The sequence below is a fragment of the Bradyrhizobium sp. PSBB068 genome (genome assembly GCA_016839165.1).
Taxonomy (GTDB): domain Bacteria; phylum Pseudomonadota; class Alphaproteobacteria; order Rhizobiales; family Xanthobacteraceae; genus Bradyrhizobium.
Window position 1 is genome coordinate 5,370,245 of record CP069300.1, and the last position, 56,973, is coordinate 5,427,217.

At 63.9% G+C, this 56,973-nt stretch carries 52 protein-coding genes and 2 pseudogenes (2 of these 54 only partly in view); 26 read left to right on the forward strand and 28 right to left on the reverse strand.

The window, feature by feature from the left end:
- Both JQ507_25150 and JQ507_25155 read left to right on the forward strand, forming a co-directional pair.
- On the forward strand, nt 1-511 hold the end of the coding sequence (locus tag JQ507_25150; protein QRI73504.1) for an ABC transporter substrate-binding protein. 731 nt of this gene lie to the left of the window's left edge; only the last 511 of its 1,242 coding nucleotides appear in the window; its start codon lies beyond the left edge, outside the window; it ends in the stop codon at nt 509-511.
- A gap of 205 nt (nt 512-716) precedes the next feature.
- Entirely contained in the window at nt 717-1,820 is a 1,104-nt protein-coding gene (locus JQ507_25155) for a mandelate racemase/muconate lactonizing enzyme family protein (protein QRI68201.1), read from the forward strand.
- A gap of 172 nt (nt 1,821-1,992) precedes the next feature.
- Here the strand turns inward: JQ507_25155 and JQ507_25160 are convergent, their stop codons facing one another.
- On the reverse strand, nt 1,993-2,364 hold the full coding sequence (locus JQ507_25160; GenBank protein QRI68202.1) for a hypothetical protein: 372 nt from the start codon (nt 2,362-2,364) through the stop codon (nt 1,993-1,995).
- Between the two features lie 195 nt (nt 2,365-2,559).
- Between JQ507_25160 and JQ507_25165 the strand changes: the two genes are divergently transcribed.
- Nucleotides 2,560-2,784: a hypothetical protein gene (locus JQ507_25165; GenBank protein ID QRI68203.1), complete on the forward strand. Its 225-nt coding sequence runs from the start codon at nt 2,560-2,562 to the stop codon at nt 2,782-2,784.
- A gap of 122 nt (nt 2,785-2,906) precedes the next feature.
- Here JQ507_25165 and JQ507_25170 read toward each other — a convergent pair whose 3' ends face one another.
- The 3 genes from JQ507_25170 to JQ507_25180 all read right to left on the reverse strand — a co-directional run bounded on the left by JQ507_25170 (nt 2,907) and on the right by JQ507_25180 (nt 4,488).
- Nucleotides 2,907-3,044 carry a hypothetical protein gene (locus tag JQ507_25170; GenBank protein ID QRI68204.1) on the reverse strand — a complete coding sequence of 46 codons (138 nt, stop codon included), beginning with the start codon at nt 3,042-3,044 and terminating at the stop codon, nt 2,907-2,909.
- A gap of 33 nt (nt 3,045-3,077) precedes the next feature.
- On the reverse strand, nt 3,078-3,512 hold the full coding sequence (locus tag JQ507_25175; GenBank protein ID QRI68205.1) for a cupin domain-containing protein: 435 nt from the start codon (nt 3,510-3,512) through the stop codon (nt 3,078-3,080).
- Between the two features lie 319 nt (nt 3,513-3,831).
- Nucleotides 3,832-4,488: a glutathione S-transferase gene (locus tag JQ507_25180; protein ID QRI68206.1), complete on the reverse strand. Its 657-nt coding sequence runs from the start codon at nt 4,486-4,488 to the stop codon at nt 3,832-3,834.
- Nucleotides 4,489-4,662: 174 nt separating this feature from the next.
- Between JQ507_25180 and phaZ the strand changes: the two genes are divergently transcribed.
- Nucleotides 4,663-5,886, forward strand: coding sequence for a polyhydroxyalkanoate depolymerase (gene phaZ / locus JQ507_25185; protein QRI68207.1), 1,224 nt, complete (start codon nt 4,663-4,665; stop codon nt 5,884-5,886).
- A 196-nt stretch (nt 5,887-6,082) separates the two neighbouring features.
- Nucleotides 6,083-6,877 carry a substrate-binding domain-containing protein gene (locus JQ507_25190; GenBank protein QRI68208.1) on the forward strand — a complete coding sequence of 265 codons (795 nt, stop codon included), beginning with the start codon at nt 6,083-6,085 and terminating at the stop codon, nt 6,875-6,877.
- Between the two features lie 66 nt (nt 6,878-6,943).
- Here the strand turns inward: JQ507_25190 and JQ507_25195 are convergent, their stop codons facing one another.
- Both JQ507_25195 and JQ507_25200 read right to left on the reverse strand, forming a co-directional pair.
- On the reverse strand, nt 6,944-7,690 hold the full coding sequence (locus JQ507_25195; protein ID QRI73505.1) for a transporter substrate-binding domain-containing protein: 747 nt from the start codon (nt 7,688-7,690) through the stop codon (nt 6,944-6,946).
- Between the two features lie 182 nt (nt 7,691-7,872).
- Nucleotides 7,873-9,075 (reverse strand): MFS transporter, encoded by a 1,203-nt coding sequence (locus JQ507_25200; GenBank protein ID QRI68209.1) that lies wholly within the window; start codon nt 9,073-9,075, stop codon nt 7,873-7,875.
- Between the two features lie 73 nt (nt 9,076-9,148).
- Between JQ507_25200 and JQ507_25205 the strand changes: the two genes are divergently transcribed.
- Complete coding sequence (locus tag JQ507_25205) at nt 9,149-9,949, forward strand: helix-turn-helix transcriptional regulator (GenBank protein QRI68210.1); 801 nt, start codon at nt 9,149-9,151, stop codon at nt 9,947-9,949.
- Between the two features lie 158 nt (nt 9,950-10,107).
- Entirely contained in the window at nt 10,108-11,460 is a 1,353-nt protein-coding gene (locus JQ507_25210) for a malonyl-CoA decarboxylase (protein QRI68211.1), read from the forward strand.
- Between the two features lie 31 nt (nt 11,461-11,491).
- Here JQ507_25210 and JQ507_25215 read toward each other — a convergent pair whose 3' ends face one another.
- The 8 genes from JQ507_25215 to JQ507_25250 form a co-directional block, all read right to left on the reverse strand.
- The gene (locus JQ507_25215; GenBank protein QRI68212.1) at nt 11,492-12,553 is read right to left on the reverse strand and encodes a hypothetical protein; all 1,062 of its coding nucleotides are present in this window, start codon (nt 12,551-12,553) and stop codon (nt 11,492-11,494) included.
- A 163-nt stretch (nt 12,554-12,716) separates the two neighbouring features.
- Entirely contained in the window at nt 12,717-13,886 is a 1,170-nt protein-coding gene (locus tag JQ507_25220; GenBank protein QRI68213.1) for a mandelate racemase/muconate lactonizing enzyme family protein, read from the reverse strand.
- Between the two features lie 140 nt (nt 13,887-14,026).
- A complete protein-coding gene (locus JQ507_25225) occupies nt 14,027-14,290 on the reverse strand; it encodes a DUF3297 family protein (GenBank protein QRI68214.1) in 264 nt (87 codons plus the stop codon).
- Nucleotides 14,287-14,763, reverse strand: coding sequence for a glutathione peroxidase (locus JQ507_25230; GenBank protein ID QRI68215.1), 477 nt, complete (start codon nt 14,761-14,763; stop codon nt 14,287-14,289). The genes JQ507_25225 and JQ507_25230 overlap by 4 nt, the downstream gene beginning before the upstream one ends.
- A 1-nt stretch (nt 14,764) precedes the next feature.
- Complete coding sequence (locus JQ507_25235) at nt 14,765-16,156, reverse strand: amidase family protein (GenBank protein QRI68216.1); 1,392 nt, start codon at nt 16,154-16,156, stop codon at nt 14,765-14,767.
- A 72-nt stretch (nt 16,157-16,228) separates the two neighbouring features.
- On the reverse strand, nt 16,229-16,795 hold the full coding sequence (locus JQ507_25240; GenBank protein ID QRI68217.1) for a c-type cytochrome: 567 nt from the start codon (nt 16,793-16,795) through the stop codon (nt 16,229-16,231).
- 72 nt (nt 16,796-16,867) lie between these two features.
- Nucleotides 16,868-18,142 (reverse strand): PQQ-dependent sugar dehydrogenase, encoded by a 1,275-nt coding sequence (locus tag JQ507_25245; protein QRI68218.1) that lies wholly within the window; start codon nt 18,140-18,142, stop codon nt 16,868-16,870.
- A gap of 160 nt (nt 18,143-18,302) precedes the next feature.
- Complete coding sequence (locus tag JQ507_25250; GenBank protein ID QRI68219.1) at nt 18,303-18,560, reverse strand: hypothetical protein; 258 nt, start codon at nt 18,558-18,560, stop codon at nt 18,303-18,305.
- 322 nt (nt 18,561-18,882) lie between these two features.
- Here JQ507_25250 and pqqA point away from each other — a divergent pair, with 322 nt between their 5' ends.
- The 9 genes and pseudogenes from pqqA (at nt 18,883) to JQ507_25295 (ending at nt 27,493) form a co-directional block, all read left to right on the forward strand.
- Entirely contained in the window at nt 18,883-18,963 is an 81-nt protein-coding gene (pqqA, locus tag JQ507_25255; protein ID QRI73506.1) for a pyrroloquinoline quinone precursor peptide PqqA, read from the forward strand.
- A gap of 145 nt (nt 18,964-19,108) precedes the next feature.
- Complete coding sequence (pqqB, locus tag JQ507_25260) at nt 19,109-20,038, forward strand: pyrroloquinoline quinone biosynthesis protein PqqB (protein ID QRI68220.1); 930 nt, start codon at nt 19,109-19,111, stop codon at nt 20,036-20,038.
- Nucleotides 20,039-20,058: 20 nt separating this feature from the next.
- Nucleotides 20,059-20,814 carry a pyrroloquinoline-quinone synthase PqqC gene (pqqC, locus tag JQ507_25265; GenBank protein QRI73507.1) on the forward strand — a complete coding sequence of 252 codons (756 nt, stop codon included), beginning with the start codon at nt 20,059-20,061 and terminating at the stop codon, nt 20,812-20,814.
- Between the two features lie 11 nt (nt 20,815-20,825).
- Nucleotides 20,826-21,134 (forward strand): pyrroloquinoline quinone biosynthesis peptide chaperone PqqD, encoded by a 309-nt coding sequence (pqqD, locus tag JQ507_25270; GenBank protein QRI68221.1) that lies wholly within the window; start codon nt 20,826-20,828, stop codon nt 21,132-21,134.
- Nucleotides 21,131-22,363, forward strand: coding sequence for a pyrroloquinoline quinone biosynthesis protein PqqE (gene pqqE, locus JQ507_25275; GenBank protein ID QRI68222.1), 1,233 nt, complete (start codon nt 21,131-21,133; stop codon nt 22,361-22,363). Before pqqD ends, pqqE begins: the two co-directional genes overlap by 4 nt.
- Nucleotides 22,353-23,327, forward strand: coding sequence for a prolyl aminopeptidase (gene pip / locus JQ507_25280; protein QRI68223.1), 975 nt, complete (start codon nt 22,353-22,355; stop codon nt 23,325-23,327). The genes pqqE and pip overlap by 11 nt, the downstream gene beginning before the upstream one ends.
- Nucleotides 23,328-23,685: 358 nt before the next feature.
- Nucleotides 23,686-25,188, forward strand: a complete 1,503-nt coding sequence (locus JQ507_25285) for an AAA family ATPase (protein QRI68224.1) — start codon at nt 23,686-23,688, stop codon at nt 25,186-25,188.
- Between the two features lie 385 nt (nt 25,189-25,573).
- Nucleotides 25,574-27,265, forward strand: coding sequence for a response regulator (locus tag JQ507_25290; GenBank protein QRI73508.1), 1,692 nt, complete (start codon nt 25,574-25,576; stop codon nt 27,263-27,265).
- Nucleotides 27,266-27,277: 12 nt separating this feature from the next.
- Nucleotides 27,278-27,493: pseudogene (locus JQ507_25295) on the forward strand (prolyl aminopeptidase).
- A 126-nt stretch (nt 27,494-27,619) separates the two neighbouring features.
- Here the strand turns inward: JQ507_25295 and JQ507_25300 are convergent.
- Nucleotides 27,620-28,000, reverse strand: a pseudogene (locus tag JQ507_25300) (hypothetical protein).
- 240 nt (nt 28,001-28,240) lie between these two features.
- Between JQ507_25300 and JQ507_25305 the strand changes: the two are divergent.
- Nucleotides 28,241-29,596 (forward strand): amidohydrolase family protein, encoded by a 1,356-nt coding sequence (locus tag JQ507_25305; GenBank protein ID QRI68225.1) that lies wholly within the window; start codon nt 28,241-28,243, stop codon nt 29,594-29,596.
- A 384-nt stretch (nt 29,597-29,980) separates the two neighbouring features.
- On the opposite strand, the gene JQ507_25310 is transcribed toward JQ507_25305, so the two are convergent.
- The 4 genes from JQ507_25310 to JQ507_25325 are packed head-to-tail and all read right to left on the reverse strand — an operon-like array spanning nt 29,981 to nt 32,018.
- Nucleotides 29,981-30,649 (reverse strand): aquaporin family protein, encoded by a 669-nt coding sequence (locus JQ507_25310; GenBank protein QRI73509.1) that lies wholly within the window; start codon nt 30,647-30,649, stop codon nt 29,981-29,983.
- Complete coding sequence (locus JQ507_25315) at nt 30,649-31,176, reverse strand: arsenate reductase ArsC (protein ID QRI68226.1); 528 nt, start codon at nt 31,174-31,176, stop codon at nt 30,649-30,651. Before JQ507_25315 ends, JQ507_25310 begins: the two co-directional genes overlap by 1 nt.
- Before the next feature lie 9 nt (nt 31,177-31,185).
- Nucleotides 31,186-31,659: a VOC family protein gene (locus JQ507_25320; GenBank protein ID QRI68227.1), complete on the reverse strand. Its 474-nt coding sequence runs from the start codon at nt 31,657-31,659 to the stop codon at nt 31,186-31,188.
- Between the two features lie 11 nt (nt 31,660-31,670).
- The gene (locus tag JQ507_25325; GenBank protein QRI68228.1) at nt 31,671-32,018 is read right to left on the reverse strand and encodes a helix-turn-helix transcriptional regulator; all 348 of its coding nucleotides are present in this window, start codon (nt 32,016-32,018) and stop codon (nt 31,671-31,673) included.
- A 577-nt stretch (nt 32,019-32,595) separates the two neighbouring features.
- On the opposite strand from JQ507_25325, the gene JQ507_25330 reads away from it, so the two are divergent.
- Together JQ507_25330 and JQ507_25335 are read left to right on the forward strand one after the other, a co-directional pair.
- On the forward strand, nt 32,596-33,195 hold the full coding sequence (locus JQ507_25330; GenBank protein QRI68229.1) for a hypothetical protein: 600 nt from the start codon (nt 32,596-32,598) through the stop codon (nt 33,193-33,195).
- A gap of 546 nt (nt 33,196-33,741) precedes the next feature.
- A complete protein-coding gene (locus tag JQ507_25335; GenBank protein ID QRI68230.1) occupies nt 33,742-34,353 on the forward strand; it encodes a PAS domain-containing protein in 612 nt (203 codons plus the stop codon).
- Between the two features lie 348 nt (nt 34,354-34,701).
- On the opposite strand, the gene JQ507_25340 is transcribed toward JQ507_25335, so the two are convergent.
- The 5 genes from JQ507_25340 to JQ507_25360 form a co-directional block, all read right to left on the reverse strand.
- Nucleotides 34,702-35,409, reverse strand: a complete 708-nt coding sequence (locus tag JQ507_25340; GenBank protein QRI68231.1) for a L,D-transpeptidase — start codon at nt 35,407-35,409, stop codon at nt 34,702-34,704.
- A 110-nt stretch (nt 35,410-35,519) separates the two neighbouring features.
- Nucleotides 35,520-36,401 carry a substrate-binding domain-containing protein gene (locus JQ507_25345; GenBank protein QRI68232.1) on the reverse strand — a complete coding sequence of 294 codons (882 nt, stop codon included), beginning with the start codon at nt 36,399-36,401 and terminating at the stop codon, nt 35,520-35,522.
- A 124-nt stretch (nt 36,402-36,525) separates the two neighbouring features.
- Entirely contained in the window at nt 36,526-37,719 is a 1,194-nt protein-coding gene (locus JQ507_25350) for a DUF1501 domain-containing protein (GenBank protein ID QRI68233.1), read from the reverse strand.
- Nucleotides 37,720-37,734: 15 nt separating this feature from the next.
- Complete coding sequence (locus JQ507_25355; GenBank protein QRI73510.1) at nt 37,735-39,234, reverse strand: DUF1800 domain-containing protein; 1,500 nt, start codon at nt 39,232-39,234, stop codon at nt 37,735-37,737.
- A gap of 81 nt (nt 39,235-39,315) precedes the next feature.
- Nucleotides 39,316-41,619, reverse strand: coding sequence for a caspase family protein (locus JQ507_25360; GenBank protein QRI68234.1), 2,304 nt, complete (start codon nt 41,617-41,619; stop codon nt 39,316-39,318).
- 195 nt (nt 41,620-41,814) lie between these two features.
- On the opposite strand from JQ507_25360, the gene JQ507_25365 reads away from it, so the two are divergent.
- From JQ507_25365 to JQ507_25385, 5 genes are all read left to right on the forward strand, one after another.
- A complete protein-coding gene (locus JQ507_25365; protein ID QRI68235.1) occupies nt 41,815-42,486 on the forward strand; it encodes a hypothetical protein in 672 nt (223 codons plus the stop codon).
- 241 nt (nt 42,487-42,727) lie between these two features.
- The gene (locus tag JQ507_25370) at nt 42,728-44,527 is read left to right on the forward strand and encodes an FAD-dependent oxidoreductase (GenBank protein QRI68236.1); all 1,800 of its coding nucleotides are present in this window, start codon (nt 42,728-42,730) and stop codon (nt 44,525-44,527) included.
- Nucleotides 44,497-46,344 (forward strand): 2-oxoacid:acceptor oxidoreductase subunit alpha, encoded by a 1,848-nt coding sequence (locus tag JQ507_25375; protein QRI68237.1) that lies wholly within the window; start codon nt 44,497-44,499, stop codon nt 46,342-46,344. The genes JQ507_25370 and JQ507_25375 overlap by 31 nt, the downstream gene beginning before the upstream one ends.
- Complete coding sequence (locus JQ507_25380; GenBank protein ID QRI68238.1) at nt 46,341-47,396, forward strand: 2-oxoacid:ferredoxin oxidoreductase subunit beta; 1,056 nt, start codon at nt 46,341-46,343, stop codon at nt 47,394-47,396. Before JQ507_25375 ends, JQ507_25380 begins: the two co-directional genes overlap by 4 nt.
- Before the next feature lie 246 nt (nt 47,397-47,642).
- Entirely contained in the window at nt 47,643-48,935 is a 1,293-nt protein-coding gene (locus JQ507_25385) for an IS4 family transposase (GenBank protein ID QRI68239.1), read from the forward strand.
- Between the two features lie 131 nt (nt 48,936-49,066).
- Here JQ507_25385 and JQ507_25390 read toward each other — a convergent pair whose 3' ends face one another.
- From JQ507_25390 to JQ507_25405, 4 genes are all read right to left on the reverse strand, one after another.
- Nucleotides 49,067-50,257, reverse strand: a complete 1,191-nt coding sequence (locus JQ507_25390; protein ID QRI68240.1) for an ABC transporter substrate-binding protein — start codon at nt 50,255-50,257, stop codon at nt 49,067-49,069.
- Between the two features lie 253 nt (nt 50,258-50,510).
- On the reverse strand, nt 50,511-52,055 hold the full coding sequence (locus tag JQ507_25395; GenBank protein QRI68241.1) for a SpoVR family protein: 1,545 nt from the start codon (nt 52,053-52,055) through the stop codon (nt 50,511-50,513).
- Nucleotides 52,056-52,058: 3 nt separating this feature from the next.
- A complete protein-coding gene (locus JQ507_25400; GenBank protein ID QRI68242.1) occupies nt 52,059-53,330 on the reverse strand; it encodes a YeaH/YhbH family protein in 1,272 nt (423 codons plus the stop codon).
- 150 nt (nt 53,331-53,480) lie between these two features.
- A complete protein-coding gene (locus JQ507_25405) occupies nt 53,481-55,424 on the reverse strand; it encodes a PrkA family serine protein kinase (protein ID QRI68243.1) in 1,944 nt (647 codons plus the stop codon).
- Between the two features lie 521 nt (nt 55,425-55,945).
- Here JQ507_25405 and JQ507_25410 point away from each other — a divergent pair.
- Both JQ507_25410 and JQ507_25415 read left to right on the forward strand, forming a co-directional pair.
- Nucleotides 55,946-56,563, forward strand: coding sequence for a hypothetical protein (locus JQ507_25410; GenBank protein QRI68244.1), 618 nt, complete (start codon nt 55,946-55,948; stop codon nt 56,561-56,563).
- Nucleotides 56,564-56,601: 38 nt separating this feature from the next.
- Nucleotides 56,602-56,973 carry the 5' portion of a DsrE family protein gene (locus tag JQ507_25415; protein ID QRI68245.1) on the forward strand. Its footprint extends 75 nt past the window's final position, so the window shows 372 of its 447 coding nt (coding positions 1-372); its start codon is at nt 56,602-56,604; its stop codon lies off the right edge, out of view.

Sequence of the window (56,973 nt, forward strand, 5' to 3'; positions counted from 1 at the left end):
CGCGACGCCGAAATTCGCGGCACAGGCGATCAAGAAGGCTGCCGAGCTGGACTGGCATCCGGTGCACTTCCTCACCAACGTCTCGGTGTCGATCGGCGGCGTGATGAAGCCGGCCGGCTACGAGGCGAGCCAGGACATCCTGTCGACCCAGTATCTGAAGGATCCCGCGGATCACGAGTGGAAGAGCGATCCGGCCATGAACGAGTGGCGCGCCTTCATGACCAAGTGGTATCCGGAGGGCGACCAGAACGACGCCTCGACCGTGTTCGGCTACGGCGTCGCCAAGGGGCTGGAGCAGGTGCTGCGGCAATGCGGCGACAACCTCACCCGCGAGAACCTGATGAAACAGGCGGCGAGCCTCAACTTCGAGATCGGCATCTACCTGCCCGGCACCAGGATCAAGACCGGACCGGACGACTACGCACCGATCGAGCAGTTGCAGATGATGCGCTTCAAGGGCGAGAGCTGGGAGCGGTTCGGCCCGATCATGAGCGGCGAGAAGAGCTCATAAGGACTTTCCGCCACCACTTTGAGCTTCATGATGCCCGGCAACGCGCCGGGCATCCACGTCTTCGACACGATTCACGCGCAAGATTTTTCGCAGGCAGGATTTGCGATGGCCGGCACCCGGGCGATCAACCCGGCGCCGTAGCGATGCTGAAGTGTCCGGCCACCGCGACCCGAAGGCACATCCTGCGATCGGAAGGACAACAACAATGAAAATCACCGACGTCCGCGCCCACCATATCCGCATTCCCTACGACGCCGGCCCCGCGAGCTTCCGCCAGGGCGCTTCCGCCATCTCGGCGCTCGACATGGTGCTGGTCGAGGTCTCGACCGATGCCGGCCTGACCGGCTGGGGCGATGCATTCGCCTATGTCTGCCCGAAGACGAGCTGCACCGCGGTCGCCGAGATGATCGCGCCGCAGGCACGCGGCCTCGAGGTGCCCGATGCCGCCGGGATTCCCGCCGCGATGGAGCAGATCCAGCGCAATCTGCATCTTTTCGGCCGCTACGGCATCACGATGTTTGCGATCTCGGCGCTCGACATCGCGCTGTGGGATCTCGCCGGCAAGGTGAAGGGCGTGCCGCTGCATCAGCTGATCGGCGGCGCGAAGCGCAGTACGATTCCAGCCTATGCGAGCCTGATGCGGATCGGCAATCCGGCGCAGATCGCCGCCGAATGCAAGAAGGCGATCAAGCTTGGCTATGCCGCGATCAAGCTGCACGAGACCACGGTGCCTGCGGTCTCTGCCGCGCGCGAGGCGATCGGCCCCGGCGTGCCGCTGATGGTCGACATGAACTGCCCGCTGGACGGGCCGGCGGCAATTCAATTCGCGCGCGACTGCAAGCAGGCCGCGCCGATGTTCCTGGAGGAGCCGGTCTGGCCGCCTGAGGATTTCGCGACGCTCGCCGAGGTGCGCAGGGAGGGCCGGCTCGATATCGCGGCCGGCGAGAACGCCTGCACCGTGCATCAATTCCGGCAGATGATGACCGCGGGCGCGGTCAGCCACGCGCAGCCGTCGGTGATCAAGGTCGGCGGCGTCACCGAATTCCTGCGGGTCGCCGTGCTGGCCGACGAGTTCGGCGTCCAGGTGATTCCGCACTCGCCCTATTTCGGGCCGGGCTTCCTCGCCACGCTGCATCTGATGGCGATCCGCGACGCCGGGCTGATCGAGGTGTTCTTCATGAAGCGCCCCGCCTGCCTGTGGGGCGAGCGGATCGCCGTCGACGCCCACGGCCATGTCGCCGTGCCGCAGGGCCCCGGGCTCGGCTACGAGCCGGATCGCGACGTGATGGAGAAATATCGGGTGGCGTGAGAGCGCCGCGACGGCGGTGTGCCCCCTCTTCCGCTTGCGGGGGAGGGCTGGGGTGGGGGCTCTCTTCACGAGTCATTCCGTGGAGAGAGCCCCCACCCGTATCGCATCTAACGATGCGATACGGCCTCCCCGCAGGCGGGAGAGGCGAAGAGAGTTCGCGGATCGAAGTCTGCTACTTCGTCCCGTCCTTTGCCGCAGGCGCGGCATCCTTCGCCGGCGGCGCGTCCGCTTTCTTCTTCAGATCCTCGGTCAGCTTGAGCTGCACCGCCTGCAAGTCGGTGACGAGCTTCTGCAAGCTTGCCACCGCATTCTGCAAGCTCACGATCTGCCGGTTGGCGGCGTCGAGCTTCTGCTGATGATCCGTGGTGAGCTTGCTGATCGTCTTCTGCAGGAAATCGACGTTGCTCTGCAGGCAGCTGGTGCGCCGCTCCATCGTCTTCTCGACGGTGCAGATCTCGATGCCGGGAACGTCCTGCGCATGCGCGGTTCCGACGACGCCGAGCGCAAGCGGCACGAGCAGGACAAGAGCGAAACGAGCGATCATCGGCATCCCCAATCACATGCGTCATTCACAGTTTTGTGCGCGCGACGCTGAAAGCCAGGCAGACATACCACACTGAAACCGCATTCGAGCGGTGTGCTTCACCCATTACGGGGACTACTCGTGGGGACGGGGGCCTTCGGAACTTGTTTGGTTCGACCCCTTTTGGCTCGACCTTGGGCAGTGGAGACAGATCGCATGGCAACGCGCGAAAAGCGGCTGGCGCAATTCGATGGCAATGGCGAACCTTCGCCGGAACAACGCGTGGAAGTGCTTTGTGAGGATCACAGCGGAACGTATCAGCTGCCGTTCGCCTGCCGCTTCGTCGACGGCCAGTGGCGCAATGACACGACAGGTGGTGCGCTGGAAGTCAACGTCATCGCCTGGCGTAAGCCGCGCGAGAAGCAACCGGGCATGGCCTGAGCCTGCAAGCCGCCGCTCCTGCACATGATCCTTCCGGTCATGTGCATGCGCTGTTTCAAAACGCGACGCGCATGCGACGTGCTTTAAGATTTGGAACGCGAACGGAACGAACCGCGTCCGAATCACTGATTGAGCAGCGTACTCCGTTGTTCACGGCTAGATGTGGTCATCAACCCAAGACGGCGCACCACATACAGAAGCATGATGATCGGCCGCAGCCAGCGGCCGACGACAAGGGTTAATTCCTCCGCAGACGACATTTGCGATCCCTCCTCTGCGATCCGCCTTGGCGATCATTTCCACGGCGTGATCGGCGGCACGGTCTCGGTTGCCGGCGGCACATCCACCGTCTTGAAATCGGCGGGGCTGACGATCTCGAGGTATTCCATGTCCTTCGAGTAATCGAACAGGTAGTGGGTGATGCCGGGACGCTGATGGATGACGTCGCCGGCCTCGACCAGCGTCTCCTTGTCCTCGTACATGAAGCGGGCCCAGCCCTTGGTCATGATGACGATCTGAAAATCGCACAGGTGCTTGTGCCAGCCGGTGCCCTGTTCCGGCGGCATGTCGGGATTGGCCTTGACCAGATGGCAGATCACCTGCCCGCCGGTTGCATCCGCAATGCCAAGATCGCGATACAGGAAGAAGTCGCGCAGACCTCCGCCCTTGAACTCGGTGTCACCGGGTTTGACGTGGGAGAATTTGCTGACGACGGCGTGCTGGTTCATTTCAAGCCTCCACGGTTCTCGTTTTCGCGAGATCGCGGCGGCTCAGCGTCCAAATTTTCGGCAGCGTCGCATCGTCGCGGTCACAGCTCGAATATTGCTATGCGAAATCCTTGCCAGCCCGATCGCGCTGCGGCGATCGGTCCCGCCATGCGCCGATCTCGCGGCGGAAGCATTTGGCCTGCGGCGCTAATTTGCGTTCGGCGCGCGCCGTGCTCGATCGCCCGCAGCGCCCGATGGCCGACGCGGACGGCACGTCGATTGAGCAAGTCTTGCCTGGAGCTTGAGCCGCCGGCGCAGGCAGGCCGGGTGCGCGGCCTGCCTAATATTCGACCTCGAGCTCCTCGACGTCGGCAGGCTCCGCCTTCGCAGCCTCGATCCATTCCTGCATCTCGGGCATCGCCATGATGGTGCTGGCATAGCCTGCGAGACCGGAATCGAGCTTCACGTCATAGGTCATGAAGCGGGTCACGACGGGCGCATACATCGCATCCGCCATGGTGCGGCGCTCGCCGAACAGGAACGGCCCGCCCGATAGGCTAAGGCAATCGCGCCAGATGGCGCAGACGCGCTCGATATCGGCCTGCGCCCGCGACCAGATCTTGAAGCCGGGGAAATGGCCCTTGAGATTGACCGGCAGCGAGGACCGCAGCGTGGTGAAGCCGGAATGGATTTCCCCCGAGATCGAGCGGCAATGCGCGCGCTGGATGCGGTCGTCCGGCAACAGCCCGGCCTGCGGCATGATCTCGTTGAGATACTCGCCGATCGCCAGCGTATCCCAGACCGTCGCGCCCTCGTGGCGCAGGCAGGGCACCAGGATCGACGACGACAGCAGCAGCAGTTCGGCCCGCGCCGAGGGGTCATCGGGGGCGGTGACCACCTCCTCGAACTCCAGCCCGGCGAATTTCGCCAGCAGCCAGCCGCGCAGCGACCAGGACGAGTAATTCTTGCTGCTGATGGTGAGTGTCGCCTTCGCCATGTCAGTTCCTCACGCCCGAAAACCTGCCTCGCTGCCGGACGCCGCGCGCCGGTCCAACCGCCGCGCCCCCGGAACCGGTCGTTTTTCGAGCAAGCCACGTGCCAATTTCCCGGGCAGCTGGCCCGCCTCTGGCCTCGATATTGCTTGGCAGACCAGGCCACCGGGTGGATGCGTATGATGTCGATGCTGTACCAGGCCTATCAGAACCATATGGACCTCACGGCGCCGTGGCGGACCGGTGCCGCGGCGGCACTGCGCTATCTCAATCTGGTGCCGCGAGGCACCTCGCAGCGGACGTTCGGCCGGCTCGCTGCCGCGCTCGAGCTGATCTCCCGCTCCACCCTGACCTATGCCCGCCCCGACTACGCCATCGGCAGCGTGACCTCCGGCAACAGGGAGTACCAGGTGACCGAGGAGGTCGCCTATGCGACGCCGTTCGGCTCACTCTTACATTTCAAGAAGGTGGACGGACCGGAGCAGCCGCGGCTGCTGCTGGTGGCGCCGATGTCCGGACATTTCGCAACGTTGCTGCGCGGCACGGTGAAGACGCTGCTGCAGGACCACGACGTCTACATCACCGATTGGCACAATCCGCGCGATATCCCGCGCAAGGAGGGCCGCTTCGGGCTCGAGGACTATACCGACCATCTGATCGACTTTCTCGGCCAGCTCGGCCCGCGCGCGCATATGGTGGCGATCTGCCAGCCCTCGGTGTCGGCGCTGGCGGCGGCCGCGATCATGTCGGAGGACAATCATCCGGCGCGGCCGGCATCGTTGACCCTGATGGCCGGACCGATCGACACGCGGATCCAGCCGACCAAGGTGAACCAGTTCGCCAAGAGCAAGCCGATCGAATGGTTCGAGGACAATCTGATCAACTACGTGCCGATGCAGTGCAAGGGCGCGCTGCGCCAGGTCTATCCCGGCTTCGTGCAGCTCACGGCGTTCGTCTCGATGAATCTCGAGCGCCACATCAAGCAGCACATCGATCTCGCCGACCATCTCGCCAAGGGCGAGACCGACAAGGCCGAGGTGATCAAGACCTTCTACGACGAGTATTTCGCCGTGATGGACCTGCCGGCCGAATTCTACATCGAGACGGTGCGCGACGTGTTCCAGGAGCATCTGCTGCCGCAGGGCATGCTGATGCATCGCGGCCGCGCGGTGAACCCGGCGGCGATCCGGCGCATGGGCCTGATGACGGTGGAAGGCGAGAAGGACGACATCTGCTCGATCGGCCAGACGCTCGCCGCCCAGGACCTCTGCACCGGCGTGCGCACCTATCGCAAGGTGCACCACATGCAGGCCGGCGTCGGCCATTACGGCGTGTTCTCCGGCAAGCGCTGGAACAACGAGATCTACCCGCTGCTGCGCGATTTCGTGCATGTGAATTCGTGAGGGCGTAACGACACTCCCTCCCCGTCATTGCGAGCGAAGCGAAGCAATCCATCGCCCCGCATATGCGGTGCCATGGATTGCTTCGTCGCTGCGCTCCTCGCAATGACGGTGGAAGGCTAGTCACGCCTCTTCCCGAGCTATAGTCTCCCGGTCCACGACGACCCCGCTCTCGAAGAATCGTCCAGGGAGAAACTCCATGCGATCAGCCTCCGCCTTTCGTGCCCTCACGCTCGCCGTCATCGGCGCCCTCGCCTTTGCGTCGGCCGCGTCGGCCGCCGAAGTCCATGTCATGATCTCGGGCGGGCTGACTGCGGCCTACAAGGCGCTGGTGCCGGAGTTCGAGCGCAAGACCGGCAACAAGGTGGTGACCGCCTTCGGGCCGTCGATGGGCACGACCACGAACGCCATTCCGGTGCGGCTCGAGCGCGGCGAGCCGGCCGACGTGCTGATCATGGTCGGCTATGCGCTCGGTGACTTGATCAAGCAGGGCAAGGTGGTGGCCGACAGCCGCGTCGACCTCGTGAAGTCGCCGATCGGGATCGCGGTCAAATCAGGCGCGCCGAGGCCCGACATCAGTTCGGCCGACAGCGTCAAGCAGGCGCTGCTGGCGGCGAAATCGGTCGCCTATTCCGACAGCGCCAGCGGCGTCTATGTCTCGACCGAGATGTTCGCAAAACTCGGCATCGCCGACCAGATGAAGGACAAGGCGCGGATGATCCCGGCGACCCCGGTCGGCGAGATCGTCGCCAGGGGCGAGGCCGAGATCGGCCTGCAGCAGATCTCCGAGTTGAAGCCGGTCAGCGGCATCGACATCGTCGGCCCGTTGCCGGAGCCGCTGCAGAAGATCACGGTGTTTTCCGCCGGGATCGCGTCGGTTTCAAAAGAGCCCGATGCCGGCAAGGCGCTGATCAGCTTCCTCGCCTCACCGGATGCTCGCGATGCGCTGGTCAACAGCGGGCTCGATCCGATTGCCGCGGGTGCCACGCATTAAAACCGGCCGGCACGACGGCGCAGAATTATGCAGCATGCCCGGATGCCGCCACGCCGGAGGCGCGGCTCACTTCACCTCGGTACGGACCGGCGAACCCTTCAGCCCGTTATTGTCATAGGCCTTGCGCAGCGTGCCATTGGCGATCGCGTCGGTCATGAACTTCGTGGCGAACGCCGCGGCCAGCGGATGGTCGAGCGGCACCGCGACCGCGGTGACGGTCTGCTTGAAGGTCTCGTCCAGCACGCGCGCACCCGGGATCTTGCTGGCCATCGCGTTGAGCTGATCGCGCGACAGCGCGAAGGCATCGATCCCGCCGCCCTTCAGGAGATTGAAGATCTCGTCATAGGTCTGATAGCCCGTGACCTTTGCGTGCTTGAGATGCGCGATCGCGCCGCGCATCGTCGTGGTGGCGTTGACGGCGGCGACCTTGACGCCGTCCTGGTCCAGCGCGGCGAAACTGGTGATCGTCGAGCCCGGCTTGACGATGTAGGTGGCGTCGGCAACCTCATAGATCGGACCGAACGTCATCTTGGTCTCGCGCTCGGCATCCTTGGGCAGGAAGGTGATGTCCCAGGCGTTGTTCGCCGCCGCGTCGGTGATCTGGCCGGAGTTCTGGTGCACGACATAGTCGATGGGCACGCCGAGCTGCGCCGCCATCGCCTTGCCGAGATCGACGGGAACACCGGCATAGCCGTTCTCCGTCCTGGTGCACCAGAACGCGCCGCCCGCCGGACTGATTGCGATCGCGACCCGGAGCTTTCCGGTCGGCGCGATCTCGTCTTTCAAGGCATCGGCATGAGCTGAAGCGGCCATCGTCATCACTCCCAGAACGAGGCCGGCCAGACGCAGCAGTCGAAACGACATCGGACCTCCTCCACGCCGGGTCTTGCGCCCGGCCGGTTATTGTCCGGCGTCTTGTAGCTGAGTGTTGCAACAGCGACCAGCGGCCAGCCCCGCATTGACGGAGGGCTCGCCGCGGCGTGACGAATGGCTTGTCAGCCGGCCTGCGAGGCGGGGGTACGGATCTCGCGCGGCAGGATGATCGCGGCTGCGATCGCCAGCAGGCACAGCGCTGCGAACGCGCGCAGCATCATCGAGAAGCCGCCCTGGTCGTACAGCCAGGCCACCAGGCCGACGGAGGCACCGGCCGCGGTGAAGCCGACGAAATAGCGCACCGCATAAGCGCGCGAGCGCCATTCCTCGGTGGTGTATTTGCCGACCATCGCATCATTTACCGTGACCTGGCCGAACGCACCCATCACGATGCCGATCGAGACCACGATCAGCGGCAGGTTGGACAGGCTCGCCGCCAGATAGAGGAACGGCGCCAGCATGAACGACAGCGGCAGCGCCACCGTCTTCAGCGAATGCCTGTCGAGCAGCTTGCCGATCGTGTACTGGGTCATCGCGCCGAACACATAGACCCCGGCCGCGATCACGCCGAGCAGCGCAGGGCTCTTCGTCAGATCGGCAAGCCGTTCGGCGAACAATTTCGGCAGCGCCACCGTCACCGCGTTGAACGTGGTCGAGATCGCGATCACGACGATCAGCAGCGACAGCACCACGCGCCACATGTCTTCCTTGGCGACGCGCACCTGGGCTGCGGCCTGCCTGGAGCCCTTGCGGTCCTCATGCACCACCGTCATCGCGAAGGCGATGCCGATCAGCACGGTGACCGTGCCGGGCACGATGAAGGCCCAGCGCCAGCCGAGATACTGGCCGATCACGCCGGTGACCAGCGCCGACGAGGCGACGCCGAGATTGCCCCAGACGCCGTTGATGCCCATCTGGGCGCCGAGCTTCTCGGCATAGGACACGATCATCGCGGTGCCGACCGGATGGTAGATCGAGGCGAAGATGCCGATCGCAAGCAGCGCGGCGCCGAGTTGCAGCGGCGTCTGCACGAAGCCGACCGAGATCATCGACGCCCCGATGCCGACGAAGAAGATCACCATCATATGGCGGCGGCTCCAGCGATCGCCGAGCCAGCCGGTGATCAGCGAGCCGGCGCCGAAGGCGATGAAGCCCGGCGTCGCGTAGGGCAGCAGCTCCGAATAGGCCATGCCGAGCGCCGGGCCCATGATGATAACCGCAGCGGCGAAGATCAGCATCGCATAGTGATCGATGAAATGGCCGGCGTTGACGAAGCTGATCACCCGGCTCGGACTGTTGCTCCGGCCGTTCCCTGGACTGTTCATGCGGCGTCTCTCACGCGATTCTTCAATTGCCTGGAAATAGGTTATAGGTGCTTGTCCTGACGGGATGTCGCCAATGACTATCGCTGAACCGCCAATCAGAGCCCTCCACCAGGACCGGCGCGTCACCGGCGACGGCGTGCACATGGTAGCGCGCAGCTACCAGAAGGGTGTCCGGCTCGATGCCCACATGCACCGCGAGGCCCAGCTGGTCTATGCCGCCAGCGGCACCATGCAGGTGACGACGCCGAAGGGCCGTTGGCTGGTGCCGCCGGACCGCGCGGTCTGGGTGCCCGCCCTGCTCCCGCACGCGATCGACGTGCTCGCCGACATCGAGATGCGCACACTGTATTTCGACCAGGCCTGGCTTGCGCGCGAGAAGCGTAGCGGCAGCCTCGACCACGAATTCGTGGTGCGGGTGTCGCCGCTGGTGCACCAGGCGATCCTCGCGCTGTTCGACGCCGCATGCGGGCGCGAGCGCACCGACCTCCTGATCAGGCTGGTGATGCTGGAGCTGCACCAGGCCGAGGACTCCGCGACCTTCATCCCGCTGCCGCAGGAGCCGCGTTGCCGTCGCGCCGCCGATATCGTGCTGGCCGATCCGACCAGGGACCACGAGATCGATGCGCTGGCGCGCACGGTCGGCACCTCGGCGCGGACACTGTCGCGGCTGTTCGCGGCGGAGACGCAACTGTCCTTCAAGAGCTGGTGCCAGCGCGCCCGCATCGCGGCCGCGATCGAGCGGCTGTCGACCGACGCCAACGTTTCGGTCAAGCAGGTCGCCTCCGACCTCGGCTATGCCAGCGTGCCGGCATTCTCCCACGCGTTCCGCCAGGTTACCGGCAAGACACCGACCGCGTTCGCGGAGAAAACGTGAACGGGGTTTGTCACCGCGCGCAGCGACGACGATTTATACCGCTGTCGCGGTGCGACATATTTCCGTACGATCCATGCGCTTGATTGCGTTCCTGCCGACCTTAAATCCCGTGTAAGGTCGGGCTTCACTGGACACGACCCGCTGGATACGACCCGTAAATGGCCAACGCTTTCTTCTCCGACCTGCTCTCGACGATCTCCGAACGCGGCCGCGTCCTGCTCGGCCGCGCCAGCCCGGCCAACGACAAGCAGGATGCGTCCGAGCTGCTGGAATTGTGCGAGGCGCTGCTGTCCGGCCGCGGCGAAGCCTCCGGCACCGCGATGGCGCGCGAAGTGCTCGACCGCTACCACCACCTCGATGCCGCCGGCCGCCTGTCGTTCTTCCAGACGCTGGCGCGCGATTTCGGCCCCGATCACGCCAGGCTGGCGCAGGCGATCGACGCCTGGCGCGCCAAGGCCAATGGCGAGGATGCCAGCGACCTGCATTTCGCCTCCGAACCGCGCCGCCAGGAGTTGATCCGCCGGCTCAACCGCGCGCCGGGCGGCACCGGCGAGTTGGTGTCGATCCGTTCCGACCTACTTTCACTGATGAAGGGCAACAAGGACCTCGCCGCGCTCGATCGCGACGTCGTGCACCTGCTCTCGTCCTGGTTCAACAGGGGATTCCTCGTGCTGCGCAGGATAGACTGGTCGTCGCCGGCCAATATTCTGGAGAAGATCATCCGCTATGAGGCCGTGCACGAGATCCGCGACTGGGACGATCTGCGCCGCCGCATCGATCCGGTCGATCGCCGCTGCTACGCATTCTTCCACCCCGCGCTGGCCGACGAGCCGCTGATCTTCGTCGAGGTCGCGCTGACCGAAGCGATCCCTGGCGCGATCGCGCCGCTGCTCGCGGAAGAGCGCGAGCCGGTGCCGGCCGAGAAGGCCCGCACCGCGGTATTCTATTCGATCTCCAATACCCAGCGCGGCCTCGGCGGCATCTCGTTCGGCAGCTTCCTGATCAAACAGGTGGTCGAGGAACTGCGCCGCGAACTGCCGAAGCTCGACACCTTCGTGACGCTGTCGCCGGTGCCGGGCTTCATGCAGTGGGTCAAGCAGGCCGACGACGTGCCGCTGTCAGATGAGGACCGCCAACTACTGGAAAGCCTCGGCAAGCCCGGCTGGCCCGACAATGCCGAGCTCGCGACGCAACTGCGCACCGTGCTGGAGCCGCTCGCCGCCTACTACTTTCTGAAGGCACGCACGCCGAAGGGACGGCTGATCGATTCGGTCGCCCGCTTCCATCTCGGCAACGGCGCGCGGCTGGAGCGGATCAACTGGCTCGGCGACCTCTCGCCCAAGGGCCTGCGCGAATCCGCCGGCGTCATGGTCAACTACCTCTACCGGCTCGACGACATCGAGAAGAACCACGAGGCCTATGCCAACAATGGCGAGGTGATCGCCTCGAGCGCGGTGAAGAAGCTGCTGAAGGGCGAAGGCCGGCGGCTGCTGGATATGCGGCTGTCGTAGTCGGCAACCGCTCTCCGTCCACTATTGCTCCTCACGCGATTGCCGAGCGCGGCCGCAGTCCCGCCGGCAGATGCGCCTCGAGCCAGCCGACGATCGCGCGTTCGTTGCGATGGTAGAGCAGGCCCGCAGCGATCACCGCAATGCCGATCAGCGACAGCGAGAACGGAAACCACAGCGAGTCCTTGAAGACGACGTCGGCGAGATGTCCGAGATAGAGGCAGATGCCGAACGCGCCGAACACCGCATAGGCGCGCCGCATCAGGATCACGGCGATCACGATGAGGCCGACATTGAGCAGACAGTAGACCGCTTTGCCCAGCTCGGTCGAGCTTGAGGACGCGGTGATGCCGCCCCAGAACGCCATCAGGCCGAACAGATGCAGCCAGAACGCGAAGTCGCCGTTGCGGCTGCGATAGTCGACGATCCAGGCCACCGCGAGCACGGCCAATCCGAACCAGACCGACACGCGGCGCCGCGTCTCGAAATCGGCATAGGTCGTGCCGCTGAACCATGGCGCCAGATCCATCGACATGAACCACAGCGCGACCGCGATGATCGCGACGATGGAGGCGAAGCGATAGTAGCGCAGCGCGACGACGCCGGCGGCAACGGTCGCGATCTCCATGAAGATCCAGCTGCCCTTCACCCAGATATAGAAGTCCTGCACAGTTCCGGGCTTGCCGAATTGGCCCCACCAGCCGAGTTCGTCCTGGATGCCGTAGACGGCGAGCGGCGCCATCGAGACCGCGATCGCGATCAACAGGCCGCCTGGCACCCGCAGATTCCTGCCGTACCAGAGGTGATGACCGGCGACGCCGAACGCAACGGCATAGGCGATCGCGCAGGCCGTGAGCGCCCGGCCGCCCATCTGGGTGAACGCCAGGGTCGAGAACAGGCCCATGGCGCCGATCACGATCAGGGCGCCGGCGTACCAGAGCACGTGGGCGGCATCGAACCTGGCAGCCGGGCTGGCCTCGCCGGCCGCGCCCTGCCCCTCCTGGCTGGCCAGGAAGGCGAGCAGCCGGTCCAGATCAGCCACGCTGATCACCCCGGCATTTGCGGCTTCCCGAAGATTCTTCGCTGAATATGTCATGCGGCTGTTCCTCATGGCCGGTTCCGGCGCGTTCCCACTCGCCGGAAAAGACGCCTCTCCCGCATGAGTATACTGCATCGTGAGCAACGTTCAATATTTTATTGAGCGTTGCTCAAATTATGTTTGCGACCCAAGCCGGCTGGACTGGCTGGATCTGCACCGGTTAATCGGCCAGCGCCTTCATCTCCTTGTAGAGATCCGATTTGCCCTCGAAGCCGATGCCGGGAAGCTCGGGCATCACGATGTGGCCACCCTCGACGCGGACGCCGTCCGGGAAGCCGCCATAGGGCTGGAACAGGTCGGGATAGCTCTCATTGCCGCCGAGGCCGAGGCCGGCCGCGATGTTGAGCGACATCTGGTGGCCGCCATGCGGGATGCAGCGGCTCGGCGACCAGCCATGGGTCTTCAGCACCGCGAGCGTGCGCTGATATTCGCACAGCCCGTAGGACAGTGCGCAGTCGAATTGCAGCCAGTCGCGGTCCGGCCGCATGCCGCCGTAGCGGATCAGGTTGCGCGCATCCTGGTGGCTGAACAGGTTCTCGCCGGTCGCCATCGCGCCGGGATAGAACTCGGCCAAAGCGGCCTGCAACGCGTAATCGAGCGGATCGCCGGCCTCCTCGTACCAGAACAGCGGATACTCGCGCAGCATCTTGGCGTAGGCGATCGCGGTCTCCAGATCGAAGCGGCCATTGGCGTCGACCGCGAGCTGCGCGTCGCGGCCGATCTCGTTGAGCACCGCCTCGATGCGCGCGCGGTCCTCAGTGAGCGGCGCGCCGCCGATCTTCATCTTCACGACGTTGTAGCCGCGGTCGAGATAGCCACGCATCTCCTTGCGCAGCGCGCCGAGATCCTTGCCCGGATAGTAATAGCCGCCGGCCGCATAGACGAAGACGCGCGGATTGGCGGTGAGACCGTGGCGCTCGGCGAGCAGCCGGAACAGCGGCTTGCCCGCGATCTTCGCCACCGCGTCCCACACCGCCATGTCGATGGTGCCGACCGCGACCGAGCGCTCGCCATGGCCGCCCGGCTTCTCGTTCGAAATCAGCGTCGACCAGACCTTGTCCGGATCGAGATTGTCACCGGCGGCATCGAGCAGCGCTTTGGGATCGGCTTCCTTGAGGCGCGGTGCAAAGCGCTCGCGGATCAGCCCGCCCTGCCCGTAGCGACCGTTGGAATTGAAGCCGTAGCCGACCACCCGCCTGCCGTCGCGCACCACATCGGTGACCACGGCGACGAGGCTCGAGGTCATCTTGGTGAAGTCGATATAGGCGTTGCGGATCGGCGAGGAGATCGGTTTCGTCACCTCGCGGACGTCGACGATGCGGACGGACATGGGGGAGCTCTTTGAGTTGCGTCTACCGGCTTCTCCGCCGTCATTGCGAGCGAAGCGAAGCAATCCATGTCTCCACTGATGCGGATGCAGTGGATTGCTTCGTCGCTTCGCTCCTCGCAATGACGGTGGTTAGAGTTCGCTCAGGACTTCGCCTTGTCCCTGAAATACGGCTCGACCGGCCCGTGCACCTTGATGGTCAGCGGATTGCCGTAACGGTCCTTGGCGTTCCCCGCGGTGACCCGCACCCAGCCCTCGCTGATGCAGTATTCCTCGACATTGGTCTTCTCGGCGCCCTTGAAACGGATGCCGACGTCACGCGCCAGGATGTCCGCGTTGTAATACGGGCTGTTCGGATCGACCGAGAGGCGGTCGGGGAATTGGTCGTTGGTGTTGTCGTCGCTCATAGCAGCGCCTCGATTTCCTTCTTCAATCCTTCGGGCCGGGCGGTCGGCGCATGCCGCGCCACGACCTTGCCGGCGCGATCGACCAGGAACTTGGTGAAGTTCCATTTGATCGCCGGCCCGAGCAGCCCCGACTTCTCACGTTTCAGATGTTCGTACAATGGATGCGCGCCCGAGCCGTTGACGTCGATCTTGGCGAACATCGGAAACGTCACCGCATAGTTGGTCTCGCAGAACGTGGCGATCTGCTTCGCATCGCCGGGCTCCTGCGCGCCGAACTGGTTGCAGGGAAAGCCGAGCACCGCAAAGCCGCGCGGCGAGAGGCCCGCGTGCAGCTCCTGCAGGCCCTTGTATTGCGGCGTGAACCCGCAGGCGCTTGCAGTGTTGACGATCAGCAGCACCTGCCCCTCGAACTGCCGCAAGGGCATGTCCTCGCCGGCGAGCGACTTGGCGGTGAAATCGTAGACCGTCGCCATGTTAGACCACCGGATCAATTGGAGAGGACGGCGTGCCGGCGGCCTCGATCGCCTCGCCCGCGGCGAGACAGAGATCCTCGCGATAACGCGCGGCCACCAGCTGCACGCCGACCGGAATCCGCCCGACGAGCCCCGTGGAGACGACGAGCCCCGGAAGGCCCATGAACGGGATTGCGATCTGCGGCAGCTGCGCGTGCCACACCCGCGCGAACGACGCCTCGTCCTTGCGGTCGAGATGATCCGGGAACGGCAGCTCGCCGGACACCGGCATCAGCAGCACCGGATATTTGTCGAGGAAGGCAAACCATTCGCGCGTCAGCGTGGCGCGGCGGGTCAGCGCCTGCGACAGGTCGAACGGATGCACCCTTGAGCGGACGCCGTGCAGGCAGGCCAGCGCGCCGGGATCGCCCTCGCGTTCGGCAAACGCAAGCTGCGCCTCGTAGCCGTCGCCGAGCCAGAGCCGGGTCTGGATCTCGGCCGCCTCGCGCAAGGACGGCGTGTTGGCAACTTCCTCGACGATCCAGCCGGCCGCTTGCAAGCGCTTGCCGGCATCGGCGACCGCGGCAACGACTTCCGGCACCGGGTCGAGGCCATCGGGATTGGGGCACATCGCAACGCGCTTCTCGCGGCGCGGGCCCTCGAGCGGCACCGGCGCATACCAGGGATCGCGATAGTCGGGCGCAGACATCGCCGCGAGCGAGACGCGCAGATCATTCACCGTGCGCGCCAGCGGGCCCGACACCGCGCTGATCTGCGGGCCGATCGGACGCTCCGGCAACGCCGCGTTGAAGGCCGGGATACGGCCCAGGCTCGGCCGCAGGCCGTGCACGCCACAGGCATAGGCCGGATAGCGGATCGAGCCCGCGATATCGGTGCCATGGGCGATGTGGCCGATGCCGGCCGCGACCGCCGAGCCCGCGCCGCCCGACGAGCCGCCCGGGGTGATGCCGGGATCGCGCGGGTTCTTGGTGTCGCCGTGGATGAGGTTGGTGGTGAACCAGCGATAGGACACCGCCGGGCAATTGGTGCGGCCGAGCAGCACCGCGCCGGCCTTGCGCAGATTGGCGACCACCGGGTTGTCGGCCCTGGCGATCAGGTCGCGCTGCGCCTTCAGGCCGTTGGTGGTGGCGTAGCCTTCCTGGTCGACATTGACCTTGATCGTGACAGGCACGCCGGCAAGCGGCCCGACCGCCTCACCGCGCGCAATTGCCGCATCGATCGCGACCGCCTGCGCCAGCACGTCGTCCGGCCGGTGATCGACCACCGCGTTGATGACAGGGTTGACCGCATCGAGCCGGGCGAGCCCGGCCTCGGCGGCCTCCTTCGCCGAGACCCGCTTCGATTTGATGAGGCCGGCGAGCTCGGTTGCCGACAGACGCCAAAGATCCTGCATGTGCTACTCCGTGTGACGGAGGCGTTTTAGCCCCACCCGAAGGGCAAGACCAGCGGCGCGCCGCCCGATGTTTCAGCGGACATGCGCGATGTAATAGGCAAGGTCGCCGATCTGCTCCTTGGTCACCGTCTGCATCACGTCCGCCATGGTGGCGTCGTAGCCGTGGCGGCTGTTGTCCTTGTATTCGGCCAGCGTCTTGGCGAGGTAGTCCTCGCGCTGATTGGCGATCCGGGGGACGTTATCCTTGCCGGAGAAATCGGTGTTGTGGCAGCTGTTGCAGCGGTTCTGCTGCGCCAACGCCTGGCCGCGCGCCATCCGCGCGGCGTCGCCGGCGTCAGCAGGCGGCACAGGCTTCGGCAAAGTGGCGATGAAATCCGAGAAGGCGCGCAAATCGTCGTCGGTCATCGGCTTCGCCATCTCGTTCATCGGGTCGAATACCCTGAGCTTCTCGCGGAACATGAACAGCTGGATCAGCGCATAGGGCGCCTGCTGGCCGCCGAGCGAGGGCGTGTTCTCGGTTTCCGACGTGCCGCGCTCGCCATGGCAGGCAAAGCACGCCGCAGCGCGCTCCTGGATGGTCTCGGCATTTGCGGAGAAGCTGAGCGCGGTGAGCGCCGCGGCCATTGCGAGCTTGCGCATCGGTCCATCCTTGCAACAGTTCAAAAAGAAAATCGGGGGCAGCGCATGCTGCCCCCGATCCATGACTTCAACTTACTGGTTGGCGACCTTCGGCTTGCCGTAGGTGATGCGATAGACCGCGCCGTTCCAGTCGTCGGAGACCAGCAGCGAGCCGTCCTTCAGCAGCATCACGTCGACCGGTCGGCCGACATACTTGTTGTCCTCGAGGAAGCCGGTCATGAACGGCTCGACCGACTTCACGGTGCCGTCCTTGTTGAGTCTCACGACGACGACGTCGCCGCCCTGCTTCTGCGACTTGTTCCAGGAGCCGTGGCGCGCCACGAAGATCACGTTCTTGTAGGTCTTCGGGAACATGCTTCCAGTGTAGAAGCGCATGCCGAGCGATGCGGTATGCGGGCCCATCAGGCCGACCGGCGGCGTATAGTCCTTGCAGTTCTTGCCCCAGCCGAGCTCCTGGTCGATGATGTTGCCCTGGTAGCAGTACGGCGCGCCGAAATCCTCGCCCGCCTTGGTGACGCGGTTGAGCTCGTCTTCCGGCACCGTCTCCGACAGCCAGTCGCGGCCGTTGTCGGTGAAGTACATCTGCTTGGTCTCGGGATTCCAGTCGAAGCCGACCGAGTTGCGGACGCCGAGCGCATAGACCTCGGCGCCGGAGCCGTCGAGATTGATGCGGCGGATTTGACCGTGGTCGGCGTCATGCAGCACGTTGTTACCGGGCTGGCCGACCGGGACATAGAGCTTGTTGTCGGGACCGATGGCGATGAACTTCCAGCCATGCGCCTCGTCCTTCGGCAGCTTGTCGTAGATCACGGTCGGCTTCGGCGGGTTGTCCAGATTGTCCTCGATCTTGTCGATCTTGGAGACCTGCGAGAGCTCGGCGATGTAGAGCGTGCCGTCCTTGAAGGCGACGCCGTTCGGACGATAGAGGCCGGAGGCGATCACCTTGACCGAGCGCTTGCCGTCCTTGTTGACGATCGCATAGACCTTGTCGACGAGCCGGCTGCCGACGAACACGGTGCCCTTGTCGCCGAGCGCCAGCGAGCGCGCATTGGCCATCCCTGCGGCGTAGACCTCGACATTGAAGCCGGCCGGCACCTTGAGCTTGGCGAGCGGCAGCTTGTCGGGCGCAGACGGCAGCGGCGGCGGCGCCACCGGTGCCAGCTTGGCGGCGGCTTCATTGTCGGGACGCCCGATCAAGGGCGAGCCCGGCGGCAGCGGCTGGGCGGCCGGAGCTGCACCTGCGGCCGGCGCGGCGGCCGGCTGCTGCGCCGCAGCAGAGAGCGTAAAGGCGCCCAGCATGGCCCCCGCCAGCAGCAGGCTGCGCGGTGCGAACGAGTGTTTTTTCATGATGATCTCCCCTGGCTGGAAGCCTTTGTTCATCGCGCCATTGATGTCGATCGGCGCATTAGGCTTTCCGTTCATAGTCTTGCGAATTTGTCCGGACAATTGCAATCGGAAACATGCCGACATCGGCCAACGCATGGTTGTGGCGCGGCAACGGCTTGCGTCAGTGCCTTGTCATCGAGTGGTCCGGGCGATCGAGGATCGCCTCGGTGAATGGAAACTCCAGCACGATCTCGCCCTCGTCGTCGGTCACCTCGATCACGGCGCTGAGCAGCGCACCGTCGGCCCCCTCGGTCTTGAGCAGTTCGCGAATCATCGCCCGCGCCATTTCCCACGCCCGATCCGGGTCGCGCAGGATTTCGCCGTCGGGGTCGGAGATCAGCTCGTCGCCGATACGGGTATTGAAGAAATAACGTGGCATCGGCTGAACTCGGCTCGGTTAGTCGCTTCCCGCGACGGGAGGCACGGGGTGGTCATCAGGACCTTCGGAGGATCGCGTCGTCCCGTTTCTTAGTCCAAGATCACCATTCACCGTGTGGCGAACAACAGGAAAAAGGTCTGATGCCACCGGGTTTTGACGGGAAAGGCGCGCACAAATTTGTGAGTGGGCCGGACTTGCCTTCCGCAGTGCAGCATGGCTCTGCCCGGGATGCCTAGCGAAAAATTTAAGTGGCGAACTTTTCCAACCACAGTAGTTTATCTTCAGGGCGGAACGTTCGTCCGGTCGCAACAAGGAGAGCCAAATGGCCTGGAAAGCACCGAAGATCGTCGAAGTGTCGGTCGGCATGGAAATCAACATGTATATGTGCGCCACCCGCAAGTAAGCGGCAGCGCCCTATACACGTTTAGCGTTTTAGCGCAGGTGGACATCCGGGCGTAACGCGCTCCCGAGCACGGGGGTGCGTTTCAAATCCGGGGTCCACCTCGTAACGTTTCTGGATCTGAGAAAAGCTCTCCAGGGGACGGATCATGCTTCGTGTCGTCGTCCTGGGTGCCGCGGCGGGTGGCGGCGTTCCGCAGTGGAATTGCGGCTGTGCCGTCTGCCGCACGGCGCGCGGCGACCATCCCGAATTGCAGAGCACGCAAGCCTCGATCGCCGTCAGCGGCGACGGCGCGCACTGGTTTCTCGTCAACGCCTCACCCGACCTGCGCCAGCAATTGATCGCGACGCCGCAGCTGCATCCGAAGCCCGGTGCGCTGCGCCACAGCCCGATCGCCGGCGTCATCCTCACCAATGGCGAGATCGATGCGGTCGCAGGCCTGCTGTCGATGCGCGAGGGCTCGCCATTTGCGATCTACGCCCATGAGCGCGTGCTCGCGATCCTGCGCTCGAACAGCATCTTCAACGTGCTGAGCGAGAAGAACGTCACCCGCCTGCCGATTGCGGTCGACCAGGCCTTCGAGCCGGCCCTGCCCGATGGATCGCCGTCGGGGCTCGAAGTGCTGCCGTTCGAGGTTCCCGGCAAGGGCGCATGGTATCTCGAAGGCAAGGCGCACCCGGCGGGCGCCGACGGCGTCGGCGATACGCTGGGCCTGCGTATTGCGGACAAGCGCAGCGGCAAATACTTCTATTTCCTGGCCGCCTGCGCGCGGGTCACCGACGGGCTGAAGTCGCGGCTCAAGGGCGCGCCCCTGGTGTTTTTCGACGGCACGGTTTGGCGCGACGACGAGCTGATCGCGGCGGGCCTCGGCACCAAGACCGGCCAAAGCATGGGACATATTGCGATGTCCGGCGATCACGGTGCGATCGCAAGCCTCGCCGGTCTCGACATCGGACGAAAAGTGTTTTTGCATATCAACAATTCCAACCCGGCGCTGCTTGGGACCTCGGCCGAACGCAAGGCGGCCGAGCACGCGGGGTGGCAGGTACCTGCGGACGGAACGGAGATCGTGCTGTGAATGTCGTGCCCAGCTCTGGAATGACCGCGCTCTCGATCGGCAAGGGCATCACGCTCGACACTGCCGAGGAGATGGAGGCGACGCTGCGCACGATCGGCGCGACGCGCTATCACAGCCTGCATCCGTTCCACCGCCTGTTGCACGGCGGCAAGCTGAACAAGGGCCAGGTCCAGGCCTGGGCGCTCAACCGCTATTACTATCAGAGCACGATCCCGCTGAAGGACGCGATGGTGATGACGCGCTTTCGCGATCGCATGACGCGGGTCGAGTGGCGCCACCGCATCGAGGATCATGATGGCGATCTCGGCAGCGAGGGCGGCATCGAGCGCTGGCTGAAGCTGACCGAAGGCCTCGGCCTCGACACCGCCTATGTCGAGTCCACCGAAGGCATCCTGCCGGCGACGCGCTTTGCCGTGGAGGCCTATGTGCATTTCTGCCGCGACCGCACGCCGCTGGAGGCGATCGCCTCCTCGCTCACCGAATTGTTCGCGCCGAACCTGCATGAGGAGCGCATCTCGGGGATGCTGAAGCATTACGACTTCGTCAATCCCGACATCATGAGCTATTTCAGCCGCCGCCTGACCCAGGCGCCGCGCGACGCCGGCTTTGCGCTCGACTACGTCAAGCAGCACGCCAGGACGCCGGCCGAGCGCGAGGCGGTGTGCAATGCGCTGATCTTCAAGACCAACGTGCTCTGGGTGCAGCTCGACGCGCTGTATCACGCCTATGTCGAGGGCCAGATTCCGCCCGGCGCCTTCGTGCCGAAGACAGGTTAGGGACTCAGGTCATGGCCAGCCGCAACATCAGCGTCAGCGAGACCAGCCGGCCGAAACTGCCGCGCCATGCCAAGCTGAAATTCGACGAGACGCGGCAGGTCTGGGTGATCCTCGCGCCGGAGCGCGTCCTGGCCCCGGACGAGATCGCGGTCGAGGTGCTGCATCTGTGCGACGGCGTGCGCAGTGTCGCCGACATGGTGGATCAGCTCGCCGAGAAATATGCCGCCCCTCGCGAGGCGATCGCGACCGACGTGATCGCGATGCTGCAGGACCTGGCGGACAAGGGCTTTCTCACCGAAGCGCGCGAGAGCACAGCATGAGTGACACGCTCGCCGACAGCAAGACGACGACGGCAGGCCCAACCGACGGGCTGGCGGTGCTCGAGCAAACGCGCTCGGCGGCCGAGACCTACGGCATCCCGCTCGCGGTGCTGCTCGAGATCACCCACCGCTGCCCGCTGCAATGCCCGTATTGCTCCAACCCGGTGGAGCTCGACCGCGGCTCGACCGAGCTCACGACCGAGGAATGGAAGAAGGTGCTGAGCGAGCTCGCCGAACTCGGCGTGCTGCAGGTCCATTTCTCCGGCGGCGAGCCGACCGCGCGCAAGGACATCGTCGAGCTGGTGCAGCACGCGACCGATGTCGGGCTCTATTCCAACCTGATCACCTCGGCCGTGCTGCTGACCAGGGACAAGCTGTCGGCGCTGGCCGATGCCGGCCTCAGCCATGTGCAGATCAGTTTTCAGGGTAATGAGCCCTTGGTTGCCGATCGCGTCGCGGGCCTGAAGGACGCGCACAGGAAGAAGCTCGAAGTTGCGAAATGGACGCGCGAGCTCGACATGCCGCTCACGGTGAACGCCGTGATGCACCGGCAGAACCTGCATCAGCTGCCCGATATCATCCAGATGGCGCTCGATCTCGACGCCGACCGGCTCGAAGTCGCCAACGTGCAGTATTACGGCTGGGCGCTGAAGAACCGCGCCGCGCTGATGCCGACGATCGCGCAGATCGAGGAGACCAGCCGCATCGTCGAGGACGCGCAGGCGCGCCTGAAGGGCACGCTCGCGATCGACTATGTCGTGCCGGACTATTACGCGCTGCGGCCGAAGAAGTGCATGGGCGGCTGGGGCCGCCAGTTCTTCAACATCTCGCCGGCCGGCAAGGTGCTGCCGTGCCACGCCGCCGAGAGCATCACCGGGATCGAATTCGAGTCCGTGCGCTCGAACCATTCGATCGCCTGGATCTGGCAGAACTCCGAGGCCTTCAACCGCTATCGCGGCACCGGCTGGATGCCGGAGCCCTGCCAGAGCTGCGAGTTCCGCGAGGTCGATTACGGCGGCTGCCGTTGCCAGGCCTTTGCGCTGACCGGAGATGCCGGGAATACCGACCCGGCCTGCGCGCTGTCGCCGCGGCACCAGGAGATCTTCAAGCAGGCCGAGCAGGACTCCGCCGGCGCGCAGAACCGTTTCCTCTACCGCAACTTCGCCGGCGGCACGCTGGAGCCGGACCAACATCAGCACGAACGCCAGGGAAAATCTCATGGCGCCTGACGCCGATGCCGGCAAGGCTGCCAGGCGTGCCGATCCCTTCGCTCCGCTGACATCGGAATGGCTCGATGTCGGCGACGGCCACAATCTGCACGTCGAGAGCGTCGGGCGCGAAGGCGGCGTCCCCGCGGTCTATCTGCATGGCGGCCCGGGCAGCGGCTGCCAGCCGGACCATCGCCGGCTGTTCGATCCCGAGCGCTTTCACGCCGTGCTGTTCGACCAGCGCGGCTGCGGCCGCAGCCGGCCGAAGGGCAGCCGCGACCACAACACGACGCAGCATTTGATCGCCGACATGGAGAAGATCCGCGAGCGCTTCGGCTTCGCGCGCTGGATGGTGGCCGGCGGCTCCTGGGGCGCGACGCTGGCGCTGGCTTATGCAGAGGCCCATCCCGAGCGGGTCAGCGGCCTCGCACTGCGCGCGACCTTTCTCGGCACGGCCGAGGAGCTGGAAGACGTCTTCCTGCGCGCCTTGCCGCGCTTCTATCCCGGCCTCTCCGAGGACTTCCTCAACTTCCTGCCCGAGCATGAGCGCGCGACGCCGGTTGCCGCCTATTATCGTCGCATCCTCGATCCCGACGCGGCCGTGCATGCGCCGGCCGCACGCGCCTGGCACGACACCGAACGCACGTTGTCGGAGCACACGCCGAAGCAGACGCGGCTCGACCTGGCAAAGGCATCAGGCGCCCTGCCCTCGACGCCGTTCATGGAGGCGCACTACTTCGCCAACGATTGCTTCATGCGGCCGCACCAGCTGATGGATGAGGCCGGCAAGCTCGCCGGCATTCCCGGCATCCTGGTACAGGGCCGCTACGACCTGCTATGCCCACCCGCGACCTCGCACGCACTCGCCGCGCGCTGGCCGGGCAGCGAAGTCCGCATCGTCGATGGCGCCGGCCACATCCTCTACGATCCCGGCATCCGCAATGCGGTGATGAAGGCGATCGCGGATTTGGCGGCAAGAAGCTAGGGCAGAGACGAGTCGGCAAGCTTGCCTTGGCCATCCGATCCGGCGCGGCGACAGCTCGAAGCCGTTGCGAATCAGTGGCCTCACAAAATGTTCCGCTGTTACCCGAACGAATGGTCGAAAAGAGTTCCGCGTCCGAGGGAGCCTATCGCCGCTGCGCGCGTTCTGTTCCAGGAACAATGAATGACAGGAACATGGGTTTGAGTGGGATCGCCTTCGCTGACTTAAGCCTCGGAGGCGAGGGTTATGTTCAATAGTGAACACTCCTAGCTGCGGCGGGCGACGTGCGCTGGCAGCAGCCTTGTGCCTCTGCCGTCTCGTGCAGAACGATGAGTATTAAGCCTTTTATCAAACGCGCGCCATGGATCACACACGCAATCGCATTTCGACCGGCAACGCTGGCCTCGACTATGTCCTTCGTGGAGGCTTGCCACGCAACCGCTTGTACCTTGTCGAGGGAACGCCCGGTTCAGGCAAAACGACGCTTGCGCTCGAATTTCTCCAAGACGGGCAATCCAAGAACGAGCGCGTACTCTACATCACATTGTCGGAAACCAAGGAAGAGCTCCAGGTCGTCGCGGACTCCCACGGTTGGAATCTGAGCAGAATTGATATTTTTGAACTGAGCGCCGCGGACGAAGTCCTCGGCCCGGGCAGAGATCAGTCGATACTCCATAGCTGGGAGATCGAGCTTGGAGAAACGATCAAGCTCATCAAGGCGCAGGTCGAGAAGATCAAGCCGACAAGGGTCGTGTTCGACAGTCTCTCCGAAATGCGGCTGCTCGCCCAGGATCCACTCCGGTATCGGCGGCAGCTTCTCGTTCTCAAGCAATTTTTCTCCGGTCTCAGTACGACCGTCTTGCTGGTGGACGACTTCACCGGGTCAGGCGGAAATTCGGACAATCACTTGCACAGCCTTTGCCATGGCGTCATTACCCTATCCCGGCTGACGCTGGACTTTGGCGCAGCACGGCGAAGGCTTCAGGTTCAAAAACTCCGAGGCGTGGATTTCATCGCCGGATTCCACGACTTTGTCATTCGGCGTGGCGGCTTGGATATCTTTCCTCGACTGGTCGCAGCCGAGCATGAAATCGAATACTCGAACGAATGTGTTCGTAGCGGCATACCGGAACTTGACGCGCTGCTGAATGGCGGTCCTGCGCGCGGCACAGGAGTTCTCATCACCGGACCTTCCGGCGCCGGAAAAACCACTCTCGGGCTGCAATATCTTGCTGCCGCTTGCGAGAGAGGAGAGAAGGTGACGGTCTATCAATTCGACGAGCGCATCGACACCCTTCTGGCGCGCGCGGAAGCAATGGGCCTCAACCTTCGGGCGTGCATCGATAAGGGGCAGCTTGTCGTTCGGCAGATCGACCCTGCGGAGATTTCGCCGGGCGAGTTCGCCGCCAACGTTATCAAGGAAGTTCAACAACGCTCCATCAAGATCCTCATGATCGACAGCCTCAGCGGCTACGTCGCCGCCATGCCGCAGGAGCAGCAGCTCATTCTGCAACTTCACGAACTGCTGTCCTACCTGAGCCAGTCCGGCGTCCTGACACTGATGATTAATCCCCAAAGCGGCTTCTTTGGAAATATGCAGACAAATGGTCTGGATGTTTCGTATCTGGCAGACACGGTCATCCTTCTCCGGTTCTTCGAGGCTGCAGGACGTATCCGGAAGGCCATCTCCGTCGTCAAAAACAGGTCGGGAAGGCACGAAGATACGATCCGCGAGATGCGCATCGACGATCGGGGCGTAAGGGTCGGCGAGCCTCTGTCGGAGTTCACGGGCATCTTGACCGGAGCACCGCATTACACGGGCGTAGCCAATCCTCTCATGGAAGATCGCGGTTCAGGTGCATAGGACAGTAGCCGAGGGCCATCGCGTCCTGATCATCGCCCCTTATGGCCGCGATGCGGAGAGCGTATCGGGGCTACTGCTGTCTCAGGGCTACGATACCAAGATTTGCGGCACGTTCGCCGAACTCGCGCCACTCGTCGATGCGCATGCGGGCGTCATTCTGATGACCGAGGAAGCACTCGGCGGAGATACGTCGGCGCTGCAATCCGCCTTGACTGCCCAACCGGCGTGGTCGGACATTCCATTCATTCTGCTGTTCGGCCGACGAGCAGGATGCGAGCGTCCGAACGAAGCGGTCCGCCGCAAGCTGCCGCCAAGCGCGACGAATGTGGTCTTGCTCGAGAGGCCACTCAGCAGCGAATCCCTGCTGAGTACGATCGCCTCGGCTATGCGGGCGCGGCAGCGGCAATTTCTGATGCGCGATCAACTCGCGGAGCTGGACACGCAGCGGGCGAGCTTGAGAACGCTTCTCGACAACCTACCGGTCGGGGTCGTGTTTCTTGACAAGACCGGAACTGAACTGCTCTCGAATCCGGCATTCAGACGTTTTTCCAAGTCCGGCAAAAGCCCCGCTTTCGACCCTGCAGCGGAACATGAATGGCTAGCGCAGGACATCGACGGCTCTCCGCTCTCGCGAAGCCGTTTTCCGAGCGCGCGTGCACTGCAGGGCGAACATGTGACCGGGGTCGAATTTCTCTACACGGGCTCGGCAGAGGGACCAGTCTGGACCCGCATCAGCAGCGTGCCAATCGTGAGACACGACGGCGCGATCACGGGCGCGATAAGCGTCGTCGTCGACATCAACGAGCAAAAGCTCGCGCAGCAAAGGTTGGCGAAGGCCGCAGAGACGCTCGAGTTGCAGGTAGCCGAACGTACCGCGGAGCTCGAGAAGGCCTTGTCCGATCTCCGCAGGGAGACGGCAGAGCGGTCGCGGGCGGAATCTGCACTGATCCAAGCCCAGAAAATGGAAGCTGTCGGTCAGCTCACCGGGGGCATTGCGCACGATTTCAACAACATGCTCACCGGCGTCATCGGCGCCATCGATTTGATGAAACGACGCATTGCATCCAATCGGCTCGACGACTTGAATCGCTTCATGGACGCGGCGAGCACATCGGCGCACCGTGCTGCCAATCTGACATCACGACTTCTCGCTTTCTCGCGCCGGCAATCTCTCGACAGCAAACCGACCGATATCAATGCTCTCGTCCGGTCGCTTTCGGACCTGCTGCATCACACTGTGGACGAGAACATCTCGATCGCCATCCAAACCAACGAGGAGGTGCCCGCCGCCATAGTGGATGCCAATCAGCTCGAGAACGCCATCCTTAACCTCGCCATCAACGCGCGCGACGCGATGCCTCACGGAGGCAAGCTTACCGTCGAGACGTCTGTAGTTGACCTCGACGCGACATATACGAGGTCTCGACCAGGTATTTCGCCCGGCCGCTACGTGGTCGTGGCAGTTTCGGACACCGGAGTCGGAATGACGCCGGACCTGATCGAAAAGGCCTTTGATCCCTTCTTCACGACAAAGCCTGTGGGGCAAGGTACCGGTCTCGGTCTATCGATGGTCTACGGGTTCGCACGGCAGTCAAACGGCCAGGTCCGGATCCATTCGACACCGGGCCAAGGCACCTCCGCGAAGATCTACCTGCCGGCTGCGGATCAAAGCGCGATCGAGACCACCGTCCATCATGAAGCGTCTCCGCAAGGAGCCGGTCAGCCTGTTCTGCTTGTCGAAGACGACCCTTCGGTTCGTCTTCTCATCGGCGAACTGCTATCGGAGTTGGGTTACCGAACGATCGAAGCACCTGATTCCGACTCCGCAATCAAGCTGCTGGAAAGCGGTCGTCCGATAGACATGATGATTTCCGATGTTGGACTGCCCGGCATGAACGGCCGGCAACTTGCCGAAGTCGCTCGCAAGCATCACCCGCAAGTGCCGATCCTCTTCGTCACGGGCTATGCCGCAAACGCCGCCATTCGAGCTGGCTTCCTCGGAACAAACATGGCGATGATAAGCAAGCCCTTTCAGATCGAAGAACTAGCGGTAAAGATAGGTGAGATGCTGTCCTAGAGAGCGCTTTAGCTGATGGACGAGGCCGGCAAGCTCGCCGGCATTCCCGGCATCCTGGTGCAGGGCCGCTACGATCTGCTGTGCCCGCCCGCAACCTCGCATGCACTCGCCGCGCGCTGGCTGGGCAGCGAAGTCCGCATCGTCGATGGCGCCGGCCACATCCTCTACGACCCCGGCATCCGCAACGCCGTGATGAAGGCGATCGCCGATCTGGCGACAAGACAATGACCAGGGCACACTCATAAGCCGGAGCGCCCGCAAGGCGACGCGAAAGCAAACGCTGCATCACATCGCGAGCGGCTTTTCATCAACGCGGCGGCAGGGACGCTGATCCGCTCCGAGAAATCGGCCCACGCCGTCGGCTGCCTGTGCGGCCGGATTGATCAGGGAGCGTAGCCGCAATTCATCGAACGGCAGGTTCGTGTTGATCCGGCCCGAATGATACAGATAGCTGTCGATATCGATAGCTTTCAGATGCGACAGCTGCACCTCGCGCTCTTCGTAGCGCACCGTGTAATCATTGCGCGAACGATAGTCGAAATCGCGCACGCCGGTGAACCGCACGCGGTCGCCGTCGATGAACGCCCGCGGCATGACGGCCACTTCCGGGCGCCAATGACGATCATGTGACGGGGGAATGGCGATCCACCATCCGACGACGCCGAAAAACAGCGCGGCCACCACTGCGGACATGCTGCGCCGCCGCGACAGCCACAGCGCCCAGAAAGCCGATGATCGCAATCAGCCGGTCGGCGATTCGAATCAGAAATCCGGCAAGTGCACTCATTGACGTCCTTGGCGTCGGGGCGCTTACATCGCGGCGGACAGCGCGAGCGTACACGCATTGAACTTCACTTGTCAGACCCGCTCTGGTAGCATTGATGCCGGCGTGACGGTCCGCAAATGGCGACCGTCCAGATGCGATACTGTCACAGGCGGCGCTCACTGCTGGATTCCATCCGCGAGGTATCTGCGATGGTTGCCCTGTCCTTGCGAGCCTTTCGTGCCACGCTTCCGCTTCTAGCCCTCGGTCTGGCGCCCGCGGTCTGCGCCCAGGGCACTCCACCGGCGCCCATCAGCACGACGTTATTTCAAAATGTACGCATCTTCGACGGCAAGGGCGGTTCGCTCTCGGCGCCGTCTGACGTCCTTGTGAGAGGCAACGTCATCGAGAAAATCTCGGCGACGCCGATCACCGCCGAGCCCGGCAGCACCGTGATCGCCGGCAGCGGGCGGACGCTGATGCCTGGCCTGATCGACAACCATTGGCATGCGATGCTGATCCGGACCAATCCCGCTCAGGCGATGGGCGACGTCGGCTTCAACAACATCGCCGCCGGTGTCGAGGCGACCGACACATTGATGCGGGGCTTCACGACGATCCGCGACCTCGGCGGCCCGACCTTCGGCCTGAAGGACGCCATCGACCAAGGATTGATCGCCGGACCGCGCATCTATCCCTCCGGCGCGATGATCACCGTGACCAGTGGACACGGCGATTTCCGCCAATTATCCGATCTGCCGCGGACGATCGGCGGCATGCTGACGCGCATGGAACAGGTCGGAGGCAGCATGATCGCCGACAGCCCGGACGAAGTCCGCGTGCGCGTCCGCGAGCAACTCATGCAGGGCGCTTCCCAGATCAAACTGACGGCCGGCGGCGGCGTCTCCTCGCCCTTCAGTCCGATCGACGTGTCGACCTTCACGGAGGCGGAGCTGCACGCCGCGGTCGAGGCGGCCGAGAACTGGGGGACTTACGTCACGGTGCATGCCTTCACCCCCGCGGCGATCCAACGGTCGATCGCAGCCGGGGTGCAATGCATCGAGCACGGCTTCCTGATGGACGAGGCGACCGCGAAGCTGATTGCGGACAAGGGCGTGTGGCTGAGCACGCAGCCGCTTCCCGAAGAAATGCGAACCGGCCTGGCGGCCGGATCGGTGCAGCGGGCAAAGGCCGATGAAGTCTGGCCCGGCATCGCCAGGACCTACCAACTGGCAAGGAAGTATAAGATCAAGACGGCGTGGGGCACCGACGTTTTGTTCTCCGGGGCATTGGCCAAGCGGCAGGGCGCGATCCTCGCTTCGCTCACCCGCTGGTACACGCCCGGCGAAGTGCTGGTCATGGCGACGTCGACCAACGCCGAATTGCTGGCTTTGTCCGGCAAGCGCAATCCGTATCCCGGCAAGCTCGGGGTCGTCGAGCAGGGCGCGCTGGCCGATCTTCTGCTGGTCGACGGCAATCCGCTCGAAAATATCGATCTGGTCGCCGACCCCGCCAGGAACTTCAAGGTGATCATGAAGGACGGCAAGATCTACAAGAACGAGAGTTGAGACGGTGGGCGCCACCGAGCGTGTCGCGCCACATCCGAGGGCCGACCTCCTCGGAGAAGCCGGCAAGGCCCCGGCCCGGTTCGCCGAGACGGTGGGCAGGATAGCAGTCGCCCCCTGATTGACGCGGATGTCCCGGCCGCCGACGTCGTCGAAGCCAGGTTGAACTGCTCGCGCATCCGGCGCCCGGACCGGCGGCCGACGCCGTTGCCTATGCCGGCAGCACGATCACCTCCGTCTTGACGAGCGTTCGCGAATAGAGGGCGAGCATGTCCGGGCTGAGCAAGCCAGTACGGATGCCAGGACATATGGAGCATGGATCGCTGCGATAGAAGCCGCGTCTGCGGCGGATGCAACCCGTACACTGTCAACGGTAATGCCCATGGCCTATGCCGGCTTCCTCTCGCGCCACAGCCACCCGGCGAGGGCAACCGCAGCCAGCATGCCGACGGACTGAGCGACGATAAAAGCGGCAACGCCGCCGGGCGCTATTCCGGCAAAGGTGTCGGAAAGCGAGCGCGCGATTGTCACCGCCGGATTCGCGAACGAGGTCGAGGCTGTGAACCAATAGGCCGACGTGATGTACAGGCCGACGGCATACGGAATCGCCCCCGGTGCCCTGGCGGCGCAACCGAATATGGTCAGGAGCAAGCCAAAGGTGGCAACCGCTTCAGCGAGCCATTGCCCGCTGCCGGAACGCTGCGTCATCGAGAGTTGCAGCACCGGCAGTTCAAACATGAGGTGAGCCACCCATACTCCCGCGACGGCTCCAACGATCTGAGCAGCGATGTAGGCAACCGCAATTGGCCAACGCAGTTCGCTCCGAATCGAGAGCGCGAGACTTACGGCAGGATTGAAGTGCGCGCCTGAGACCGGTCCGAAGACCAATATGAGCACAGCGAGAATTGCGCCGGTTGGGATGGTATTGCAAAGCAGCGCGAGCGCAACATTCCCGCCCGCGAGCTTCTGGGCCATGATCCCGGAGCCGACGACGGCAGCCAGGAGAAGCGCCGTGCCAAGCAATTCCGCGACCAGACGGCGCGCCAGCGTCGGCATCAATGCGCTTCCGTGGCCTTGGCCGTCGAGCCTTCCATTTGCCCGATCTCTCGGAGCTTGCCCTGCAAGCTGAGCGCGTCGATGGATCGCAGAGGCAGCGCGGTAAAGACGGCAATTCGCTGATTGAGCATGCGATAGGCATCCTCGAATGCGACCGCGATTTCGGCCGGCGTCCCCTTCGCCTCAGCCGGATCAGGAATGCCCCAGTGGGCTGTTGCAGGATGTCCGGGCCAGACCGGGCATGCTTCAGCCGCCGCGCTATCGCAGACCGTGAACACGAAGTCGAACTGGGGCTCGCCGGCCTTGGCGAACTCGTCCCATGATTTCGAGCGGTAGCCCGACGTATCGTAGCCCATGTTTTCGAGAAGATGGATGGCGTGCGGATTGACCCGGCCCTTGGGCTGGCTGCCGGCGCTGTAGGCGCGGAAATGACCTGCGCCCACCTTGTTCAAGATCGCTTCCGCAATGATCGAGCGCGCCGAGTTTCCGGTGCAGAGGAACAGAACGTTGTATGGGCGATCAGCCACGGCGCACCGTCACGTCGCGCAGCACGCGGAAGAACCTGGCGCTGCCTGCGGGGCGCAGCAGGCCGATTGCTTGCCATGCGCGACGCGCGCCGTGTTCTCTCCGGTGCCATCACCATAGACCGTGCTCTCGCCGGTCGTGTGAAAGGTTTCCCAGGCGATGCCTGCGGGATCGTCGATCCACGACTTCTCGGACTTGGCGTAGCAACAGGCCGCCTCGCCCTGCTCGATGATGTTGCCCCCCGCCTGACTCAAGCGGTCGTAGACCTCGTGAAGCTCCTCTTGGCTCTCAACCTGAATGCCGAGATGATCCAGGCCGGGCTCGCGGCCTCTGGCCGAAATGGCGAAATTCACGCGAGGATCATCGAGCATCCACTTTGCGTAATCCGTCTTGAGAACCGTTGGTTGGGCAGCGAACAAGGCAGAGTAGAAGCCTACGGACTGTGAAAGATCGCTCACGGTGACGTGGACATGAAGGCGCTTCATGGAGTGTCCTTTCAGGCTGGGATTTTCGTGCGCTTGCGCGCCGGTTTGCATTCGGCGGCGGCAGGCGCACAGGGCGCGCCGCCACAGCAGTTTTCAGTCAGGAAGCCAAGGAGCGCGTTCATCTGCTCGAACTGCGCGGCATAGATCATCGAGCGGCCTTCGCGGCGAACGCTGACAAGACCCGCCGCGCGCAGCCGGTCAAAGTGAAATGTCAGCGTATTGGGCGCAAGATCGAGAGCGCCGGCGACTGCGCCCGCTGGCATGCCCTCCGGTCCGGCTTGCACGAGCAGCCGGAATATATCGAGGCGATTGTCCTGCGCGAGTGCCGCCAAGGCGGCAACAGCATCGGTCTTTTTCATACTTCAGTATTTATCGAAATAAAGTCCGCTGTCAATAACATTTCAGCATTCATTGAAATATCGAGGGCAAGCCCTTTGCCGGATTGCGAAGCCGGGATGGAATGATCCGAAGGACCGCCGCGCAGTGTTGCTGGTGCCCGCCCGCGACCTCGCACGCGCTCGTCGCGCGCCCGGCGAGGCAGCGAAGTCCGCATCGTCGATGGCGCAAGCCACATCCTCGACGACCCCGGCATCCGCAACGCGGTGATGAAGTCGATCGCGGATCTGGCGGCGAGACAATGACCAGGGCGCCCGGCATGTTCTCAAACCGAACTTGGCTCCGCTGAAAGTTGACGTATTGGCCAGTTGGCATCCTCGTCAGGATGGAGATGCCCAGCACAAATGGCTGCGGGAGTGGTTAGTCAGCGTCCTTTAGATGCATTGAAGTCCGCTTCTGACCCATTTCGGAACTCGCAACTTCTTGAGTGAAATTTGGTCAGACCGCAGAACACTCTTTGACTCACATCAAAAATGGCTTGGCGCGGCATGTTAATCGGCAACATGGGGCGGCGTTATTCGACTTCATGGAGACCAGTAAATGGCTACACAAAGCAATATCCACTTCTTTACAAATTGGGCCAAAGAGCGTCTCGACGAAATGGACGCAACGGTGACCTCGCTTGAGGGCAAGGCTGCCGAGGTGCAGGCCGATGTCCGCGACAAAGCGAAGAAGGTTCTTGCTGATCTGCGCTCGCAGCGTGATGACTTCCGTGACACCATGAAGAAGCAGTCGGAAGCTAACGAGGCCGCGTGGATCCAGACAAAAGCAAAGCTTGAGGCTGACTGGGGCTTGTTCCAGGCCGAGGTCAAGAAATATGTCGAAAGCTTCGGCAAGCAAATCGAGCACCAGCAGGCGACGTTCAAGCTTCAAGCCGATGCCCAATTGAAAGCGTGGCGCGAAGTAGCCGAGAAGCTTGGCCGCGATGCCAAGAAATTCGCCTCTGAGCGTCGGGACGATATCGACGCCGCCGTTAAGCGCATGAACGCAGATGCAGTCGAGGCGGAGAAAAAACTAGAGAAGTTGAATCAGGCGGGAACCCAGTCATGGTCCGCACTCATGGCGGCCTTGACGGAAACGCGCACGGCCTTCGATCGCGCCAATGAGGCTGCGCGGGAGGCGTTCAAGCGAGCTGCTTGATGGAGCACCCGGTTAGACTCGGAGAGACCGCTGCCAGGCGGTCTTTTTTTGTTCGACGGGGATCAAGAATTGACATTCTCGGCGTGTGTCGACGGGCGAACGCGACCGGACCGCCTGGGACTGGCAGCGTTATGTCGCCTCTTGGCCCGTGGCTGACCTCAGCCCAGAGCGCGGCGATGTCCGCTTCCGAGAGGTGACCCGACCAAGGGCATGCCGGCTGCCGGGGGCAGCCTTTGACCCAAAGCGGCGGTAGCCCCTCTCCGCGCCATTGCACACGGTTGTCTTGACAGCCTGAACGAGCGTTTGCCTGAAATAGATTCGCTTTCGGCTTGCTCCAAGTGCCGCAGTTCCATGTTATCGCGATCATACAAGCCGAGCCTGACGTGCAGCACGCACAAAGCCGAGTATTGGCGTTTGAAACCTGGGTTCGACTTGGCTCAACTCGGATTGCTGGCGCATTTTCAATGGTCCCTAACGGTTCGCAAAGCGGTATAAGTGAACATAATCGCCCCGAGTACAGGAGCTGACTGCACGAGAAAGGTGATCATGATGGATGCTCTCCACCACCCGACTTTTCGCTCTCCCGCAGCACAAATGCTCAACGCTCAAAAAGCCTGCCGCCTTCTGTTCGAGACTGCGCCGATTAGTCTCCTCGTGCTTACTCCAGAGTTGCGGATCATCGATGCCAACGACTCGTATCTTGCCGACGTCGCGATGGAGCGCGATGCCCTCGCGAGCATGTCGATGTTCGAAGTCTTCCCTGATAGCCCGCACGATCTTAGGGCTGATGGTGTGCGCAACCTTCAAGCGTCTTTTGACGCGGTGATGCATACCGGCCGCGCGGACGTGATGCCCCTGCAGCGGTATGACATTAAACCGCAAAGGCGGCCATGGGAGGTTCGCTACTGGCATCCGAAGAATTGGGCGATGATAGACGAGGGAGGTTCTGTTCTCGCCTTGGTACACCACGTGAGAGATGTAACCAGAGAGATCCTCGCGCAGAGGGAGATGAGTTCACGCGCCTCAATAGGCGATCTCTTGCGACGAGCCGATGTTGCAATACAGGATAGCCGAGAAATAATGTCGTTGGCGAGGAAAGATCGCGAGGTGAGCAAAGCGCTTACTCGGCAGGTTCTAAGGCAGAAACCGTACCCTTAATGGCGTAGCCGTCATCTGTAATGCTATTTATTATAAGTCCTTGCCTACTTCCGCTTCTGGGGCCCATAACCGAAATTCGCCCTGAGCATCGGAACGTCGGCTTGTTGATGTGAAGCGGACCCAATCTCCCCGATCGAGATGGCTGCCTTTGCCCCATAGCGGCCACGACGTTGACCCGACAAATAGCGCCCTCGATGCTTGTGCAACGAGCACGCAGCGCTTCGGCCTGCTGTCCGGATTTCGCCGTGACACCAGGGTGAGCCGCACGCGTTCAAGCCGGCACAGTCTAGCCGACGGGATTCTCGGAGAGCTACTGGCGGTGCCTCGACCGGCGGCCGACGCCGTCGCCTATGCCGGCAGCACGATCACCTTCGTCTTGACGGGCGTTCGCGCATAGAGATCGATCATGTCCTGGCTGAGGAGGCCGGTGCAGCCGCTCGTAATGCCGTTCCCGATCGTTTCGGGGGCGCTGGTGCTATAAATCGTGTAAAGCGTGTACACCCCGTTTTGGTAGAGGTAGAGCACGCGCGCGCCGAGTGGATTGTCGAGGCCTCCCGGCATGCCGCGCGCATATTTGCCGGCCTCCGGCTGGCGCGCGATCATCTCCTTGGGCGGCGTCCAGGTCGGCCATTCGGCCTTGCGCCCGACGTAAGCCTCTCCGCTCCATCGGAACCCATCGCGGCCGACATTGGCGCCATAGCGGGTCGCGTTTCCCTCGCCTTCGATGCGGTAGACATAGTATTTGCCGGGATCGACGATGATCGTACCGGGCGCCTCACCGCTGTCGTACTTCACTGTCTTGCGAAAATATTTCGGATCGACCTTGCTGACATCGACCGCAGGGATCGGGAATTTCTCGTCGGGCACGGGCCCGTAGAGCTTCTCCGCCTCGGCGAGGCTCATGTAGTCGGATGCGCAACCGGCTACGCTCAGTGCGGCGAGACCGGCAGCAGAGCCGGCTAGAAACGCCCGGCGGTTGAGAAGCCGCGACCGAGGCCCGGGCAAAGCACCCTCGTCCATCGCGTCGGCGTCGGCATTTCCACGGTCCGTCAACATGATTTCGGATTTTCCCTTGTCCCGTCGTACGCCCGGATAAGACTTTGGCATACCGCAGGAAGGTGGAGAAAAAGTTCTTCGTCAGCCGGGGTCGAAAATCTCCTTGACGCCTAGGCCGGATCCATTCCCTTGGACTTGAGCACGGCGGAACCGGTCGGACCGGTGAGGAGCTCGATCAGCGATCTGGCGGCTGCCGGATCCTTGCTCGTGGATCCGATGCCGACCGCGAAGACGATCACGCTGTTCAAATCACCGGGCAGAGGGCCGACCACCTGAGCCCCCGGAACCGCGGCAATTTCCGAGGCCTGTGCGACGCCCATTTCGACTTCGCCCTTGGCGACGAGTTCGCCCGCTTCGGCGCCCGGCACCAGGACCGTCTTGGATTTCATCTGCTCGGCGATGCCGAGACGATCGATGACCTTGGCGAAATAGACGCCACTGGCACCGCCCTTCGCTGGATCGGCGTAGGAGATCGATTTGGCGGCGAGAAGCGCAGTCTTCAGTTGCTCCACCGTGCCGATGTCGGGCTTGGGCGCACCGGTACGAACCCCGACGGCGACATAAGAGCGGCCCACGTTGACGATGCTGCCCTCGGCAACCTTGCCCTGGGTCAAGAGACCGTCGAGGGCCGCGCGCGACAGGATCATCACATCTGCGGTTTCGCCCGCCTCGATCCGCTTCTTCAGATCGGCGATCGTGCTGTAGACGACGATTAGCTTGTTGCCGCTGCCGCTCTCGAACTTCGGGATCAGTTCGCCGAGTGTGGGGGTGAGCGCGACCGTGCTCATGACCTTGACGTCGGCCGCATGCGCGGCGGGTGCTGCCGCTTCCAGAGTTAACAGGAACGCCGCCGTGAGGGCGGCCCGCCGTGAGAAAAACCGTCCCATCATGGCTTGCTTGCCTCCCGGTTGGCTGCATCCCAGGCATGAGCCTAAGCGGGACAGCGTCGCCCGCGCGGCCTGGACCGGTTCGCCGGCCATACCGGCAGCCATGCAAGATTTCTGAATAATAGAAGTGTACTGTTGATTTGCCCGACGTGTCAAGTCGCCGGGTCGAACCCCGGCAACCTGTCGCTCCTTTGCATGGGGTTGTTTTCGATATTTTTGCAGTGCCACTTCAAACCAGGTTCAGGTCCTTCGGCTTGATGCCGGTGAAGATGCGCTCGAGGCTCGCCTGCTGCAGGCCGTAGACGTGCTGGATCAGGCCGGCGAAGAACGCCTTGTAATCGGTCAGCACAGGAAAGTCGCGGTTCTGGAACAGCGTCGCCTGGGCGACCTGGACCTGCTCGCCGGCCATCCGGCCGCCATTGATGCCGCCGCCCATCACCCAGTAGACGCTGCCATGGCCATGATCGGTGCCGCGGTCGCCATTCTCGCGGAAGGTGCGGCCGAACTCGGAGATCACGACCACGACGGTGTCGCGCCACATCTGAGGGCCGATCTCTTCGGAGAAGCCGGCAAGGCCCCGGCCCAGTTCGCCGAGACGGTCGGCGAGATAGCCGGTCGCGGCGCCCTGGTTGACGTGGGTGTCCCAGCCGCCGACGTCGACGAAGCCGAGGTTGAACTGCTCGCGCATCAGGCGGCCGATCCGCCGCGCCGACAGTTCGAAGCCGCGCGGCGACACCGCGCCGCGGTTCGCCGCCATCATCTCCTCGGAGACCGACTTGTAGACGTCGTCGCGGACGCGAAAACCTTCGGACACCGAGTTGGCGAGGTCGCCCTTGCCGTACATGTCCCTGATCAGCCGCGCCTGGCGGTCGTCGACACCCGGCTTGCTGACGCTGGCGATGCCGATGTTCGGGATCTGGTTCTGGCCGCGGAAGATCAGCGGCAGCTGGTCGGTGAAGGAGATCGGCTTCACCCGCGTCAGCTCGGTCGCGAGCCGGCTCATGAAGCCGGAGCGATAGTCGCGGCTGCCGCCGACCGCCTGGCCGAGTTCGATCGTGTCCTGGGTTTCGAAATGGCTGCGCGAAAGGTCGTCGCTGGTGCCGGCAAACGGCACGAACGCGATCTCGCGCTTGGCCCACAGCGGATAGATCGAATCGCGCAGCGCCGGATGCAGTCCCCATCCGGCGTCGAGCGCCAGCGCGGCGTTGGGATTGCCCGCATCGGGCCGCGCCACCGCAAGCGTCGGGCGCGAGGCGTAGTAGAACTCGCTGCCGACCGGCACCACCACGTTGGCGGCGTCGTAGGCGCCGCGCAGGAACACCACCAGCATGCGCGCGTCGGTGGCCGGCGCCGCCCAGACCCGGCCGGCCAGGGTGAGCGAGGTGGAAGCGGCGAAGGCCTTGATCAGTTCGCGGCGGTTCATCGTCGAACCTCCCTTTCAGTGCATGAACTCGGGTGACGACAGAAACAGCGTGTTCCAGTCCTGCGGTGAGACCGCCTGGTCGAGCGCGGCGAGCGTGGTCGGGCTCAGCGTCTGCCTGATGTTGCTGAAATAGAGCCCGTTCATCACGAGCGGAAACGCCGGCTGGTCGACGGCATTGGGCTCGTTCGGCTTGAACAGTCCGGCCGATCCCGAGCCGATCGCGCGCGCGATCTCGAAACGCAGCATCATCTGCCCGGGACCGTTCCAGGCCGCCGACAGCATCGAATAGCCGTCGGGCGTCTCGTGATTGAACAGACCTTCGGACAGGCGATTGAGCCAGCCCTGGATCGGCAACGTATTGAGGATCACCTTGTTGTCGTAGGCGAGCCGCACCGACGACATCACGTAGAGCATCGGGTCCTTGAACTTGGCGCCGCCCTTCAGGCTCGCGGTGAATTCCGGCGCATGAACCAGCGTCGACATCACGGCCGCGATATCGCCGTCGGTCTTCTGGAAGGTCTGCGCCATCTGCTGCACCAGCGCCGGCGGCGGATTGTCGGACACGAAATAGGTCGCCAGCTGCTTTGCGATGTGCGTGGCGGTCGCGGGATGATGGCAGAGAATGTCGAGGGCCTCATCGACCTCGGCGAGGCCGCGGCCCTTGATCTGATGGCCCAAGAAAGCCTTGTCGCCGAAATCGTGGCGCGCCGGATTGAACTCGAAGGCACCTTCGCGAACCAGCTGCGACTGCTGCTCGGGCTTCAGCTTCGGATCCTCCGACTTGAAGTCGATGCCGACGCCGGTGAGGATCCGCGCCAGCGCCTCGACATCGGCCTGGGTGTAGCCTGAGCCGACGCCCATGGTATGCAGCTCCATGATCTCGCGGGCGTAGTTCTCGTTGAGGTGACCGGCCGCGTTATCGGCGTTGTCGAGGTATCGCAGCATCACCGGATGATGCAGCGTCGCCGACAGCAGGTTGCGGAACTTGCCGAGCGCGTTGGCGCGGATCGCGCGGTCCTCGTAGTCGCCGACCAAGACGCGGATGTTGGCCTTGTACTGGTGAACGTTGAAGTGGTTGAACCAGAACCAGGTCAGGCGTTCGCGCAATTGATCCGGAGCATAAAGCGCGCGCAGGATGGTGCGGGCCGCGGCCTGCCTGGCGCGGTCGTTCATGGCCTGCTGATAGACCTGTTGCGCCGCCTTCTTCTGCTCCGGATCGGCTACCTGGTTGGCGGATTTGCCTTGCTGGTCGAACGAGGCCGCGATGTCGAACGGGAAGCGATGCACGTCCGGCATCGCCTCGATCTGCTTCTGGACGGCGTCCGGCAATACGGTGCCAGCCGGATGCAGTTGCTCCTGCAACCAGCGCTCGGTGCCGACCTCTCGCAGATGCGCCGCGCTGGACGCGTTGACGCCCCAGGTCAGGCGATCGAGCAGCGCGATGTCCTGCGCGGCAAGCTCGGCCGCCCGTGCCGGCTGGTGATATGCCACCAGCGCGGCGATCGTGCCGATCATCAGTTTCGCGACTGTCCGCGATCCGAGTGTGGCCGTGGTGCTCATCAAAGGCTGACCTGCTCGGCTCATGGTGTCACGCCCTCAGTGTTTGCATTTGCCGGGAGGGCACGCCGGCGCGGCGCGGGCTGGTGCCGCGGGCCTTGGCGGCGGCGCTGCCATCCGCGGCGGCGGTGCTGCGCGTTGCGCCTGCATCGCCGGCCGCGGTGGCGGCGGCGCAGCACGTGGGGCCGGCGCCGGTGCCGGACGCGGCTGCACGGCTGCGGCACGCGGCGGCGGCGGCGCTGCGGCCCGTGCCGGCGCGGGCCGCGAGACCGGCGGCGGCGACACCGCGGCATGCGCCGGTGCCGAACGCGCAGCCGGCGTCGTCCGTGCCGGTGCCGCGCGGCTCGCCGGCCCTGCCGCGGTTGCGGGCTTTACGTTTGCGGTCGGCGCGGTCGTGGCATGCATGAGCTGTTGCTGCCGTCCTGGTTTGCCGGCGGTCGCGGGCGAGGCCGGCGCGTTTGCTGTCGGTGCAACGCCGGGCTTGGCTGGAGGCGCAGGTTGCGCGTTGGCAGGCGCCATCGCCGTCGCCGGCTTGCCTGGCGCTGGCGCATTCGGCTTCGCCCCGGGTTGCGTAGAGCCGGGCTGCGCGGCGCCCGGCTGCATGACGCCCGGCTGGGCGGCGCCATGCTGCTGCGTGGCGTTGGCCGGCGCGGTCGCCGACTGCGGCAGCGGCGGTCCATTCTTCGCGCCCGGCAAAGTGTGCGCGCCCGGAGCGCCCATCGCGTTCGGCGTGGTGGCGGCGTTGGGCGCCGCGCCAGGGGCTCCCATCGCGCCTTGCGCCGGCGTCGCGCCTTGCGGACCGCCTGGTTGCACCAGGTTGGCGCGCTGCATCGCGGCGGCCGGCAGTTGCGGAGCCGCCGTGACCGGCGCCCCGCCCATCGCTGCGGTCACCCCGGCGGCATGGAGCTGCGCCGGCGTGGGGTTGGGATTGTTGATGACGGTGTTGATGACCGTCGTGTTGTGGATGTTGTTGAACACGATGTTGTTCTGCGGCGGCACCACATAGGCCGGCGCGGCGACATAGGCCGGCATCGCCACGAAGAACGGCGTCGGCAGCACGAACAGGCCGATCGGCGGCGGCGGCGGCGGCAGCACGACGAAGTCCGGCGGCGGCGGCGGCAGGAAGAACACCGGCGGCGGCGGCGGCGGCGCGAAGGCGAACACCGGATCGCTGTAGTAGAGCACCGGACGGTCGACATAGACGATCTCGTCGGGCGGCGGCGGCGGCACGTCGTAATCGATCGCCGCGAACTGCGGCGGCGGCTCCAGCGCGGCCGACAGATAGGCGAGCCGGCGCCTTGCGTCGTAAGCATGCGGCCCGCGCGGATAACGCCGCAGATACGACCAATACGCGTCGGCCGTGTCGGCGTTGTAGGTGCGCCGCCAGGTGATCGCCTCGCGCCGCGCCGCCACGATCGCGCGCACCCGCTTGGCCAGCGGATCGGTCGGATAGGCCTGCAGGTAATCCTCATAGCCTTGCAGCGTGTCGCGCTCCAGCGCCGCCGCATAGGCATCCTGCGCCGGGAAATCGCGGATCGGCTTGGTGCGCAGTCCGGCATCGACCTGCTGCGGCGGCGCATCCGGCTTGCGCTCGAAGAACATGAAGGGCGCGTCGACCTTCTGCGCATTCCACGGGATCTCGGCGCCCTTGGTCATTTCGTTGACCCGCAGGCGAACGCGGTCGAACACCTCGGGCAAGGTCAGGCCGCCGGCGCGAATCATTTCCGCCAGCGCCTGCGCGTAGGGCCCGTAAGGCGGCGCGCCGTCGGGGGCGACGGTGCCCGGCGCCGAATTGAAGGCGATCAGCATCTTCGGTTCGGGATCGACCAGCGCGAGGCCGCCGGCCAGCGGCTGGCCGTCCTTGGCGAAGGGATTGCTGCGCGCCGCATCGAGCACGATCACGCCGGCCTTGATCGGCAATGCCGAGAGCAGATGGCTGTAGTCGGAGATGCGGATCGCCTCGACCGGCACGTCGGTGTCGCGGGCGATCTTGGCGTCGACCGGCACGAAGTAGTTCTCGCCGGTGAGTTGCACGCCGTAGCCGGCGAGGTAGACGAAGGCGACGGCGTTCGGTCCGGCGTCCTGCACCTTCTGGATGAAGTCGCGGAACGACTTGCGGAGCGTCTCGCTATCGAGATCGCGCGCCCCGATCACGTCGAAGCCGGCGGCCTGCAAGGTCTGCGCCACCAGTCCGGCGTCGTTTGCGGCGGTCTGCAGCGCGCCGGCCTGGTAGGCGCCGTTGCCGACGACGAGCGCGAGGCGCTTCTCCTGGTCCTCCGCATGGACAGGAAGCGCGGCGAACGACACCAGACCGACGATCAAAGCCCACAGAATGCGCGCCATAGTGGTCGTCCCTTTTCTTCTCGAGAGTTGGCGTAACGGATGGAAAGGCTACTTCCGTGAATGCGCGCTGAACAGGATTGCGGCAATTGTGGCAATCCTTGGTCTGAGCCGCCCGCGGCGCCCGGATCCGGCTTCCCCGGCCGGCGCCGGTCGGCGATATTGTGCAGATAAAACAAGGCAAAAAAGGAGCACCCGATGCCAATCGCCGGACAAGGCATGCTGCTGACCTCGATGGATATCGACAGCTTACACGAAGCTGAATTCAACCGCTGGTACGACCGCGAGCATCTCGAAGAACGTGTCGCGATCGAGGGATTCGAGGAGGCCCGCCGCTACGTCGCCCATGACGGCAAGCCGAAATATCTCAGCCTCTACTCCACCACCACCTTCGAGGTGCTTGAGAGCCCGGCCTACCGCAAGGCGCTCGCCAACCAGACCGACTGGTCGAAGACCAACATCGCGCGCTTCCAGAACATGATCCGCGGGGTGGCGCGCATCACCATCAGCCGCGGCGTCGGCCGAGGCGCCGCGCTCGGCATCATCCGCCTCCGCCCGCCGGCCGAAGGAGCGGACCGGCTCCGCGCTGCATTGCGGGAGCAACTCGATCCCGCCGCGCGTGATGGCATCATCTCGATGCATCTCCTGGAGAACGATCCCGTGCTGTCGAAGCCGCTGACGCCGGACGCTGGCAAAGCCGATCCCGGCGCCGGTGACTGGTTCGTCTTGATCGACGCCACCGACGTCGGCGCAGTCCCTGCGGCCGCGGCCGTCATCACGGGCAACGCAGCCTTGAAACCGATGGTGGTCACCAGCGGCGTCTATCGATTGCTGTGGGATATCGTGAAGAGCGATCTTCCGCGCGGCTAGCAACGCAGATTGGCGGTGCGCACATGCTGCACCGCCACATAACGCAATCGAGATTAACGCTACACGCGCATCAGCCGCGCGAAAGCAGATGATCGGACAATTTAGCCTTTGCCTTCTCTGGAACGGCTCTAATAAGATAAACCTATGATCCAATTCAAAAACCGGAACAACGCCACGTGAGCGTTCGTCGTCAACGATAAGGCCGCGCGGTCAGGCATTTTTGCGCGGGTCAAAGGTAGGAATGAAACCGACTGATATCTCGGCGCCGGATTACTTTCATAAAGTAGTCGATTGCCAATGGGCCTGTCCCGCACACACCCCCGTTCCCGAGTACATCCGGTTGATTGCTGAGGGGCGTTACAGCGACGCCTACATGATCAATTGGAAGTCCAACGTGTTCCCCGGGATTCTCGGGCGCACCTGTGACCGTCCATGCGAGCCGGCGTGCCGCCGCGGCCGGGTCGAGGACAATCCGGTCGCGATCTGCCGCCTGAAGCGCGTCGCCGCCGACTTCAAGGACGACATCAAGCATCGGCTGCCGAAGCCGGGGCCGAAGAACGGCAAGCGCATCGCGCTGGTCGGCGGCGGCCCTGCTTCGCTTGCCGTGGCGCGCGATCTCGCGCCGCTCGGCTATCACTGCACCGTGTTCGACGGCGATCCCAAGGCCGGCGGCATGATGCGCAGCCAGATTCCGAAATTCCGCCTGCCCGACAGCGTGATCGACGAGGAGACCGACTACGTCCTCAACCTCGGCGTCGAGTTCAAGGGCGGCCAGCGCGTCGACAGCCTGAAGCAACTGCTCTCCGAGAACTACGACGCGATCTTCGTCGGAAGCGGCGCGCCGCGCGGCCGCGAGCTCGACATTCCCGGCCGCAAGGAAGCCGGCGCCAACATCCATATCGGCATCGAGTGGCTCGCCAACGTCTCGTTCGGCCATGTCGAAAAGATCGGCCGCCGCGTCATCGTGCTCGGCGGCGGCAACACCGCGATGGATTGCTGCCGCACCGCGCGCCGGCTCGGCGGCGAGGCCGTCAAGGTGGTCGTCCGCTCCGGCTTCGAGGAGATGAAGGCCTCGCCGTGGGAGAAGGAAGACGCCATCCACGAGGACATCCCGATCCTCAACTACATGGTGCCGGTGGCATTCAAGCATGTCGCCGGCAAGCTGATCGGCGTCACCTTCCAGAAGGTCCGGGCCGAATACGACGACAAGGGCCGGCGCAATCTGGTGCCCTCGGGCGAGCCGGACGAGACCATCCCCTGCGACGATGTGCTCGTTGCGGTCGGCCAAGAGAACGCGTTCCCCTGGATCGAAGCCGATTGCGGCATCGAATTCGACAAGTGGCACATGCCGAAGGTCGACCCCAAGACGTTCGTCTCGACCAATCCGAAGGTGTTCTTCGGCGGCGACGCGGCGTTCGGGCCGAAGAACATCATCTGGGCGGTGGCGCACGGCCATGACGCCGCGCTGTCGATCCACAAGATGCTGTCCGGCGAGGACATCAACGAGCGTCCGCTGCCCGAGGTGCACGTCTCCTCGCAGAAGATGGGCATCCACGAGTGGAGCTACGACAACGACATCTCCGCCGACAAGCGCTTCAAGGTGCCGCATCGCGACAAGGTGGTGGCGCTGAAGGACATCCGCGCCGAAGTCGAGCTCGGTTACGACCTCAAGCTCGCGCTCGGCGAGGCGCAGCGCTGCCTGAATTGCGACGTGCAGACGGTATTCTCCGCGCCGCTCTGCATCGAATGCGACGCCTGCGTCGACATCTGCCCGATGGACTGCATCAGCTTCACCGAGAACGGCGAAGAGGATGATTTGCGGCAACGGCTGAAGGCCCCTTCGCCGCATCACGACCAGGCGCTGTACGTTTCCGGTGACCTGAAGACCGGCCGCGTGATGGTGAAGGACGAAGACGTCTGCCTGCATTGCGGACTGTGTGCCGAGCGCTGCCCGACCGGCGCCTGGGACATGCAGAAGTACCTCATCGATATGGCTCAAGCGGGATCAACATGTCAGTCCAAAGCCCGATCAGCAGCGTAAACGACTTCGTCGTCCGCTTCGCCAACGTCAACGGTTCGGGCTCGGCTTCCGCGAACGAACTGTTCGCGCGTTCGATCCTGCGTCACGGCGTGCCGGTCTCGCCACGCAACATCTTCCCGTCCAACATCCAAGGCCTGCCGACCTGGTATGAGGTGCGCGTCACCGAGGACGGCCATCTCGGTGCCCGCGGCGGCGTCGACATGATGGTGGCGATGAATCCGCAGACCTGGGACAAGGACGTCGCCTCGATCGAGCCCGGCGGCTATCTGTTCTACGATTCGACCAAGCCGATGCCGTCGTCGAAATTCCGCGAGGACATCACGGTCATCGGCGTGCCGCTGACCGCGATCACCAACTCGACCTACACCGATCCTCGGCAGCGCCAGCTGTTCAAGAACATCATCTATCTCGGCGCGCTCTGCGCCCTGCTCGACCTCGATCCCAAGGTGGTCGAGCAGCTGATCGGCGAGCAGTACAAGGGCAAGGAGAAGCTGCTCTCCTCCAACGTCCATGCGCTGCATCTCGGCCGCGACTGGGCGCTGCAGAACCTGAAATGCCCGCTCGGGCTGCGGGTGAAGAAATCCGACAAGGTCGGCGACCGCATCTTCATCGAAGGCAACAGCGCCGCCGCGCTCGGCGCCGTCTATGGCGGCGCCACCGTGTGCGCCTGGTATCCGATCACGCCGTCATCGTCGGTGGCGGAAGCCTTCACCAGCCACTGCAAGAAGTATCGCCACGATCCCGAGACCGGCAAGGCGAAATACGCCATCGTGCAGGGCGAGGACGAGCTCGCCTCGATCGGCATCGTGATCGGCGCCTCCTGGAACGGGGCGCGGGCCTTCACCGCGACCTCGGGTCCGGGCATCTCGCTGATGACCGAATTCATCGGCCTGTCCTATTTCGCCGAGATCCCGGCCGTGATCATGAACATCCAGCGCGCCGGCCCCTCGACCGGCATGCCGACCCGCACCCAGCAATGCGACGTGATCGCCTGCGCCTATGCCTCGCACGGCGACACCAAGCACGTGCTGCTGTTCCCGGAAGATCCGGCCGAGGCGTTCGAATTCGCCGCCGCCGCATTCGACCTCGCCGAGCGGCTGCAGACCACGATCTTCCTGATGCTCGATCTCGACATCGGCATGAATCACCGGCTGTGCCGCCCGCTGAAGTGGGACGATGCGAAGCAATATGACCGCGGCAAGGTGATGACCGCGGAGATGCTCGAGGAAGGCCGCGACTTCGGCCGCTATCTCGACGTCGACGGCGACGGCATCCCCTATCGCACCTATCCCGGCACCCATCCGACCAAGGGCTCCTATTTCACCCGCGGCACCTCGCGCGACCGCTATGCGCGCTATTCCGAGGAAGGCGCCGTCTACGCCGACAACATGCAGCGCCTGGTGCGCAAGTTCGAGACCGCGCAGGACATGGTGCCGCGGCCGCTGCAGGCCAACGCGGCCAAGCCGACCAAATACGGCGTGCTGTATTTCGGCTCGACCTCGCCGGCGATGGACGAGGCGATCGGGATACTGGAGGCGCGCGGCCATCAGCTCGACCGCATGCGCATCCGCGCCTTCCCGTTCCACTCCAGCGTCGCGAGCTTCATCGCCGACCACGACTTCGTCTATGTGGTCGAGCAGAACCGCGACGCGCAGCTGCGTCAGCTGATCGTCAACGAGAACGGCATCGACCCCGTCAGGCTGGTGCCGATCCTGCACTATGACGGCACGCCGATCACCGCACGCTTCATCGCCAACGCGATCGGCGACCACCAGGACCACCTCAAGGTGACCCCTCTCCGCAAGGCCGTGACATGACCTACATTGCAAAGCCGAAGTTTCATCACCCCGGCCTGAAGAAGAACGAGCTGGGCTATACCCATCGCGACTACGAGGGCAAGATCTCGACGCTGTGCGCCGGCTGCGGCCACGATTCGATCACCGCCTCGATCATCGAGGCCTGCTACGAGCTCTCGATCGAGCCGCACCGGGTGGCGAAGATTTCCGGCATCGGCTGCTCGTCGAAGACCCCGGACTATTTCCTCGGCAATTCGCACGGCTTCAACTCGGTGCACGGCCGCATGCCGTCGGTGCTAACCGGCGCCAACCTCGCCAACCGCGACCTGATCTATCTCGGCGTCTCCGGCGACGGCGACAGCGCATCGATCGGCTTCGGCCAGTTCGCGCATTCGATCCGGCGCGCGGTCAACATGACCTATATCGTCGAGAACAACGGAGTGTATGGCCTGACCAAGGGCCAGTTCTCGGCGACCGCCGACCGCGGCTCGAAGTCCAAGAAGGGCGTCACCAACACCGACAATGCGATCGACCTGGTTGCGATCGCATTGCAGCTCGGGGCCACCTTCGTGGCGCGCAGCTTCTCGGGCGACAAGACGCAATTGGTGCCGCTGATCGCGGCCGCGATCCGCCACAAGGGCGCGTCCTTCATCGACGTGATCAGCCCCTGCATCGCCTTCAACAATCACGCCGGCTCGACCAAGAGCTTCGACTATGTCCGCGAGCACAATGATGCGGTGAACCGGCTCGACGTGCTGGTCGGCCGCGAGCCGATCAGCGTCGATTACGCGCCCGGCACCGTGCAGGTGGTCGAGCAGCATGACGGTTCGCGCCTCGCGCTGCGCAAACTCGACGCCGACTACGATCCGCATGATCGGCTCGGCGCGATGACCTTCCTGCAGAAGCATGCGGCCAAGGGCCAGATCGTCACCGGCCTGCTCTACGTCGATCCGGACGCCGAGGATCTGCACACCCATCTCGACACCGTCGAGACGCCGCTCAACGCAATGGATGAGCAGGCGCTGTGCCCCGGCTCGGCCGTGCTGGACAAGATCAACGCCAGCCTACGGTAAGCGCTCATTCTCGCCGTCATAATGAGGCGGCAAGGATGTACAACAAACTCCGTGTCGTCCCTGCGAACGCACTAGGGCATGCACACATCTAGTTGGGTGGGGATTCCCGAATCGGTATTTCGTGTGATTCATATTGCGGCACTTCGGCTTTGGCGGAGGTGTCGACATGCTGGCGCAAATTGACTGGTCATTAGGTCGGTTCGGGGATCTCCGCCTCGATAAAGGGGGGCGGCGCTCGTCGAATGCATGGTCGCGGGCAAGGATGTCTGCCTGCGACGGCTGGCAGGAGGCATGCGTGCCCGGGAGGTGCGCTTCAACCGCTTTCTCGGCAATGCCAAGGTGACGACGACGCGGATAATCGAAAGCTGGAGCGATGGTACGGTAATGGCGGCCGAAGGCCGCCATGTGCTGGCGATCCAGGATACCAGCGAGATCAATTTTGCCACCAAGGCACAAAACCGGCGTGGCTTGGGCGAGATCGGTCATGGCAACACCCGCGGGGTGTTGCTGCACCCGATGCTGGCCGCAGACGCGGAAAGCGGCTGCTGCCTTGGCCTGTTGCACGGCGAGATCTGGACCCGCCAGGGCCGCCGCACCGTCTCGCACGACAATCGCGATCTGAAGGACAAAGAATCGCAACGCTGGATCGCGACCGCTCTGGCAGCCAAGCCGCTGTTGGCGAAGGCTGCGATGGTGACCATGCTGGGCGACCGCGAGAGCGACATCTTCGCGCTCTACGCCTGCGCCGCAGAACACCAGTTCCACGTCATTGCCCGGAGCATGCATGATCGCAAGCTGGCGGATGGCTGTGGCCTGTATGCGGCCAGCGAGGCCATGACCAGCATCGAACAACGGACCATCGTATTGCCTGCGCGAGCACAACGGCCTGAGCGGGCTGCGCTTCTCGATCTGCGCTTCGGCGCCGTCGAACTGGCCCGACCGCAAACCAAGTTCCTGCGCCATCTGCCGAAAAGCCTACCCTTGATCCTGGTCGATGTGCGCGAGATCGAGCCGCAGGCCGGGATCGAGCCGCTGCACTGGCGGCTGCTCACCACGCATCCGGTGACGAATGCAGAAGAGGCCTGGCGCATTATCGAATGGTACAAGCGGCGGTGGCTGATCGAGCAGTTCTTCCGCATCTTGAAGACACAAGGCCTCAAGCTCGAAGACAGTCAGATCGGGACCGCCGAGCGGCTTCTCAAGCTGGTCGCGATCGCGGCCAAGGCGGCAGTCATCTCCCTTCAGCTTGTGCAGGCGCGCGATGGTCGCGACAACCAGTCTGTCCGAATTGCCTTCAATGCTGGGGAAGTCGCTACACTTGCCGCCCTCAATCGCAACCTCGAAGCCCAAAGCAAGCGGCTGAGAAACCCGCACCCGCCTGACAGCCTCGCTTGGGCCGCCTGGATTATCGGCCGGCTCGGCGGCTGGGACGGCTATCCATCGTCCAAACCGCCGGGCCCCATCACTATGAAACACGGCCTGCAATACTTCCACGCCGCAGCCGCTGGATGGTCCCTCAGAGATCTGTGCATGCCCTAGTGCGAACGCAGGGACCCATAACCACCGATGCAGATCGTCGAGCTACGCTGGAACGACGAGTCCCATTCATAACAACAGCCGCGGCGTATGGGTCCCTGCTTTCGCAGGGACGACGGCGGAGCTATTGACGGCTACTTGTCGCTCAGCACATCGCCGAACAGCGCCCAGGACTTGCCGTCGAACCGCGCCATCTGGATCTGGCGGATCGGCGTCACGTTGTCGGACTCGGTCTGCACCTTGATGCCCGGCAGCAGCATCGGCAATTCGAGCGGCTTCAGATTGGTCGCCTGTTTGATGATGTTGTCGCGGCTGTAGTCGCCGTTGCAGTTCTTCAGCACCGCCGTCATGACCTGCGCGACCGTGTAGCCCTGCACATTGAACAGATCGCCCGGGCTCGCATTGGGCTGATACTTCTTCATCCAGGCCGAGAACTCCTGCTGCCCGGCGTCGTCGGCCCAGCGCGGATCGGTCGGGTCCTTCAGGTAGAGCCCGGTCACGACACCGATGACGTTCTCGAGCCCGGCCGGCTCGAGCACCGCGGAGACCGAGTTGGAGACTGTCGGCAGGATGGTCAGCGGCTTCCAGCCCATGCTCGCCGCCTTGCGCAGCGCTTGCGCGGCGAATTTCGGCGTCGCCTCGGCGAAGAACACATCCGCGCCGGACTCGCGCATCGTCACCATCTGGGAATCGATGGTCGGATCGGTGGTGAGGTATGTGGTCTCGGCGACGATCTGGCCGACGTGCTCGCCGAGCCCGTCCTTGAAGCCCCTGAGATAGTCTTTACCGGCGTCTTCGTTCGGCGTGATGACGGCGATCTTGGCGTCCGGCTTGGTCTTCAGGATGTACTTTGCATAGAGCCGGCCTTCGAGCTCGTAGGTCGGATTGAAGCCGACCGTCCACGGGAACTGCTTCGGATCGTTCCAGCGCGTCGCGCCCGACGACACGAACAGCTGGGGGACCTTCTTGATGTTGAGATACTTCTGCACCGAGATGTTCGGCGCGGTGCCGACCGCGCTGAAGATCGCGAGCACCTCGTCCTGCTCGACCAGCTTGCGGGTCTGCTCGACCGTCTTCGACGGCGAATAGCCGTCGTCGAGGCTCTCGAACTCGATCTTGCGGCCGTTGATGCCGCCCTGATCGTTGAGCATCTGGAAGTAGGCGGCCTCGGCGCGCGCGATGGTGCCGTAGGCCGACGCAGGGCCGCTATAGGGCGCGGTATTTCCAATCTTGATCGCGGAATCGGCCGCAATGGATGACGAGATCGACGCAGCCATGAGCGCGGTGACGGCGAGAAGACCCGCCAGGCGGGAGCGAGTTGACAAGAGCGTATCCTTTTCTTGGTTTTCTTGACGCGGCGCACCTTATCAATCGCGCCCGCGCAGGCAATCACCAAGACGGCAGCGAAATTTCCGCAAGCCGGCAATCACGCTCGCGCGCGGAACGTGATGCGCTTCAAATCCGAAAATGTTGCCGGGATGTTCATGATGTGGGCCTTCGATAGAAATGAAGGTCCACCGAGCGAGACGTGCATTCCACGCCGCGGTCAGCTCGCTTGTCGCTGCATGAGCGCCATGCTCAAGCCGCGACCGCCGCTGCGCGCGGGCTGACGACGTATTCCTTCAGCACCTTGTCGGCACCGTCGACTTCGGTCAGCGCGACGTCGTAGGACCACAGATCAGCGAGATGCTGCAGCACGCGGCGCGTGTCGGTCTCGTTGAGCTGCGCGCCCTTCACGGTGGTGTGACGCAGCATCAGGCGACGATCGCCGTCGAGGTCGACATCGACGACCTCGATATTGGCGTCGACGAAGCCGACGTCGTATTGCCGCGCCAGTTCGCGCCGCACCCGGCGGTAGCCACGCTCGTCATGAATCGCATCGACCTTGATCCCCTGGCTTTCGGCGGGGTCGTCGTGCAGATGGAACATGCGGAAGCGCCGGATCAGCGCCGGGCTGAGGAACTGGTTGATGAAACTCTCGTCGCGGTAGTTGCTCCAGATCTCGCGCAGCACGCCTTCGACGTCGCCCTTGCCGGCAATGTCGGGGAACCAGTCGCGATCCTCGTCCTCCGGATTCTTCACGATCCGCTCGATGTCCTGCATCATGGCGAAACCGAGCGCGTAAGGGTTGAAGCCGGAATAGCGGCGGTCGTCGAACTCGGGCTGGAACACTACGTTGGTGTGCGACTGCAGGAATTCGAGGAAATTTCCGTCGGTGATCCGGCCCTGCTGATGCAGCCGGCTCATGATGCGGTAATGGACGTAGGTCGCGGTGCCCTCGTTCATCACCTTGGTCTGGCCCTGCGGGTAGAAATACTGCGCGATATGACGCACGATGCGAATGAGCTCGCGCTGCCAGGGCGCAAGCCGCGGCGCGGTCTTCTCCAGGAAATAGAGGATGTTCTCCTGCGGCAGACCGAGCAGCGCGCGGCGGCGCTCGGCAGTCAGCGCAGCCTTGCTCTTGGCCTTGGTGTTCGGCACCGTCCGCCACAGATCGTTGAACACGGCCTCTTCGTGCTGGCGGCGCTCGCCGGCACGCTTCTCCTCGGCGCGCAGGTCGAGCGTCTTCTTGCCGGGATAGCGGTCGACGCCATGCGACATCAGCGCATGCGCGGCATCCAGCGTCCGCTCCACCGTCTCGCGGCCGTGGCGGTCCTCGCAGGCGGCGATGTAGCCCTTGGCGAATTCGAGATAGTCGAGGATGCCGTCGGCGTCGGTCCACTGCTTGAACAGATAGTTGTTCTTGAAGAAGTGATTGTGCCCGAACGCCGCATGCGCGATCACCAGCGTCTGCATCGTCGCGGTGTTCTCCTCCATCAGATAGGAGATGCACGGCGAGGAATTGATCACGATCTCATAGGCGAGGCCCATCAGGCCCTTGCGATAGGACGCTTCCTGGAATGCGAACTGCTTGCCGAACGACCAGTGCTTGTAGAACAGCGGCATGCCGACCGAGGAATAGGCGTCGAGCATCTGCTCGGCGGTGATCACCTCGATCTGGTTGGGATAGACGTCGAGCCCGAGCTCCTTGCGCGCGACCTCCTCGCAGGCGTCGTGAATCCGCTGCAGCGTCTGGAAATCCCAGTCGGCGCCCTCGAACAGCCGTTCGCCGGAAGATCCCATCAACTATACCCTTTCCTGGCTGGTGGTACGGCGCTTGAACAGGTCCTGGAACACCGGGAAGATCTCGCCGCGTTCGCTCACCTTGCGCATCGACAACGGCGCGCCGTCGTTGCGAAGACGCTCATAGAGCGTCCAGAGCGAGGAGTCCGGCATGTCGAAGGTGTAGTTGGCGGCCTCGCCGACCTCGAGATAGGCGAAGAACTGGCACACCGGCAGGATCTTGTCGGTCAAGAGATGCCCGGTCAGCCCGCTGTCGGAGGTCATGTTGTCGCCGTCCGAAGCCTGGGCCGCGTAGATGTTCCAGTCGGCGGGGCGGAAGCGGGTGCGCACGATGTCGTTCATCGCAACCAGCGCGCTCGACACCAGCGTGCCGCCGGACGCCGGTCCATGGAAGAACGTATCCTCGTCCACCTCCTCGGCGCGGTCGGTGTGCCGGACGAACACGATCTCGACGTGCTTGTAGCGCCGCTTCAGGAAGACGTAGAGCAGCATGTAGAACCGCTTCGCGAGATCCTTCATGTGCTCGGACATCGAGCCCGAGACGTCCATCAGGCAGAACATCACGGCCTGCGCCACCGGCTTCGGCACCGTCTCGAAGCGCCGGTAGCGAATGTCGATCGGATCGATGAACGGGATCCGCTTGGCCTTGGCCTTCAGCGCTTCGAGCAGCGCAAGCAGCTCGCGGCGGCGCGTATCGTCTTCGCACGCGGCAAGCTCGGCCTCGAGCGCCTCGATCTCGTCCTTGCGCGGCCGGCGCAGCGCCACGCGGCGCGCCAGCGCCCGGCTCACCGTGCGACTGATCGAGATGTTGGCGGGCGAGCCCGAGGTCGCATAGCCGGCGCGCTGGATGCCCTCGCTCTCGGTTTCCGCGAGCTTGCGCTTGGCGAGATCGGGCAGCTCGAGATCGTCGAGGAAGAGGTCGACGAACTCCTCGCGGCTCAGCACGAAGCGGAAGGCGTCTTCGCTGTCGCCCTCGCCGGCGCCGGAGCCCTTGGCGCCGCTCTGGTTCGGGCGCTGCAGCCAGTCGCCCTCGACGAACTTCTTGTTGCCGGGCAGCACCATGTCACGCGTGCCGCCCTCGCGCCGGAACCGCGGCTCGTCCATGCCGTCCAGCGGGATGGTCACCTCGCCGCCCTCCAGGACATCCTTGATGTCCCGGTCCTGTGACGACTTCTTGACGGCTCCCTGCACCAGCGCCTTGGCGCGCCGCAGGAACCGCTGACGGTTCTCCAGGCTCTTGCTACCCGGATTCAACCGCCGATCGACGATGTGCATGACCACTTTGCATCTGCCTCGCGCCGGATGCGATCATCACAGTCGCATCGCATTCTTATTGGACGGAACCGGACGAGACGGAAAGCCGCTGCCGGCTTTCCGGATCGTACACTGGATTCTTGCTCGAGCATGATCTCTTCGGATCATGCTCTAGCCGGCCTGCTTCACCCGCATGTACCACTCGACGAGCCGGCGGACCTGGCGCTCGGTATAACCGCGCTCCACCATCCGCTCGACGAACTCGCCGTGCTTCTTCTCGGTCTCGCCGTCCTTCTTGGAGCCGAACGAGATCACCGGAAGCAGATCCTCGACCTGCGAGAATATCCGCTTCTCGATCACGTCGCGAACCTTTTCGTAGGAGGTCCAGCTCGGGTTCTTGCCGCCATTGTGCGCCCGCGAACGCAGCGAGAACTTGACGACCTCGTTGCGGAAGTCCTTCGGGTTGGCGATGCCGGCCGGCTTCTCGATCTTGGTCAGCTCCTGATTCAGAAGCTCGCGGTTCATCAGCTGGCCGGTGTCGGGATCCTTGAAGTCCTGATCCTCGATCCAGGCGTCGGCGTAGTCGACGTAGCGGTCGAACAGGTTCTGGCCGTAGTCGGCATAGGATTCCAGATAGGCCTTCTGGATCTCGTTGCCGATGAACTCGGCATAGCGCGGCGCAAGGTCGGCCTTGATGAATTCGAGATAGCGCTTCTCGGTCTCGTCAGGCAGCTGCTCGCGGCGGATCGCCATCTCCAGCACATACATCAGGTGCACCGCGTCGGCGCCGACCTCCGTGGTGTCGTGGTTGAAGGTCGAGGCCAGCACCTTGAAGGCGAAGCGGGTGGAGACGCCGTCCATGCCCTCGTCGACGCCGGCGGCGTCCTTGTACTCCTGCACGCTGCGCGCCTTCGGATCGGACTCCTTCAGGCTCTCGCCGTCATACACCCGCATCTTGCCGAACAGCGTCGAGTTCTCGTGCTTGCGCAGCCGCGACATCACCGAGAAGCGGGCCAGCGTTTCCAGCGTCGCCGGCGCGCAGGGCGCTGCGGCGAGCTCGGAGCCCTGGATCAGCTTCTCGTAGATCTTCTGCTCCTCGGTGACCCGCAGGCAGTACGGGACCTTGATGACGCAGATGCGGTCGATGAAGGCCTCGTTGTTCTTGTTGGTCTTGAAGCTCTGCCACTCGGCTTCGTTGGAGTGCGCGAGGATGATGCCGGTGAACGGGATCGCACCGATGTTTTCGGTGCCGATGTAGTTGCCCTCCTGCGTCGCGGTCAGCAGCGGGTGCAGCATCTTGATCGGCGCCTTGAACATTTCGACGAACTCGAGCACGCCCTGGTTGGCGCGGTTAAGGCCGCCGGAATAGCTGTAGGCGTCCGGATCGTTCTGGGCGTAGGTCTCGAGCTTGCGGATGTCGACCTTGCCGACCAGCGAGGAGATGTCCTGGTTGTTCTCGTCGCCGGGCTCGGTCTTGGCGACCGCGATCTGGCGCAGCCGCGAGGGCTGGATGCGCGCGACGCGGAACTGCGAGATGTCGCCGCCGAAGGCCTCGAGCCGCTTGTAGGCCCAGGGTGACATCAGCCCGCTCAGCCGGCGGCGCGGAATGCCGTACTTCTCCTCGATCATCGGACCGAGCTGCTCGGGGTCGAACAGCCCGAGCGGGCTCTCGAACACCGGCGACAATTCGTCACCCGCCTTCAGCACGTAGATCGGATGGATTTCCATCAGCGCCTTGATGCGCTCGGCGAGCGAGGACTTGCCGCCGCCGACCGGTCCGAGCAGATAGAGGATCTGCTTGCGCTCTTCGAGGCCCTGCGCGGCGTGGCGGAAGAAGCCGACGAGGCGCTCGATCGTGTCCTCCATGCCGTAGAAGCCGGCGAAGGCCGGATACGACCGGATCGTACGGTTCAAAAAGATACGGCCAAGGCGTGGGTCCTTGGCCGTGTCGATCATCTGGGGCTCACCGATTGCCGCTAATAACCGCTCGGCCGCATTGGCGTATCGCATCGGATCACTTCGACACGACTCCAGATACTCGGCCATCGACATGTCGGTCTGGCTTCGCGCTTCAAACGACCTTGCGAAGGCGTTGAACAAAGAATCGTTGTACATGATCCCTATCTCCACGATATGTATCGCCGCACGACTGACACGAGTCGTAACCAGAGCGTCCTAGGATCGAATCAGCGTCGGCACGCTGGGTCCATTGGACACTCGACCGACTCACTTCGGCAATGCACGGCGCATGCAGCCTCTGCCTTATCAACAGGCAGGAAGCTTAATGGTTCATCAATATCCCCTGTTGGTGGCCTGTTTTTGGCGGTTGTAGCCCCTTCGCCACATCCGTGGTTTACCGGGGCTAGAGCCTCCAACAGCGCCTCCGAAGCGGACATCCGAGCGGGGCAACTTCCCCGTCCGAAGATGAACGTTGGGCTTCCCTGAAGAGGTGTGATTGTCCAGCCTTGGCGTCAAGATGGGCACTTCACGGGGCCGCATAAACAAAGGTTTATGTGCCGTTGAACGTGCCTCCTTGTCGCCGCGACTAAGGCAACGAGCCCGCGCAGTTCCGCGCGGCACCATTGCCGCGCTGTAAAGATGACACCTTGGAGGCGCGGGCTATTCCCGAGGCGGCCATGAAGCAGACGCTCCTCGTTGTCGCACTTGCCGTCGCAGCCGGTGCCGGCGCCACGTCGGCCGTCCAGGCGCAGGAAGAGGTCGACAAGGCCACCGCAGCCGCCTTCGACAACAGAATGTTTGCAGGCCCGCTAGGGGCGAAAGCCTATGCCTGCTTTGTGCGTCGCTACGATGCAAATCATCTGGCGCAGCATCCGAAGCAGAAGGTCAGCGCCATGAAGCTGCTGGTCTCGGCGGAAGACGCACCGGAGGACAAGACCACCAACTACTCGTTCCGCCTCGGCGTCGCCTACCGCCACCGCTCGGGCAATTTCGACTCCAGCGGCTATTGCCACCACGCGCTCGCGACCGAATCCGGACACGAAATCCGCTTCGAATGCAGCGTCGATTGTGAAGGCGGCGGCATCAGCGTGGCGCTGTCGAAGGACGATAAATCCGCGATCGCGCGCCTCGCCAGCATCAGGATGTGGAATCGCAACAAGCCCGACGATGACGCGAGCGAAGAGCTGCTCGCCGGCGCCGACGACAGGATCTTTCGGATCGATCGCGCGGACTTGCGCGAATGCGCCGAACTTGTGACTGACCGCAAGGAACTCGCTGCGCTCCGCCACAAGTGATAGGATTGCTCGTCAACAACAATTGCGCGAGGGACGCCATGCACCGACGCAGCATCCTGTGGGGCACGCTCTCGGCAATCGGCGCCGCTTTCGCCGCGTCACGCGCCAACGCCACGGCCGAAGCGCCGCAGCAGAAGCTGAAGGTGGCCTATCACCTCGACGACCTCGACAAGGTCGGTTTCGTGATCGGCAACATCCAGAACCATCTCGACGGCGTCGGCGGCCCCGGCAATGTCACGATCGCGCTGGTGGTGCACGGCCAGGCGCTGAAGGCGTTTCATTCGGCAGCGGCCAATCCCGACCTGTCAAAGCATGTCGGGCAGTTCACCAGGGACGGGATCGAGCTTGCCGCCTGCGGCAACACCATGAAATCGCAGAACATCGGCCTGAAGGACCTGCTGCCCGGCTTC

Excerpts from the sequence above, each read along its gene's own strand:
- JQ507_25155 (QRI68201.1), top strand. The coding sequence starts at position 717 with ATGAAAATCACCGACGTCCGCGCCCACCATATCCGCATTCCCTACGAC.
- JQ507_25160 (QRI68202.1), bottom strand. The coding sequence starts at position 2,364 with ATGATCGCTCGTTTCGCTCTTGTCCTGCTCGTGCCGCTTGCGCTCGGC.
- JQ507_25165 (QRI68203.1), top strand. The coding sequence starts at position 2,560 with ATGGCAACGCGCGAAAAGCGGCTGGCGCAATTCGATGGCAATGGCGAA.
- JQ507_25170 (QRI68204.1), bottom strand. The coding sequence starts at position 3,044 with ATGTCGTCTGCGGAGGAATTAACCCTTGTCGTCGGCCGCTGGCTGCGG.
- JQ507_25175 (QRI68205.1), bottom strand. The coding sequence starts at position 3,512 with ATGAACCAGCACGCCGTCGTCAGCAAATTCTCCCACGTCAAACCCGGT.
- JQ507_25180 (QRI68206.1), bottom strand. The coding sequence starts at position 4,488 with ATGGCGAAGGCGACACTCACCATCAGCAGCAAGAATTACTCGTCCTGG.
- phaZ (QRI68207.1), top strand. The coding sequence starts at position 4,663 with ATGATGTCGATGCTGTACCAGGCCTATCAGAACCATATGGACCTCACG.
- JQ507_25190 (QRI68208.1), top strand. The coding sequence starts at position 6,083 with ATGCGATCAGCCTCCGCCTTTCGTGCCCTCACGCTCGCCGTCATCGGC.
- JQ507_25195 (QRI73505.1), bottom strand. The coding sequence starts at position 7,690 with ATGGCCGCTTCAGCTCATGCCGATGCCTTGAAAGACGAGATCGCGCCG.
- JQ507_25200 (QRI68209.1), bottom strand. The coding sequence starts at position 9,075 with ATGAACAGTCCAGGGAACGGCCGGAGCAACAGTCCGAGCCGGGTGATC.
- JQ507_25205 (QRI68210.1), top strand. The coding sequence starts at position 9,149 with ATGACTATCGCTGAACCGCCAATCAGAGCCCTCCACCAGGACCGGCGC.
- JQ507_25210 (QRI68211.1), top strand. The coding sequence starts at position 10,108 with ATGGCCAACGCTTTCTTCTCCGACCTGCTCTCGACGATCTCCGAACGC.
- JQ507_25215 (QRI68212.1), bottom strand. The coding sequence starts at position 12,553 with ATGACATATTCAGCGAAGAATCTTCGGGAAGCCGCAAATGCCGGGGTG.
- JQ507_25220 (QRI68213.1), bottom strand. The coding sequence starts at position 13,886 with ATGTCCGTCCGCATCGTCGACGTCCGCGAGGTGACGAAACCGATCTCC.
- JQ507_25225 (QRI68214.1), bottom strand. The coding sequence starts at position 14,290 with ATGAGCGACGACAACACCAACGACCAATTCCCCGACCGCCTCTCGGTC.
- JQ507_25230 (QRI68215.1), bottom strand. The coding sequence starts at position 14,763 with ATGGCGACGGTCTACGATTTCACCGCCAAGTCGCTCGCCGGCGAGGAC.
- JQ507_25235 (QRI68216.1), bottom strand. The coding sequence starts at position 16,156 with ATGCAGGATCTTTGGCGTCTGTCGGCAACCGAGCTCGCCGGCCTCATC.
- JQ507_25240 (QRI68217.1), bottom strand. The coding sequence starts at position 16,795 with ATGCGCAAGCTCGCAATGGCCGCGGCGCTCACCGCGCTCAGCTTCTCC.
- JQ507_25245 (QRI68218.1), bottom strand. The coding sequence starts at position 18,142 with ATGAAAAAACACTCGTTCGCACCGCGCAGCCTGCTGCTGGCGGGGGCC.
- JQ507_25250 (QRI68219.1), bottom strand. The coding sequence starts at position 18,560 with ATGCCACGTTATTTCTTCAATACCCGTATCGGCGACGAGCTGATCTCC.
- pqqA (QRI73506.1), top strand. The coding sequence starts at position 18,883 with ATGGCCTGGAAAGCACCGAAGATCGTCGAAGTGTCGGTCGGCATGGAA.
- pqqB (QRI68220.1), top strand. The coding sequence starts at position 19,109 with ATGCTTCGTGTCGTCGTCCTGGGTGCCGCGGCGGGTGGCGGCGTTCCG.
- pqqC (QRI73507.1), top strand. The coding sequence starts at position 20,059 with ATGACCGCGCTCTCGATCGGCAAGGGCATCACGCTCGACACTGCCGAG.
- pqqD (QRI68221.1), top strand. The coding sequence starts at position 20,826 with ATGGCCAGCCGCAACATCAGCGTCAGCGAGACCAGCCGGCCGAAACTG.
- pqqE (QRI68222.1), top strand. The coding sequence starts at position 21,131 with ATGAGTGACACGCTCGCCGACAGCAAGACGACGACGGCAGGCCCAACC.
- pip (QRI68223.1), top strand. The coding sequence starts at position 22,353 with ATGGCGCCTGACGCCGATGCCGGCAAGGCTGCCAGGCGTGCCGATCCC.
- JQ507_25285 (QRI68224.1), top strand. The coding sequence starts at position 23,686 with ATGGATCACACACGCAATCGCATTTCGACCGGCAACGCTGGCCTCGAC.
- JQ507_25290 (QRI73508.1), top strand. The coding sequence starts at position 25,574 with ATGCGGGCGCGGCAGCGGCAATTTCTGATGCGCGATCAACTCGCGGAG.
- JQ507_25305 (QRI68225.1), top strand. The coding sequence starts at position 28,241 with ATGGTTGCCCTGTCCTTGCGAGCCTTTCGTGCCACGCTTCCGCTTCTA.
- JQ507_25310 (QRI73509.1), bottom strand. The coding sequence starts at position 30,649 with ATGCCGACGCTGGCGCGCCGTCTGGTCGCGGAATTGCTTGGCACGGCG.
- JQ507_25320 (QRI68227.1), bottom strand. The coding sequence starts at position 31,659 with ATGAAGCGCCTTCATGTCCACGTCACCGTGAGCGATCTTTCACAGTCC.
- JQ507_25325 (QRI68228.1), bottom strand. The coding sequence starts at position 32,018 with ATGAAAAAGACCGATGCTGTTGCCGCCTTGGCGGCACTCGCGCAGGAC.
- JQ507_25330 (QRI68229.1), top strand. The coding sequence starts at position 32,596 with ATGGCTACACAAAGCAATATCCACTTCTTTACAAATTGGGCCAAAGAG.
- JQ507_25335 (QRI68230.1), top strand. The coding sequence starts at position 33,742 with ATGATGGATGCTCTCCACCACCCGACTTTTCGCTCTCCCGCAGCACAA.
- JQ507_25340 (QRI68231.1), bottom strand. The coding sequence starts at position 35,409 with ATGTTGACGGACCGTGGAAATGCCGACGCCGACGCGATGGACGAGGGT.
- JQ507_25345 (QRI68232.1), bottom strand. The coding sequence starts at position 36,401 with ATGGCTGCCGGTATGGCCGGCGAACCGGTCCAGGCCGCGCGGGCGACG.
- JQ507_25350 (QRI68233.1), bottom strand. The coding sequence starts at position 37,719 with ATGAACCGCCGCGAACTGATCAAGGCCTTCGCCGCTTCCACCTCGCTC.
- JQ507_25355 (QRI73510.1), bottom strand. The coding sequence starts at position 39,234 with ATGATCGGCACGATCGCCGCGCTGGTGGCATATCACCAGCCGGCACGG.
- JQ507_25360 (QRI68234.1), bottom strand. The coding sequence starts at position 41,619 with ATGGCGCGCATTCTGTGGGCTTTGATCGTCGGTCTGGTGTCGTTCGCC.
- JQ507_25365 (QRI68235.1), top strand. The coding sequence starts at position 41,815 with ATGCCAATCGCCGGACAAGGCATGCTGCTGACCTCGATGGATATCGAC.
- JQ507_25370 (QRI68236.1), top strand. The coding sequence starts at position 42,728 with ATGAAACCGACTGATATCTCGGCGCCGGATTACTTTCATAAAGTAGTC.
- JQ507_25375 (QRI68237.1), top strand. The coding sequence starts at position 44,497 with ATGTCAGTCCAAAGCCCGATCAGCAGCGTAAACGACTTCGTCGTCCGC.
- JQ507_25380 (QRI68238.1), top strand. The coding sequence starts at position 46,341 with ATGACCTACATTGCAAAGCCGAAGTTTCATCACCCCGGCCTGAAGAAG.
- JQ507_25385 (QRI68239.1), top strand. The coding sequence starts at position 47,643 with ATGGTCGCGGGCAAGGATGTCTGCCTGCGACGGCTGGCAGGAGGCATG.
- JQ507_25395 (QRI68241.1), bottom strand. The coding sequence starts at position 52,055 with ATGGGATCTTCCGGCGAACGGCTGTTCGAGGGCGCCGACTGGGATTTC.
- JQ507_25400 (QRI68242.1), bottom strand. The coding sequence starts at position 53,330 with ATGCACATCGTCGATCGGCGGTTGAATCCGGGTAGCAAGAGCCTGGAG.
- JQ507_25405 (QRI68243.1), bottom strand. The coding sequence starts at position 55,424 with ATGTACAACGATTCTTTGTTCAACGCCTTCGCAAGGTCGTTTGAAGCG.
- JQ507_25410 (QRI68244.1), top strand. The coding sequence starts at position 55,946 with ATGAAGCAGACGCTCCTCGTTGTCGCACTTGCCGTCGCAGCCGGTGCC.